The sequence below is a fragment of the Pantoea sp. T14 genome, assembly GCF_036663535.1.
GTDB lineage: Bacteria > Pseudomonadota > Gammaproteobacteria > Enterobacterales > Enterobacteriaceae > Pantoea > Pantoea phytostimulans.
On the sequence record NZ_JAWUEB010000013.1, the window covers coordinates 57,672 to 115,342 of the forward strand.

The 57,671-nt window shown below is 53.1% G+C and carries 52 protein-coding genes (2 of these 52 cut by a window edge); 36 read left to right on the forward strand and 16 right to left on the reverse strand.

Annotated elements, in window-relative coordinates; all coding sequences use genetic code 11:
* From sfsA to panD, 8 genes are all read left to right on the forward strand, one after another.
* Window positions 1-283: the 3' end of a DNA/RNA nuclease SfsA gene (sfsA, locus tag SC127_RS05115; protein ID WP_215847586.1), read on the forward strand. 422 nt of this gene lie to the left of the window's left edge; the window shows 283 of its 705 coding nt (coding positions 423-705); the start codon falls outside the window, past its left edge; it ends in the stop codon at window positions 281-283.
* Window positions 284-530: 247 nt separating this feature from the next.
* Window positions 531-986 carry an RNA polymerase-binding protein DksA gene (gene dksA / locus SC127_RS05120; RefSeq protein WP_008925615.1) on the forward strand — a complete coding sequence of 152 codons (456 nt, stop codon included), beginning with the start codon at window positions 531-533 and terminating at the stop codon, window positions 984-986.
* Window positions 987-1,059: 73 nt separating this feature from the next.
* On the forward strand, window positions 1,060-1,989 hold the full coding sequence (gene gluQRS / locus SC127_RS05125) for a tRNA glutamyl-Q(34) synthetase GluQRS (protein ID WP_215848334.1): 930 nt from the start codon (window positions 1,060-1,062) through the stop codon (window positions 1,987-1,989).
* Window positions 1,990-2,029: 40 nt separating this feature from the next.
* Complete coding sequence (gene pcnB / locus SC127_RS05130) at window positions 2,030-3,442, forward strand: polynucleotide adenylyltransferase PcnB (protein WP_215848335.1); 1,413 nt, start codon at window positions 2,030-2,032, stop codon at window positions 3,440-3,442.
* Window positions 3,439-3,924, forward strand: coding sequence for a 2-amino-4-hydroxy-6-hydroxymethyldihydropteridine diphosphokinase (gene folK / locus SC127_RS05135; RefSeq protein ID WP_243078563.1), 486 nt, complete (start codon window positions 3,439-3,441; stop codon window positions 3,922-3,924). Before pcnB ends, folK begins: the two co-directional genes overlap by 4 nt.
* A gap of 85 nt (window positions 3,925-4,009) precedes the next feature.
* Window positions 4,010-4,804 (forward strand): 3-methyl-2-oxobutanoate hydroxymethyltransferase, encoded by a 795-nt coding sequence (panB, locus tag SC127_RS05140; protein ID WP_215847587.1) that lies wholly within the window; start codon window positions 4,010-4,012, stop codon window positions 4,802-4,804.
* 15 nt (window positions 4,805-4,819) lie between these two features.
* Window positions 4,820-5,674, forward strand: coding sequence for a pantoate--beta-alanine ligase (gene panC / locus SC127_RS05145; protein WP_332625586.1), 855 nt, complete (start codon window positions 4,820-4,822; stop codon window positions 5,672-5,674).
* 50 nt (window positions 5,675-5,724) lie between these two features.
* Window positions 5,725-6,105, forward strand: coding sequence for an aspartate 1-decarboxylase (panD, locus tag SC127_RS05150; RefSeq protein ID WP_215847589.1), 381 nt, complete (start codon window positions 5,725-5,727; stop codon window positions 6,103-6,105).
* Window positions 6,106-6,175: 70 nt separating this feature from the next.
* Here panD and SC127_RS05155 read toward each other — a convergent pair whose 3' ends face one another.
* A complete protein-coding gene (locus SC127_RS05155) occupies window positions 6,176-6,946 on the reverse strand; it encodes an ABC transporter permease (protein WP_215847590.1) in 771 nt (256 codons plus the stop codon).
* Window positions 6,943-7,869 (reverse strand): ABC transporter ATP-binding protein, encoded by a 927-nt coding sequence (locus SC127_RS05160; protein ID WP_243078564.1) that lies wholly within the window; start codon window positions 7,867-7,869, stop codon window positions 6,943-6,945. The genes SC127_RS05155 and SC127_RS05160 overlap by 4 nt, the downstream gene beginning before the upstream one ends.
* Before the next feature lie 107 nt (window positions 7,870-7,976).
* Here SC127_RS05160 and can point away from each other — a divergent pair, with 107 nt between their 5' ends.
* The gene (can, locus tag SC127_RS05165) at window positions 7,977-8,639 is read left to right on the forward strand and encodes a carbonate dehydratase (protein WP_215847591.1); all 663 of its coding nucleotides are present in this window, start codon (window positions 7,977-7,979) and stop codon (window positions 8,637-8,639) included.
* A gap of 193 nt (window positions 8,640-8,832) precedes the next feature.
* Here can and hpt read toward each other — a convergent pair whose 3' ends face one another.
* Window positions 8,833-9,369, reverse strand: coding sequence for a hypoxanthine phosphoribosyltransferase (gene hpt / locus SC127_RS05170; RefSeq protein ID WP_215847592.1), 537 nt, complete (start codon window positions 9,367-9,369; stop codon window positions 8,833-8,835).
* 164 nt (window positions 9,370-9,533) lie between these two features.
* Between hpt and SC127_RS05175 the strand changes: the two genes are divergently transcribed.
* Complete coding sequence (locus tag SC127_RS05175; RefSeq protein WP_332625593.1) at window positions 9,534-10,817, forward strand: cystathionine gamma-synthase family protein; 1,284 nt, start codon at window positions 9,534-9,536, stop codon at window positions 10,815-10,817.
* 2 nt (window positions 10,818-10,819) lie between these two features.
* Here the strand turns inward: SC127_RS05175 and cueO are convergent, their stop codons facing one another.
* A complete protein-coding gene (gene cueO, locus SC127_RS05180) occupies window positions 10,820-12,409 on the reverse strand; it encodes a multicopper oxidase CueO (RefSeq protein WP_332625595.1) in 1,590 nt (529 codons plus the stop codon).
* A gap of 179 nt (window positions 12,410-12,588) precedes the next feature.
* Here cueO and SC127_RS05185 point away from each other — a divergent pair, with 179 nt between their 5' ends.
* The 3 genes from SC127_RS05185 (at window position 12,589) to speD (ending at window position 14,750) form a co-directional block, all read left to right on the forward strand.
* A complete protein-coding gene (locus tag SC127_RS05185) occupies window positions 12,589-12,936 on the forward strand; it encodes a YacC family pilotin-like protein (RefSeq protein WP_215847595.1) in 348 nt (115 codons plus the stop codon).
* 120 nt (window positions 12,937-13,056) lie between these two features.
* Window positions 13,057-13,926: a polyamine aminopropyltransferase gene (gene speE / locus SC127_RS05190; protein ID WP_215848336.1), complete on the forward strand. Its 870-nt coding sequence runs from the start codon at window positions 13,057-13,059 to the stop codon at window positions 13,924-13,926.
* Between the two features lie 8 nt (window positions 13,927-13,934).
* Window positions 13,935-14,750: an adenosylmethionine decarboxylase gene (gene speD, locus SC127_RS05195; RefSeq protein WP_215847596.1), complete on the forward strand. Its 816-nt coding sequence runs from the start codon at window positions 13,935-13,937 to the stop codon at window positions 14,748-14,750.
* A 120-nt stretch (window positions 14,751-14,870) separates the two neighbouring features.
* Here the strand turns inward: speD and SC127_RS05200 are convergent, their stop codons facing one another.
* Genes SC127_RS05200 through dtnK form a run of 3 tightly spaced genes read right to left on the reverse strand, consistent with a single transcriptional unit; the run spans window position 14,871 to window position 17,865 of the window.
* Entirely contained in the window at window positions 14,871-15,632 is a 762-nt protein-coding gene (locus SC127_RS05200; RefSeq protein WP_215847597.1) for a DeoR/GlpR family DNA-binding transcription regulator, read from the reverse strand.
* Window positions 15,633-15,638: 6 nt separating this feature from the next.
* A complete protein-coding gene (locus tag SC127_RS05205) occupies window positions 15,639-16,619 on the reverse strand; it encodes a D-threonate 4-phosphate dehydrogenase (RefSeq protein ID WP_243078568.1) in 981 nt (326 codons plus the stop codon).
* Window positions 16,612-17,865, reverse strand: a complete 1,254-nt coding sequence (dtnK, locus tag SC127_RS05210; RefSeq protein ID WP_332625599.1) for a D-threonate kinase — start codon at window positions 17,863-17,865, stop codon at window positions 16,612-16,614. The genes SC127_RS05205 and dtnK overlap by 8 nt, the downstream gene beginning before the upstream one ends.
* Window positions 17,866-18,054: 189 nt before the next feature.
* On the opposite strand from dtnK, the gene SC127_RS05215 reads away from it, so the two are divergent.
* The 7 genes from SC127_RS05215 (at window position 18,055) to SC127_RS05245 (ending at window position 26,351) form a co-directional block, all read left to right on the forward strand.
* A complete protein-coding gene (locus SC127_RS05215; protein WP_243078570.1) occupies window positions 18,055-19,203 on the forward strand; it encodes an iron-containing alcohol dehydrogenase in 1,149 nt (382 codons plus the stop codon).
* A gap of 11 nt (window positions 19,204-19,214) precedes the next feature.
* Window positions 19,215-20,099, forward strand: coding sequence for a dihydrodipicolinate synthase family protein (locus SC127_RS05220; RefSeq protein ID WP_332625602.1), 885 nt, complete (start codon window positions 19,215-19,217; stop codon window positions 20,097-20,099).
* A 56-nt stretch (window positions 20,100-20,155) separates the two neighbouring features.
* A complete protein-coding gene (locus SC127_RS05225) occupies window positions 20,156-21,109 on the forward strand; it encodes a phosphoglycerate dehydrogenase (protein WP_332625604.1) in 954 nt (317 codons plus the stop codon).
* Between the two features lie 42 nt (window positions 21,110-21,151).
* On the forward strand, window positions 21,152-22,462 hold the full coding sequence (locus SC127_RS05230; protein WP_332625605.1) for an MFS transporter: 1,311 nt from the start codon (window positions 21,152-21,154) through the stop codon (window positions 22,460-22,462).
* Window positions 22,463-22,545: 83 nt separating this feature from the next.
* Window positions 22,546-23,883: an MFS transporter gene (locus tag SC127_RS05235; RefSeq protein ID WP_215848337.1), complete on the forward strand. Its 1,338-nt coding sequence runs from the start codon at window positions 22,546-22,548 to the stop codon at window positions 23,881-23,883.
* Window positions 23,880-24,923 carry a cyclase family protein gene (locus tag SC127_RS05240; protein WP_332625610.1) on the forward strand — a complete coding sequence of 348 codons (1,044 nt, stop codon included), beginning with the start codon at window positions 23,880-23,882 and terminating at the stop codon, window positions 24,921-24,923. Before SC127_RS05235 ends, SC127_RS05240 begins: the two co-directional genes overlap by 4 nt.
* Window positions 24,924-25,004: 81 nt before the next feature.
* Complete coding sequence (locus tag SC127_RS05245; protein WP_215847604.1) at window positions 25,005-26,351, forward strand: Nramp family divalent metal transporter; 1,347 nt, start codon at window positions 25,005-25,007, stop codon at window positions 26,349-26,351.
* 31 nt (window positions 26,352-26,382) lie between these two features.
* Here SC127_RS05245 and yacL read toward each other — a convergent pair whose 3' ends face one another.
* Window positions 26,383-26,757, reverse strand: coding sequence for a protein YacL (gene yacL / locus SC127_RS05250; protein ID WP_215847605.1), 375 nt, complete (start codon window positions 26,755-26,757; stop codon window positions 26,383-26,385).
* Between the two features lie 217 nt (window positions 26,758-26,974).
* Here yacL and SC127_RS05255 point away from each other — a divergent pair, with 217 nt between their 5' ends.
* The 8 genes from SC127_RS05255 (at window position 26,975) to SC127_RS05290 (ending at window position 35,994) form a co-directional block, all read left to right on the forward strand.
* The gene (locus SC127_RS05255) at window positions 26,975-27,889 is read left to right on the forward strand and encodes a LysR family transcriptional regulator (RefSeq protein WP_243078576.1); all 915 of its coding nucleotides are present in this window, start codon (window positions 26,975-26,977) and stop codon (window positions 27,887-27,889) included.
* 134 nt (window positions 27,890-28,023) lie between these two features.
* Complete coding sequence (locus tag SC127_RS05260) at window positions 28,024-29,451, forward strand: M20 family metallopeptidase (RefSeq protein WP_332625614.1); 1,428 nt, start codon at window positions 28,024-28,026, stop codon at window positions 29,449-29,451.
* A gap of 16 nt (window positions 29,452-29,467) precedes the next feature.
* Window positions 29,468-31,060 carry an ABC transporter substrate-binding protein gene (locus SC127_RS05265; protein ID WP_332625616.1) on the forward strand — a complete coding sequence of 531 codons (1,593 nt, stop codon included), beginning with the start codon at window positions 29,468-29,470 and terminating at the stop codon, window positions 31,058-31,060.
* Between the two features lie 12 nt (window positions 31,061-31,072).
* Window positions 31,073-32,146 carry an ABC transporter permease gene (locus tag SC127_RS05270; protein ID WP_332625618.1) on the forward strand — a complete coding sequence of 358 codons (1,074 nt, stop codon included), beginning with the start codon at window positions 31,073-31,075 and terminating at the stop codon, window positions 32,144-32,146.
* Window positions 32,143-33,078: an ABC transporter permease gene (locus tag SC127_RS05275; protein WP_215847607.1), complete on the forward strand. Its 936-nt coding sequence runs from the start codon at window positions 32,143-32,145 to the stop codon at window positions 33,076-33,078. The genes SC127_RS05270 and SC127_RS05275 overlap by 4 nt, the downstream gene beginning before the upstream one ends.
* A complete protein-coding gene (locus tag SC127_RS05280) occupies window positions 33,071-33,937 on the forward strand; it encodes an ABC transporter ATP-binding protein (protein WP_215847608.1) in 867 nt (288 codons plus the stop codon). The genes SC127_RS05275 and SC127_RS05280 overlap by 8 nt, the downstream gene beginning before the upstream one ends.
* Window positions 33,934-34,695: an ABC transporter ATP-binding protein gene (locus tag SC127_RS05285; protein ID WP_332625622.1), complete on the forward strand. Its 762-nt coding sequence runs from the start codon at window positions 33,934-33,936 to the stop codon at window positions 34,693-34,695. The genes SC127_RS05280 and SC127_RS05285 overlap by 4 nt, the downstream gene beginning before the upstream one ends.
* A 3-nt stretch (window positions 34,696-34,698) precedes the next feature.
* A complete protein-coding gene (locus SC127_RS05290; RefSeq protein ID WP_332625624.1) occupies window positions 34,699-35,994 on the forward strand; it encodes an MmgE/PrpD family protein in 1,296 nt (431 codons plus the stop codon).
* 52 nt (window positions 35,995-36,046) lie between these two features.
* On the opposite strand, the gene acnB is transcribed toward SC127_RS05290, so the two are convergent.
* Both acnB and SC127_RS05300 read right to left on the reverse strand, forming a co-directional pair.
* Window positions 36,047-38,644, reverse strand: coding sequence for a bifunctional aconitate hydratase 2/2-methylisocitrate dehydratase (acnB, locus tag SC127_RS05295; protein WP_215847611.1), 2,598 nt, complete (start codon window positions 38,642-38,644; stop codon window positions 36,047-36,049).
* A gap of 239 nt (window positions 38,645-38,883) precedes the next feature.
* Window positions 38,884-39,879: an aldo/keto reductase gene (locus SC127_RS05300; protein ID WP_243078581.1), complete on the reverse strand. Its 996-nt coding sequence runs from the start codon at window positions 39,877-39,879 to the stop codon at window positions 38,884-38,886.
* A 98-nt stretch (window positions 39,880-39,977) separates the two neighbouring features.
* Here SC127_RS05300 and SC127_RS05305 point away from each other — a divergent pair, with 98 nt between their 5' ends.
* Complete coding sequence (locus tag SC127_RS05305; RefSeq protein WP_332625627.1) at window positions 39,978-40,877, forward strand: LysR family transcriptional regulator; 900 nt, start codon at window positions 39,978-39,980, stop codon at window positions 40,875-40,877.
* Window positions 40,878-41,599: 722 nt separating this feature from the next.
* Here SC127_RS05305 and lpdA read toward each other — a convergent pair.
* From lpdA to pdhR, 4 genes are all read right to left on the reverse strand, one after another.
* Window positions 41,600-43,024, reverse strand: coding sequence for a dihydrolipoyl dehydrogenase (lpdA, locus tag SC127_RS05310; RefSeq protein ID WP_332625749.1), 1,425 nt, complete (start codon window positions 43,022-43,024; stop codon window positions 41,600-41,602).
* Between the two features lie 159 nt (window positions 43,025-43,183).
* The gene (aceF, locus tag SC127_RS05315; protein ID WP_332625629.1) at window positions 43,184-45,082 is read right to left on the reverse strand and encodes a pyruvate dehydrogenase complex dihydrolipoyllysine-residue acetyltransferase; all 1,899 of its coding nucleotides are present in this window, start codon (window positions 45,080-45,082) and stop codon (window positions 43,184-43,186) included.
* A 14-nt stretch (window positions 45,083-45,096) separates the two neighbouring features.
* Window positions 45,097-47,763 (reverse strand): pyruvate dehydrogenase (acetyl-transferring), homodimeric type, encoded by a 2,667-nt coding sequence (gene aceE / locus SC127_RS05320; RefSeq protein ID WP_243078584.1) that lies wholly within the window; start codon window positions 47,761-47,763, stop codon window positions 45,097-45,099.
* 103 nt (window positions 47,764-47,866) lie between these two features.
* A complete protein-coding gene (gene pdhR / locus SC127_RS05325; protein ID WP_215847615.1) occupies window positions 47,867-48,631 on the reverse strand; it encodes a pyruvate dehydrogenase complex transcriptional repressor PdhR in 765 nt (254 codons plus the stop codon).
* Between the two features lie 516 nt (window positions 48,632-49,147).
* On the opposite strand from pdhR, the gene aroP reads away from it, so the two are divergent.
* The 3 genes from aroP to SC127_RS05340 all read left to right on the forward strand — a co-directional run bounded on the left by aroP (window position 49,148) and on the right by SC127_RS05340 (window position 53,047).
* Complete coding sequence (aroP, locus tag SC127_RS05330; RefSeq protein ID WP_243078585.1) at window positions 49,148-50,503, forward strand: aromatic amino acid transporter AroP; 1,356 nt, start codon at window positions 49,148-49,150, stop codon at window positions 50,501-50,503.
* 175 nt (window positions 50,504-50,678) lie between these two features.
* Window positions 50,679-52,091 (forward strand): MFS transporter, encoded by a 1,413-nt coding sequence (locus SC127_RS05335; protein WP_332625633.1) that lies wholly within the window; start codon window positions 50,679-50,681, stop codon window positions 52,089-52,091.
* Window positions 52,088-53,047: a glycoside hydrolase family 43 protein gene (locus SC127_RS05340; protein WP_332625635.1), complete on the forward strand. Its 960-nt coding sequence runs from the start codon at window positions 52,088-52,090 to the stop codon at window positions 53,045-53,047. The genes SC127_RS05335 and SC127_RS05340 overlap by 4 nt, the downstream gene beginning before the upstream one ends.
* On the opposite strand, the gene ampE is transcribed toward SC127_RS05340, so the two are convergent.
* Both ampE and ampD read right to left on the reverse strand, forming a co-directional pair.
* A complete protein-coding gene (gene ampE, locus SC127_RS05345) occupies window positions 53,029-53,883 on the reverse strand; it encodes a beta-lactamase regulator AmpE (protein ID WP_215847619.1) in 855 nt (284 codons plus the stop codon). The genes SC127_RS05340 and ampE overlap by 19 nt on opposite strands.
* A gap of 25 nt (window positions 53,884-53,908) precedes the next feature.
* Window positions 53,909-54,451, reverse strand: a complete 543-nt coding sequence (ampD, locus tag SC127_RS05350) for a 1,6-anhydro-N-acetylmuramyl-L-alanine amidase AmpD (protein WP_243078588.1) — start codon at window positions 54,449-54,451, stop codon at window positions 53,909-53,911.
* A 197-nt stretch (window positions 54,452-54,648) separates the two neighbouring features.
* On the opposite strand from ampD, the gene nadC reads away from it, so the two are divergent.
* The 4 genes from nadC to hofC all read left to right on the forward strand — a co-directional run.
* Window positions 54,649-55,545 (forward strand): carboxylating nicotinate-nucleotide diphosphorylase, encoded by an 897-nt coding sequence (gene nadC / locus SC127_RS05355; RefSeq protein WP_332625637.1) that lies wholly within the window; start codon window positions 54,649-54,651, stop codon window positions 55,543-55,545.
* 176 nt (window positions 55,546-55,721) lie between these two features.
* The gene (gene ppdD, locus SC127_RS05360) at window positions 55,722-56,177 is read left to right on the forward strand and encodes a prepilin peptidase-dependent pilin (protein WP_243078590.1); all 456 of its coding nucleotides are present in this window, start codon (window positions 55,722-55,724) and stop codon (window positions 56,175-56,177) included.
* Window positions 56,164-57,549: a type II secretion system protein GspE gene (gene gspE / locus SC127_RS05365; protein ID WP_243078591.1), complete on the forward strand. Its 1,386-nt coding sequence runs from the start codon at window positions 56,164-56,166 to the stop codon at window positions 57,547-57,549. Before ppdD ends, gspE begins: the two co-directional genes overlap by 14 nt.
* A protein-coding gene (gene hofC, locus SC127_RS05370; RefSeq protein ID WP_243078592.1) for a protein transport protein HofC crosses the window boundary here: on the forward strand, window positions 57,542-57,671 show its 5' end (the start). Its footprint extends 1,070 nt past the window's final position; only the first 130 of its 1,200 coding nucleotides appear in the window; its start codon is at window positions 57,542-57,544; the stop codon falls past the right edge of the window. Before gspE ends, hofC begins: the two co-directional genes overlap by 8 nt.

Sequence of the window (57,671 nt, forward strand, 5' to 3'; positions counted from 1 at the left end):
TTTACATCAAGGAAAAGGCTACTTCCCGGATGCGGTGACGACTCGAGGTCAAAAGCACCTGCGCGAGCTAAGCGCAGTTGCCGCTGAAGGTCATCGAGCTGTCTTGTTGTTCGCGGTTCTGCACTCGGGGATTGAGGACGTTTCCCCGGCCCGTCATATTGACGCGGCTTACGCAGAACAACTGGTCCAGGCGCAGAAGGATGGCGTTGAAGTTTTGGCGTATCAGGCAAACTTATCGGTGGCAGGTATGTTTCTTAAAAATCCTGTTGCAGTAAAGTTGTAATATCTTTAGCAATTATTTGTGCTAAGAATGTTCTGAGCATGACGCCAATTACGCTGCTCCTCACAGGCTTGTCAAGGTGCGTTCACGAATAATTGCTAACCTTGACTGCTTCTGTTATTTATAGCGGCCTGTTTTTTTCCCCGTTGGGGGATCGATGTACCCGAGAGATGTCAAGAAGCAGGCAGGCGGCAACGCACCTGTTGCAAGAAGTTGAAGGGTATAGTGCGTGTTATCCAGGAGAAACAACATGCAAGAAGGGCAAAACCGTAAAACATCGTCCCTGAGTATTCTCGCAATCGCTGGGGTTGAGCCTTATCAGGTAAAACCGGGCGAAGAGTATATGAATGATGCCCAGCTGACCCATTTTCGTAAGATTCTGGAAGCCTGGCGTAATCAACTGCGGGACGAAGTGGATCGCACCGTATCGCACATGCAGGATGAAGCTGCCAACTTCCCGGACCCGGTTGACCGTGCCGCGCAGGAAGAGGAATTCAGCCTGGAGCTGCGTAACCGCGATCGCGAACGTAAGCTGATTAAAAAGATCGAAAAAACGCTGAAGAAAGTTGAAGATGACGACTTTGGCTATTGCGATTCCTGTGGCGTAGAGATTGGCATTCGCCGTCTTGAAGCGCGTCCTACCGCCGATCTTTGCATCGACTGTAAGACATTAGCAGAAATCCGCGAGAAACAAATGGCTGGCTAATGCCGCAGCCACTTCGTTGCCGCGCATCAAGAGAACTGCAGGTTTTCTCGTTGCGCGGTAACCTCTAATGCACATGTCAATGTCATCTTGCACTGGGCGCTTCGCCCCATCCCCTTCCGGTGAACTTCACTTTGGCTCACTCATCGCTGCTTTAGGCAGTTACCTTAGCGCGCGCGCGCAAAATGGTCGCTGGCTGGTACGCATTGAGGATATTGATCCGCCGCGTGAAATCCCGGGCGCCGCCACGCATATTCTGCAGCAGCTTGAACAATACGGTTTGCATTGGGATGGTGAGGTGCTGTGGCAATCGCAACGGCATGAAGCTTATCGCGAAGCCCTCGACTGGCTACAACAGCATCGTCAAAGCTACTTTTGTACCTGCCCGCGCAGCCGAATTCAGCAGTTGGGCGGCTTTTATGATGGTCATTGCCGCGATTTACAGCGGGGATCGGAAAACGCCGCATTACGTTTGCGTCAGCATGCGCCGGTGAATGAATTTACCGATCGCCTACGCGGCACGTTGCAGGCCGATCCTCGTCTGGCGCAGGAAGACTTTATTATTCATCGTCGCGATGGGTTGTTCGCTTATAACCTGGCGGTGGTGGTTGACGATTATTTCCAGGGTGTGACCGAAATTGTTCGCGGTGCTGACTTGATTGAACCCACGGTAAGGCAGATCGCGCTTTATCAGCAATTTGGCTGGGCGGTGCCGCAATATCTGCATTTGCCGCTGGCGATCAATGCTGACGGCAATAAGCTTTCGAAGCAAAATCATGCGCCGCCGTTGCCTCAAGGTGATGCACGGCCGCTATTGGTTGAGGCGCTACGCTTTCTTGGTCAGCAGGTTGATGAGAACTGGCAGGACGAAACGCAGGAGAAACTGCTGTCTCGTGCGGTGTCACAGTGGAATATCGCTTTGATCCCTCAAGACAACGCTCTGAAACCGGATGCCAGGACAACAGCATTCTCAAACGGTTCTCAACAGGCTATGATTAGCCGCTGATTTTACCCACACCCTTTTTACGTCACTGTCGAGGTGTCCCATTTTTACCCGAGTAGCTAATTTTTGCAGAAAAGTCCTTAAGCGTGATGACGAGGAGGCACCAGTAGAGGTTGAACCCGAGCGTCTTATGACCATTATTCCTCGTGAAAGCCATATCATCTCACGCAAAGACATCAGCGAAAATGCCCTCAAAGTGCTGTATCGCCTGAATAAAGCCGGTTACGAAGCCTATCTGGTAGGCGGCGGCGTGCGCGATTTGCTGTTAGGGCAAAAGCCGAAGGACTTCGACGTGACCACCAATGCCACGCCAGAGCAGATGCGTAAGCTGTTCCGCAACTGTCGGCTGGTGGGTCGCCGTTTCCGTTTGGCCCATGTGATGTTTGGCCCGGAAGTGATTGAGGTCGCGACTTTCCGTGGTCATCATCAGGCTGAAGAGGAAGTGGACGATCGCAACACGTCGCAGCGCGCTCAAAGCGGCATGCTGTTGCGCGATAACATCTTTGGCAATATTGAAGATGATGCGCAGCGTCGCGATCTCACCATCAATAGCCTTTATTACAGCGTGGCTGATTTCAGCGTGCGCGATTACGTCGGCGGTCTGCACGATTTGCAGGAAGGCATTATTCGACTGATTGGCGATCCGGAAACCCGCTATCGCGAAGATCCGGTGCGGATGCTGCGCGTGGCGCGTTTCGCCGCTAAATTGAACATGCGCATTGCACCAGAGACCGCTGAGCCGATTCCTCGCCTGGCCACGCTATTACGTGACATTCCGCCAGCGCGCCTGTTTGAAGAGTCGCTTAAGCTGCTGCAAGCCGGTTACGGTTACAGTACCTATCTCAAGCTGTGCGAATACCAGTTATTCCAGCCGCTGTTCCCGACGCTGTCACGCAACTTCACCGAAAACGGTGATAGCTTCATGGAACGCATGCTGGCGCAGGTGCTGAAAAATACCGATAACCGCATCCACAACGATATGCGCGTAAACCCGGCATTTTTGTTTGCTGCCATGTTCTGGTATCCCCAGTTGGAAACTGCCGAGCGCATTGCGCAGGAAAGTGGCCTGACCTACTTCGAAGCCTTTGCCATGGCGATGAACGATACGCTGGATGAAGCCTGCAAAGCGCTGGCGATTCCTAAACGTATTACTTCGCTGATTCGCGATATTTGGCAACTCCAGCTGCGTATGTCTCGCCGTCACGGTAAACGAGCGTGGAAGCTGATGGAGCATCCAAAATTCCGTGCAGCCTACGATTTGCTGGCGCTGCGTGCTGAAGTTGAGAATAACCCAGAGCTGTTGCGCCTGAGCCAGTGGTGGGGTGAATTCCAGGTCGCTGCACCGCCGCATCAGAAAACCATGCTGAATACTCTGGGTGATGATCCTTCACCGCGCGGTAAAGCGCGTCGTCGTCGTCCTCGTTCGGCTGCGCCACGGAATCAAAGCGCGTCATGACCCGCGTTTACCTTGCGTTAGGCAGTAATCTCGCCGATCCGCTGCATCAGGTTGATGCAGCGTTGGCAGCGCTGGATGCGCTGCCCGAAACGCAACGTATCGCCACCTCCGCGTTTTATCGCACCCCGCCTTACGGTCCAGCGGATCAGCCAGATTATCTTAACGCTGCCGTCGCGCTGGAAACCCAGCTGTCGCCAGAAAGCCTGCTCGACCACACTCAACGCATCGAGCTTGAGCATGGTCGCGTACGCAAAGCTGAGCGTTGGGGGCCGCGTACGCTGGACATTGACGTCATGCTGTTTGGCGAAGCGGAGATCAATACTGAACGCCTTATCGTGCCGCATTACGACATGCTGAATCGCGCCTTTATGCTGCTGCCGCTGCTTGAGATTGCGCCCGATGCTGCCCTGCCCGATGGACGCGCACTCAAAACCTTTCTTCCTACACTGGATGCCAGCAATATTCGCCTCTGGCACGCCTGAACCGCACAATAGCACTTCTTTCATTCCGCTCCTTGACGCTATCCAGTAAACTTCGCCCATCAGAACTCCCTGAGTTGAGAAGGTTATGAAACCCACCACGATTTCCCATTTACGCCAGTGGAAAGCCAGCGGTAAAAAATTCGCAACGCTGACCGCTTACGATTTCAGTTTTGCTCGCCTGTTTGCTGATGAAGGTATTCAGGTGCTGCTGGTCGGTGATTCTCTTGGCATGACGGTTCAAGGTCACGACTCGACATTACCGGTTACGGTTAGCGATATTGCTTATCACACGGCGGCAGTACGTCGTGGTGCGCCGCAGTCGCTGCTGCTTTCTGACCTGCCCTTCATGAGTTACGCCACGCCTGAGCAAACCTTCGAGAATGCCGCGCAGCTGATGCGCGCCGGGGCCAACATGGTGAAAATTGAAGGTGGCGAGTGGCTGGCTGAGACCGTACGTATGCTCGCCGATCGTGCGGTGCCGGTATGTGGTCATCTCGGGTTAACGCCGCAGTCGGTGAATATTTTCGGTGGCTACAAAGTGCAAGGTCGTGATGAGGCAGGTGCTGAACGCGTGCTGGCTGATGCATTGGCACTGGAAGCAGCAGGTGCACAGTTACTGGTGCTTGAATGCGTGCCGGTCGCGCTGGCGAAGCGCATCACCGAAGCGTTGACCATTCCCGTGATTGGTATTGGTGCCGGTAACGCCACCGATGGTCAGATTTTAGTGATGCATGATGCCTTTGGCATTACCGGCGGGCACATTCCCAAATTTGCTAAAAATTTCCTGGCCGAGACCGGCGACATTCGCGCGGCGATTCGCCACTATATTGCCGAAGTGGAATCTGGGGCTTACCCCGCCGCTGAACACAGTTTCCAGTAATTCAGGAGAATTTCAGTGCTGATCATTGAAACGCTGCCGTTGCTGCGCCGTGAAGTGCGCCGCTGGCGTCAGGAAGGCAAACGCATCGCATTGGTGCCGACCATGGGTAATCTTCACGACGGACATTTAACGCTGGTCGATGAAGCGCGTAACCGCGGTGACATCGTCATCGTGTCGATTTTTGTTAACCCGATGCAATTTGATCGTGCCGACGATTTAGCGCGCTATCCACGCACCTTGCAGGAAGATTGCGAAAAGCTGAACCGTCGTGGTGTAGATGTGGTGTTTGCGCCCTCTCCGGCCGAAGTCTATCCGCACGGCACTAAAAACCAGACCTTCGTTGAAGTGCCGGTACTTTCTTCACTGCTGGAAGGCGCCAGCCGTCCTGGTCATTTCCGTGGCGTCGCCACCATCGTGAGCAAGTTATTTAATCTGGTTCAGCCCGATATCGCCTGCTTTGGTGAGAAAGATTTCCAGCAGCTGGCGATCATCCGCAAAATGGTGGCGGACATGGGCTTTGATATCGACATCGTTGGCGTGCCTACCGTGCGTGCCAAAGATGGTCTGGCGCTGAGCTCACGTAATGGCTATCTCAGCGATGACGAACGTAAGCTGGCACCGGCGTTAAGTCAGGTGATGAATGAGATCGCCACGCAGTTGGCCAATGGCGAACGGCACGTTGATGAGATGATTGAAGCCGCTAACCAATCATTGCTGGAAAAAGGCTTACGTCCAGATGGGCTGGCCATTTGTGATGCTGAGACGCTGCAACCCTTGACGGTCGACAGTCAGTGCGCGGTGGTATTAATGGCGGCGTGGCTCGGCAACGCGCGTTTAATCGATAACAAACAGGTCGATCTCACCCAGTAATTCGCTGTTGCTGGAGAGATTTTTTCCGCTGCATAAGAAAGGTTTTGGCTATGATTCGTACCGTTTTACAAGGTAAGTTACATCGAGTGAAAGTGACGCAAGCGGACCTGAATTATGAAGGTTCCTGCGCTATCGACCAGGATTTTCTTGATGCCTCAGGCATCCTGCAATACGAAGCGATTGATATCTACAACGTGACCAACGGTCAGCGCTTTTCAACCTATGCCATTGCGGCTGAACGCGGCTCAAAAATCATTTCCGTGAATGGTGCAGCGGCGCGTTGTGCCTGTGAAGGCGATATTCTGATTATCTGCTCGTATGTGCAGGTGGAAGAGGCTGAAGCGCGGACATGGCAGCCTAAAGTGGCCTATTTTGAAGGCGACAACCAGATGAAGCGCCTGGCGAAAGCGTTGCCCGTACAGGTAGCCTGACGCTTTGTGCTATTCGCGCCAATAAAATAACGCAGCCTGAGCTGCGTTATTTATATTGCTGATGCTGCGATTAGCTGCGTAAACCGCGGCCACGCTGAATCAGGCTATACACCAAGATATAAAACACCACAATAAAGCCGATCAGCACCGACAACGTGAAAATGATCGGCACATCGTTGATACCCAGAAAACCAAAGCGGAACCCGCTGATCATATAAACCACCGGGTTCAGTTTCGACACCATTTGCCAGAACGGTGGCAGCAGCGTCAGCGAATAGAACACGCCGCCAAGGTAGGTTAACGGTGTCAGCACAAAGGTTGGAATCAAGCTGATGTCATCAAAAGTACGCGCAAACACGGCATTCAGCAGGCCTGCCAGTGAGAACAAAATTGCTGTCAGTAACAAGGTTACTGCCACCATCGTCCATGAATGCACGTGGAACGGCACAAAAAACAGAGAGATTGCTGTAACCAAAATACCGACGCACACGCCGCGCGCGACACCACCACCAACATATCCAGCGATGATAATGTGTGTGGGAACGGGCGCGACTAACAGCTCTTCAATGTTACGCTGGAACTTCGCGCTGAAGAAGGATGACGCCACGTTAGCGTAAGCATTGGTGATCACCGACATCATGATTAAGCCCGGCACAATAAACTGCATGTAGCTAAAACCATGCATATCGCCAATGCGTGAACCGATCAGATTACCGAAGATAATGAAGTAGAGCGTCATGGTAATAACCGGCGGCACCAGCGTCTGAATCCAGATGCGGGCAAAGCGGTTAATTTCCTTGCTCCAGATGCTCTTTAACGCCACCCAGTACAAATGTGTCATGCTTTTGCTCCTGTTTTTCCCTGCACCAGGCCGACGAACAACTCTTCCAGTCGGTTGGCTTTGTTACGCATACTCAATACCTGAACGCCCTGCGCACTAAGCTGGCTGAATACGCTGTTTAATCCCTGTTCACGCATCACTTCCACTTCCAGCGTTGAGGTATCAACCAAGCGATACTGAAAACCTTCCAGTGCAGGCAGCGGGCTGCGCGGGGCTAAATCAAGAATGAAGGTTTCCGATTTCAGCTTGGAGAGCAAACCTTTCATGGAGGTGTTTTCCACCAGTTCACCGCTCTGGATAATGCCAATATTGCGGCACAGCATTTCGGCCTCTTCCAGATAGTGCGTGGTAAGGATAATGGTGGTGCCTTTCGCATTGAGATCTTTCAGAAACACCCACATTGAACGGCGCAGCTCAATGTCTACGCCGGCGGTGGGTTCATCAAGAATCAGCAGTTTGGGTTCATGCATTAAGGCGCGAGCAATCATCAGGCGACGCTTCATACCCCCGGAAAGCATACGCGCACGCTCGTTGCGTTTTTCCCACAGATCGAGCTGCTTCAGGTATTTTTCAGCGCGCGTATTGGCTTCTCGACGTTCAACGCCGTAATAACCCGCCTGATTCACGACAATCTGCATGACGGTTTCAAACGGGTTAAAGTTGAACTCCTGCGGCACCAATCCGAGCTGCCGTTTGGCATTTACCACATCTTTTTCCAGGTCGTAACCAAATACCCGCACGCTGCCTTCGGTCTTATTCACCAGCGAGCTAATAATACCGATAGTGGTGGATTTACCGGCGCCGTTTGGCCCCAGCAGCGCATAAAAGTCGCCCGCCTCAACGTTAAGATCGATCCCTTTCAGCGCCTGCATGCCGCCGGGATAGGTTTTAGTTAACCGGGAAAGTTCCAGTGCATAAGTCATTACGAATCCATACCCTGTTGTAGTGGCATTTTTATGCCGTTTGAAATTATTAAGCCTTCGCCTATAGTACGCCCACGCACAACGCGCAGTAACAGGTCGCTCACGCCATGACAGACATCGATACCCTGATCAGTAATAACCGCGAATGGTCCAAATTACTGGTCGAAGAAGATCCCGGCTTTTTTGAGCGGCTTGCCCAGGCACAAAAACCCCGCTTTTTGTGGATTGGCTGTTCAGACAGCCGCGTTCCCGCCGAGCGCCTCACCGGACTTGAACCGGGCGAACTTTTTGTTCATCGCAACGTGGCCAATCTGGTGGTTCACACCGATCTCAACTGCCTTTCCGTGGTGCAATACGCCATCGAAGTGCTGGAAGTTGAACACGTCATTGTTTGCGGCCATTATGGCTGCGGCGGTGTACAGGCGGCGATGGATAACCCGGAGCTGGGTTTGATCAACAACTGGCTGCTGCACATTCGCGATCTCTGGTACAAGCATAGCGTGTTGTTGGGGGAACTCCCGCCGGATAAGCGCCTCGATAAACTGTGCGAAATCAACGTGGTTGAGCAAGTTTATAACCTTGGACACTCTACCATCCTGCAATCCGCCTGGAAACGCGGGCAGAATGTTTCGCTGCACGGCTGGGTATACGGTATTCAGGACGGCTGCTTGCGTAACCTTGATGTCACCGCCAACAGCCGCGAAATCCTTGAGCAACGTTATCGCCACGGCATTGCCAATTTATTGGTCAATTCCGAAAGCCCGCAGTAATCCGTCTGGATATACCCTAAATCATTCTCGTTGCAGCCACACGGCAAGCGTATTTATCCCGATGAGCTGACTCAAGTCAGTGATTCGGATAAACACAGGTAGCCAGCGCATCTGCAGCGTGAAGAATGATGGGTATCGCGGCGACAAGCCTACACTAAGCAGGCTGTCGTAGCCTTGGAAGAATGTGCGGTGCTTATGCTTCGAGCGGAACGACTTTACCGATATAAGGCAGATTACGGTAGCGCTGCGCATAGTCGATACCGAAGCCCACCACGAATTCATCGGGAATAGTAAAGCCGACATATTCTACTTTTACTTCAACTTCACGACGTTCCGGTTTATCCAGCAGAGTACAAATTGCCAGTGATTTCGGTTGGCGCAATGCCAGAATTTCACGCACTTTGCTCAGTGTATTACCGGAGTCGATGATATCTTCCACGATCAGCACATCTTTACCACGAATATCTTCATCCAAATCTTTCAGGATCTTCACATCACGCGTGGTAGACATGCCGCTGCCGTAGCTTGATGCTGTCATAAAATCGACTTCATGCGAAACATCGATGGCACGGCACAGATCGGCCATAAACATAAAGGAGCCGCGTAGCAGCCCGACAAGTACCATGTCACTGCCGCTGTCGCGGTAATGCTCGGTAATCTCTTTGCCCAGTTCGGCGATGCGCTCGGCGATTGCCTGCTCAGGGATCATCACTTCAACAGTGTGTTTCATTGCGTTCAGCCCGGTTACGTCAGAAAGCCACGAAGTCTATCATAGTCGATACCGCCGCTGACGCCGTACGGCAAAGGCAAACGTTACCGTGGCGAAAAAGGATGCAGTAGCGTTAACTGTATGAATCGTACGCTGCTCGTTAACCCAGGTTAGCCGGAGATTTCATGACCTCTTCATCCAGTAAAAAGACCCACATAGGCGATCGTCCCCTTCATCCTGAAACGCAAATGCTGAATTACGGCTTTGATCCACGCCTCTCAGAAGGCGCGGTTAAACCGCCGGTTTTCCTCACCTCCACCTTTGTTTTTAACAGTGCTGAAGAAGGACGTGATTTCTTTGATTACGTCTCAGGGCGCAAAGAACCGCCAGAAGGGAAAACTGGCGGGTTAGTCTATTCGCGCTTCAACCATCCCAACAGCGAAATTGTTGAGGATCGGCTGGCGATTTATGAACGCGCTGAAAGCTGTGCACTGTTTGCATCGGGCATGGCGGCAATTTCAACCACGCTGCTGGCCTTCTCCCGTCCTGGCGAAGTCATTTTGCATTCGCAACCGCTCTATGGCGGCACCGAAACGCTGTTGAGCAAGACGCTGCATAATCTGGATATTCAGGCGGTGGGTTTCAGCGATGGCAATGATGAAAGCAAAGTGCGTGACGCTGCACAGCGCGCAATGGCGCAAGGTCGGGTGGCGATGATCCTGATTGAAACGCCCGCCAACCCGACCAACAGTTTGGTAAATATCGCCTTGATTGCGCGCATCGCCGACGAGATCGATCAGCAGCAAGGATCACGTCCGATCGTGGCTTGTGACAACACCCTGCTTGGCCCGCTGTTTCAGCAACCGCTGACGCTGGGCGCGGACGTGTCGCTCTATTCACTGACCAAATATGTGGGTGGGCATTCTGATTTAATTGCTGGCGCGGCGATGGGCAGTAAAGCGCTGATGACAAAAATCCGTGCCTTACGCAGCGCGATTGGTACGCAGCTCGATCCCCATTCCAGCTGGATGATTGGTCGCTCGCTGGAAACGCTGTCGCTGCGCATGGAAAAAGCCTGGCATAATGCCGAAGCGGTGGCTGCATTTTTACGCGACCATGCGAAGGTGGAAAAGCTGCATTGGCTTCCCTATCTGGATGCAGAGAGCGAAGAAGGAAAAACCTACCGTGAGCAATGTCACGGCGCCGGCTCAACCTTTTCATTTGATATCGTTGGCGGCCAGCCAGCTGCGTTTCGTTTTCTTAATGCGCTAGCGCTGTTCAAACAGGCCGTCAGCCTTGGCGGTACCGAATCGCTGGCCAGCCATCCTGGCAGCACCACCCATTCGGGCGTGCCGGAAGCGGTGCGTCAGCGGATTGGCATTACTGACGCGACCGTGCGTTTGTCGATTGGCATCGAGAATGCGGATGACCTGATAGAAGACATTAAGCTGGCGCTTGATATCGCCTGAATTTAGGTCACGGTGAACCCCAGCATCATGCCGGTATCTTCATGCTCCAGCAGATGACAGTGCGCCATATAAGCCTGTTCGGCGGCGGCAACATAGTTGAAGCGCACCAGCACTTCGCTGCGCCAGCCGTCAACATTCACGATATCTTTCCAGCCCTGACGATGCGGGGCTGGCGGTTTGCCATTCTCCGATAAAATGCGGAACTGCGTACCGTGAATATGGAAGGGATGCAGCATGCTGTCGCCTTCCCCGGAGATCGTCCACTTCTCTACCGCGCCCAGCTCGACATTGAACATCGGCTTAGCCATATTAAACGCCTGACCATTGATTTTATTGCCGTTGTGGAAGTCATAGGCCGCTGCGGTTTTTGGCTGGCTTGGTGCGCCGTGATCCATTGAATGTTCGCCGTGCGCCATGCTGCTATCACCGCCGCCCATTTTCATCTCATGGTGGCCCTTGCCCATCGCTTTCTCGCCATAGCGCTGCATTAATGCCTGCATACCTTGCTGGTCAAGCTGCGGATCCATCATCAGTTGCAGCCAGCGCGTATTGAGCCCTTCGGTTTTTGGTATAACAGGCAACGTGGCTAACGTGTCGGGTAACGTGGCGCTGGCCATCACGCGCAGCGGTAAAATCTGCACCAGCGGCAAAGGCTGGTCGAACGGTGCCAACGTCATACCCATTTGCTCAACAGGTAATGTCACGATGTCAAAGGCGTTGCCGTCAGAAGTGTCGATCATCACCTCAAAACGTTCACCCGGCAACAAAGGCAGCGACGCAATTTTGACAGGTTCAGCCAGCAAACCGCCGTCACTGCCGATCACATACAGTGGACGTTTATCGCTGGCAGCTATGTGCAGCGAACGGGCGTTACACCCGTTGAGCAGGCGCAAACGCAGCCAGCCACGTGGCACGGCATGTTGCGGATACTGCACGCCGTTGGTCAGCATCATGTCGCCAAACCAGCCCACCGCGGCACGCATGATATCCAGTTGATAATCGATACGATCGCCCTGCTTTGTGAGCAGTTTGTCCTGAAAAATCAGCGGCACATCATCTGCGCCCCACTGCGTGGGCAGACGTAATTTGCCGGATTCATTATCTTCTAACAGCACCAATCCAGCCAAACCCTGTGCCACTTGATGACCGGTTTTGCCATGTAAATGTGGATGATACCAACAGGTTGCCGCCGGTTGATCGGGCGTAAATGTCACTTGCCGCGTCGTGCCCGGCGCAATGCTGGCGTGCGGTCCGCCGTCAACCGCGCCGGGGATTTCCAAACCATGCCAGTGCAGCGTCGTCGCTTCGTTGAGCCGGTTGTGAATATTTACCGTGACTGCCTTGCCACTTTGTAACACCAACGCCGGCCCGAGCAGATTGCCATTATAACCCCAGGTTGGAACGTCTTTGCCCTTCCACTGCGTGCTGCCTTGCCTGGCGGTGAGGTTGTATTGGCCTCTGCTATCCGGTTCCAGTAAGGAAGGAATCGGCAGCAGCGGGCGTTCAGCCGCCATTAGCGAGCGGCTCCAGAGCGGCAGCGCACCCGCCGCGCTCAGTGCAGCGGTGAGTTTGAGGAAATGGCGACGTTGCATGGTAATCATCCTTGTGACAAGAGAGGGCATAGCCTAAACCCTGACCTAATGGGAAGGTCAAGCATTCCCACCAGAATCGCCCGAAAAAATGCGGTCCTCTGCGGTAGCGGGCAAATTAATCGAAAACCTGTTAACAACTGTGCTAACGTCAATAAGATTATCCCTTGAAGAGAATGACTATGAAGAAGAGCATCAAGATCCTGCTGTTGTCAGGACTCCTTGGCTTCTCCTCCACCAGCTTTGCCTTGAGCGAATCCGAAGCCGAAGATCTGGCCGATCTCACGGCGGTGTTCGTTTATTTGAAAAACGACTGCGGCTATCAAGATTTACCCGATGCGCAGATTCGTAAAGCATTGGTATTTTTTGCGCAACAAAATCGCTGGGATTTAAGCAATTACAGCAACTACAACATGAAGGCGCTTGGCGAAGATAGCTATCGTGATTTAAGCGGTATTGCGATCGCCAATGACAAAAAGTGTAAGTCCCTGGCGCGTGATTCTTTAAGCCTGCTTGCCTACGTTAAATAACCCGCAGAACCCGCTCTCCTGCTGAACATTTGACCGTGCAACCACGGTCAGAGTTAGCTATGATGTGCCGCCCATTTTCATGGCGATGTCATTAGAGGAGAGCCTACCATGCCCCAAAAAATGGCCCAAAAAGAAACGTGGTATGAAACGCTTCATGCTGGATTTGGACAGTATTTTACCGTCGATAAACAACTCTATCGGGAAAAGACAGCGCATCAGGATTTAATCATCTTCGAAAATGCGGAGATGGGCCGCGTGATGGCGTTGGATGGTGTGGTACAAACCACTGAACGTGATGAGTTTATTTATCATGAAATGATGACGCACGTGCCAATTCTGGCGCACGGTGCAGCCAAAAGCGTACTGATTATTGGCGGTGGCGATGGCGCGATGTTACGTGAAGTCTCACGCCATCCGCAGATTGAAAAAATCACCATGGTGGAAATTGATGCGGGCGTCGTCACTTTTTGCCGTCAATATTTGCCCAATCACAGCGCCGGTGCCTATGACGATCCGCGCTTCACGCTGGTGATTGATGATGGCGTCAACTTCGTTAATCAAACCCATGAAAAATTTGATGTCATTATCTCTGACTGTACCGATCCTATCGGCCCAGGCGAGAGTTTGTTCACCTCAGAATTCTATGCTGGCTGCAAGAATGCCCTTAATGAAAATGGCATCTTCGTGGCGCAAAATGGCGTGTGTTTCCTGCAACAGGACGAAGCCATCAACAGCCATCGCAAACTCAGCCACTACTTTGCCGATGTCAGTTTCTACCAAGCCGCGATTCCGACCTATTACGGCGGCATCATGACGTTTGCCTGGGCGAGCGACAATCCGGCGCTGCGCCAGCTCGACGCTGCAACTTTGCAGACGCGTTTCGAGACCGCTGGCCTGAACTGCCGTTACTACAACGCGGCAATCCATACCGGCAGCTTTGCCCTGCCGCAATATCTGTTGAATGCTTTGTCACAGACCGAGCATTTATAAGGGGGTGAATGAAATTGCAAAAGCTAAAACTACATGGCTTCAACAACCTGACTAAAAGCCTGAGTTTTTGTATTTACGATATTTGCTATGCAAATACGGAAGCTGAGCGCGATGGCTATATCGCCTACATTGACGAGCAATATAACGCGACCCGTTTGACTGAAATTTTGACGGAAACCTGTTCGATCATTGGTGCCAACGTGCTGAATATTGCACGCCAGGATTATGAGCCGCAGGGCGCGAGCGTGACCATTCTGGTGAGCGAAGAGCCGATCGATCCGAAAGATATCGATAACTCGGAGCATCCTGGCCCACTGCCGAATTCGGTGGTTGCTCACCTCGACAAGAGCCATATCTGCGTACACACCTATCCCGAAAGCCACCCCGAAGGCGGACTTTGTACCTTCCGTGCAGACATTGAAGTCTCCACCTGTGGCGTGATTTCACCGCTGAAAGCGCTGAATTATTTGATTCACCAGCTCGAATCGGACATCGTTACGGTTGATTATCGCGTGCGCGGATTCACCCGTGACGTGAATGGTTTGAAGCATTTCATCGATCACGAGATCAACTCGATTCAGAACTTCATGTCAGATGACATGAAGGCGATGTATGACATGGTGGACGTGAACGTCTATCAGGAAAACATCTTTCATACCAAGATGATGCTGAAAGATTTTGAACTGAAACATTACCTGTTTAATACCAAGCCGGAAGATCTCAGCCCACAAGAACACAAGCGCATTACTGATTTGCTGTGGAAAGAGATGCGTGAGATTTACTACGGCCGCAACATACCTTCAATGGGTTTGAAGACGCTGTAGTGGCTGCCTCTGCGGGCTAAGTTAGGTGGTCGCTGAAGCTGGAGCTGGTTCTCGCAGTCCCCCACCTCGCTTCTCCCCCATTCATGGGGGAAGGTTGGGAGGGGGACAAACGACCCCGATCTATTTCGTCAACTGTAAGCCAATGCCGCGTTCACGTAACTCCCGCCTCACGTCCTCTTCCAGCCGGTTGTCGGTCACCACATCGGTTAAATTTTCCAGCGGCGAAGCGCAAAACAGCGACCAGGAACCGTATTTACTGCTATCGGCCAGCAAGACACGTCGTGCGGCATTCGCTAACAGATCGTGCTTCAGTCCCGCTTTCTCTTCGGTCGGCGTGGTAATGCCGCGCTCCAGACTCCATGAGTTGCAGCTGACAAACGCGATATCGGGGTTAATGCTGCGCAACAGACGGCGTCCATGTTCACCAATACACGACTGGCTGGAATCATCAATGCGCCCACCAATAATGGTCACTTCGATCTGTTTGAATTCGGAAAGAAACAGCGCGATATGTAAATCTGCGGTGATGACGCGCAGCGGCAGGTGCGTGAGCTGCCTCGCCAGTTCCAGCATGGTAGTGCCGGCATCCAGCACCACTGCATCACCCGACCGCACAAAGCTGGCTGCTTGTTCAGCAATTGCCTGTTTTTCGGCTAAATTACGCTGCATTTTCTCCAGCGTGGTGGGCTGGCTGGGAATAAACCGGTTTAAGGTCACACCGCCGTGGCTACGGCTGATTACGCCCTCTTTATCCAGCTTGATCAAATCACGCCGAATGGTGGCCGGTGAGGCGGAAATCGCACTCACCAACTGCTCTACAGTCACCAGATTATGGCTTTTCAGATAATCCATAATCTGGTCAAGACGACTTTGTCCCTTCATATTTCCCTATGCAAGCTGCATCGCGAGTTTGATCGAGATCGCCATGCTCTCAGACTTCGCTTTACCTGTCCAGGCGATATCAAACGCGGTGCCGTGGTCTGCCGAAGTGCGGATAAAAGGCAGTCCTGCGGTAATGTTCACGCCATCATAAAAGCCCAGCAGCTTCAGCGGGATATGTCCCTGATCGTGGTACATCGCCACCACAATATCGTACTGCCCTTCCTGACATTGCAGGAACACCGTGTCTGGCGGACAAGGCCCATAAACGTCAATGCCCTGCGCTTTCATCGCCTTGATTGAGGGTGCAACCGTGGTGATCTCTTCATCGCCAAATAACCCATTTTCACCCGCGTGGGGATTAACACCCGCGACAGCAATACGCGGCTTCTCAAAACCGACGCGGCGCAAGAAGGTATCCGCCATGCCAATCACCGTTTCAATGCGCTCACGATTCAGCGTATCGAGGAACTTACGCAGCGCAATATGCGTGGTGACATGAATCACCTTCAGCTTATCGGTATACAGCACCATGGCGTAATTTTTAGTGTTGGTAAGGTGCGCCAGCAGTTCGGTATGTCCCGGATAGATATGGCCTGCCGAATGCAGCGCTTCCTTGTTCAGCGGCGCGGTGGCAATCGCCTGCACTTCTCCGGCCAGCGCCAGTTCCGTCGCGCGCTTTACGCAGCGCCAGGCGAGATCGCCCGCTTCTTTTTGTACCACGCCAGGTTTTAACGCTTCCGGGTTCGCCAACGGTTCATCAAGGATGTTGATGATGCCTGGCGCAAAATGCGCATCCTTTACGCTGTCGAGCACCCGCAATTCAGCTTGCGGGGTGATATTCATCGCCATGATGCGGCGCAGAGTACTGGCACAACCCACCACCACTGCTGGCGCGCCGTTCAGATCGCCTTCAGACAGCGCTTTAATGATAATTTCCGGGCTGATGCCCGCAGGATCGCCCATCGTCACCGCAATAATTTTATTCACTCGACTTCTCCTCAATAAAACGTATGGCTTCTACCAGGGTGTTTTCGTCGCCAAAGCCACCCGCTTTGGTCATCACCGGCAAGATAAATTCACTGTTAAGCAGAACCCCGTGCGGCACGCAGCCCGCCACCAGACCCTGAATTTGAAACCCGCTGGCACCCAGCGCCTGGGCAACGGCAATGGCCACGTCGCCGCCGGAAAGATAAAGCGCATTTGGCAATTGCTGACGGCACACGGTGCGCGTCATCTCGCCGAGAAACGCACAAATCGCCTCGCCCAGTTGTTGACGTGTCATGTTGTGTTGCTGGCAAAGTTGATCAATTTCTTGCCGCTGATTGGCTCGCTGGCAGGTTCGAATCACCGTGTGCTGACCTGCACGCAGCGTCGCCACGCTTTGCGTGATCCATTCCGACGCGGAAGGCCACGCCGGTTGCAAGAACAGCTCACTAATATTGATGTCGATCAGAGCAATGTTGCGCTGCCTCGCCAGCTTGCTGATTTGCTGCTGGGCGTTGGCGCTCATCGATCCCACCACCGCTAACACCGGCTTTGCTACACGGGTAGAAAGGTGCGCGCCCAGCGCATCGCTTAATCCCGCCGCGCCGACTAATAAAGGCGTTTCAGCTAAACGCGCCGCAGCGCGTACCAGACGGGCGATATCCGCGTCCTGTTCTGCATCCACCACCACCACACCGCGCAGGTTATTCAGTACGGTCTCCAGACGATCGCTTCGTAATGTGGCGAGATCGATCTGTGTGCCCGGCAACTGCAATTGTTGCAACACATTGGCACTTGAGATTGGCGTTTTAGGATCGCTGGCAAATTCGGTATCGGTGAGCAGCACATCATCTAAATAAACCGCGCCGTTTCGCGTGGTGCGTCCAAGACGCGGCACTGCCGGCACCACCAGCGCCAGCTGTTTGCCGCTGGCTTTGAGTGCGGCATTCACTTCTGCGCCGACATTGCCACGCAAGGTCGAGTCAATTTTTTTAACCAGCCAGCCGGCGTGTAGGGCGTGCTGCTTTACCACCTGCGTAATGCGCTCCGCCGCCAGCTCAGCGCTGATTGCCCGACTGTCAGTGCTGATCACCCAAACATCTACTGCCTCGCTGTTATGCGGCATCTCGCTGTTGAACAGCACATGTACACGCGCTCCCGCCTGGGCCAGCCCGCTGCCCGCATCGTTCGCGCCGGTAAAATCATCGGCGATCACCAATACCGGGGTTTTCCATGACGATTGGGTCATTGTTTCTCCTGTTTCGGCTGCTTGCCGCTGACGATGATTATATTCAATCATGATTGATTATATGTGAGCAAGATCAAATTAATCGAAATCAATATGTCCTATAAATTGAGGCACAGTAAGTGACGGAACTCGCACTGATATGAGCAAACACAATCATTCAGTTCAGATACACAGTGAAAAGGGTATGAAATGAATATCAACAGCACGGTTATCAGCGGCTATCAGGCGCTGAATGACATTCGCTATCTGCTTAACGGTAAGGCGAAAGCATTACTGGTTACCGACAAGAATATCGAAAGCATTCCTGCGGTTCAGGCGCTGATCGCACAACTGAAACAGCAGATTGCTCGCGTCAGCATCGTGAACAACGTACCGCCAGAGCCAAGTCAGCATGATGTCGCGGCTATCCTCAGCGCATTGCCCTCACGTGACGTTGATTTAGTGATTGGTGTCGGCGGTGGCAGCGTACTGGATGTCGCTAAGCTGCTTTCCGTGTTGTGCGTAGAGAATGCGCCGTCGCTGGAGGCGTTGTTAGCGGGCGAGAAACCGCAGCATCGCACCACGTCGCTGTTAATTCCTACCACCGCAGGAACCGGCTCTGAAGCCACACCCAACGCGATTTTAGCCATCCCAGAAAAAGAGACCAAAGTCGGCATTATTTCGCCGGTAATGCTGCCCGATTTCGTGGCGTTGGTGCCTGAACTCACCACCAGCATGCCTGCACATATCGCCTCTTCAACCGGCATTGATGCGCTGTGTCACCTGATCGAATGTTTCACTGCCACCGTGTCGAACCCGGTGAGTGATAACTATGCACTGATAGGCATGAAGAAGTTGTTCGCCAATCTTGAAACCACCATTAACCAGCCGGGCAATCTGCAGGCGCGACTGGAAATGTTGTGGGCTTCCTATTATGGCGGCGCCGCCATTGCCCACGCCGGTACGCATCTGGTGCACGCCATGTCCTATCCGCTGGGCGGCAAATATCACCTACCGCACGGCGTTGCCAATGCCATTTTACTGGCACCTTGCATGCGTTTCGTTCGTCCTGCCGCAGTGAGCAAATTTGCTCAGGCATACGATCTGCTGCCAGAAGCAGATAGCTCGCTGAGTGAAGAAGCCAAATCTCTGGCGTTGGTGGATTACTTCACTGCGCTGGTCAAGCGCCTGAAACTGCCAGCCAGTCTGGAAGAGCTGGGTATCAGCCCGGATCACCTGCCCTATTTAGTGGAAGCGGCATTAGATGTGCAACGTCTGATGAAAAACGTGCCAACGGCGGTCAGCGCCAACGATGTGCGTGACGTGTATTTGACGCTGTTTCCTTCACACCAGGCATAACGAGGATTCTCATGAGCCAGAAAATAGTCGGCGTATTAACCGCCATCATCACCGCCTTTGATCGTGATGGCGCTTTCAATCCCGCCACCCAGCGCGAGCAGGTAAAACGCCAACTCAATGCAGGTAACGGTATCTTCTGCGGCGGTACCAACGGTGAATTCTTCGTGCTGAACGAGCAGGAAAAAATAGCGGTTACCGAAACCTGCGTGGATGAAGTCAACGGCAGCGCGCCAGTGGTGGCGCACATCGGTGAAATATCGACCCGTGAAACCATTCGCCTTGGCAAGCAGATAGCCAAACTGGGCGTGGACGCCGTATCTGTGATCACGCCTTATTTCGTGCCGTTGAAGCAGGAAGAGTTGATTTATCACTACCAAACCGTGGCCGACGCGCTCGACGTCCCGCTATTCCTCTACAACATTCCGGCGCGTACCGGTAATACCTTGCAGCCCGAAACCGTGCGCAAGCTGGCCTCACATCCCAACATTATCGGTATCAAAGATTCTGCGGGCAGCTATGAGAGCCTGAGTGGTTTCCTGAAAGCCGCTGAAGGCATTGATAACTTCGACGTGCTGAACGGTCCAGATTCATTGATTCATCAAGGATTTGTCGATGGCTGCTCAGCCTGCATTTCTGGCCTCGCCAACGTCGCGCCGCAAGAGATCAACGCTATTTGGGCACACTTCAACGCTGGTGATGTCGCCGCCTCACGTCTGGCACAAGAGAATGTGACGGGCCTGCGTACGGATTTATACAGCGTCGGCTTCTCGCCAGCGGCGGTGAAAAAAGCCGTCACGCTGCTGGGCTATGACGTCGGTGAAAGCCGCTATGCCGTGCATTTCAGCGCCGAAGAAGAGCAGAAGATCCGTCAAATCGTGAATCAATATTTGCAGTAATGGCCGTCAGGGTGGCCTTTGCTGCCCTTGCCTGAAACCTGACACCGGGAAAAATTATGAAAGTGATTTGCACCTCGCCCTCCTTTGCTAAATATGATGCGGCGCCCATCGACACCCTGAAACAGCATGGCTTTGAGCTGATTACGCTGCCCGCCGATGCGCCATTGTCGACGCTGGAGCCGCATCTGGCTGAAACCGTCGCGATGATCGTGGCCTTTACTGACGTCAACGATGAGCTGCTGGCGAAAGCGCCCCAGTTAAAAGTGGTATGTAAACATGGCGTTGGCGTCGATAACATCGATCTGGATGCAACGCGCGCGCGCGGAATTTATGTCACCAATGTCCCTGACGCCAACAAGCACGCGGTGGCTGACTTCGCTTTCGCGCTGATGCTTAACAGTGCGCGTCAGATCACACAGGCCGCAGAGGAAACCCGCGCCGGCAACTGGCCACGCATTTTCGCCACCGACGTCTACGGTAAAACGTTGGGCATTATCGGGCTGGGCAATATTGGTAAGCAGGTCGCGCTGCGTGCCAAAGGCTTCAACATGCGCGTTATCGCGTTTGATTTTTATCCCGATGAGAAATTTGCCGCCGAGCACGGCATCGAGTTCGTCAGCATGGATCGTCTGACTGAAGAAGGCGATTTCATCACGCTGCATACGCCACTGACCGATGAAACCCGTAACCTGTTCAATGCCGCGCGTATCAAACGGATGAAGAAATCTGCCTTCCTGATCAACGTCTCACGCGGTGGCGTGATCAACGAAAACGATCTGTTCCAGGCGCTACAGGACAACGTGATTGCTGGCGCTGCCGCTGACGTATTCGACCACGAACCCTTAGCTGAACATCCGCTGTTTACGCTGCCGAATTTTATTCCTACCTCGCACATCGCCGGTTATACCGACGGCGCAATCAGCGCTATTGGCGAACGTTGCGTGCAGCAGATTATTCAGTGCCTTAAACAGGGCGAACGCCCAGTTAACGTGATGAACGGGTTGGCGTAAGACCGACCGCTTCTCTTACCGAACAGTTTGGTGATTATAACGATGAACAACACCTCGCGTATCCGTTGGTGGATCGCTGGCCTGATGTGGCTGGCGATCGCCATTAACTACATTGATCGAACTGTACTCTCTGCTGCTGCGCCGCACCTGATCACTGAGCTGGACATCAATCCAGAAATGATGGGTTTTATCATGGCCGCGTTCTTCTGGTCTTATGCGCTACTGCAAATTCCGGCAGGCTGGTTTGCTGACCGCTACGGCCAGAAAAAAGGGCTGGGCATTGCCGTGGCGTGGTGGTCAATCGCGACCATGGCGATGGGTTTAGCCACCGGTTTTAAATCATTGCTGGCCATGCGTCTGGCGCTGGGCATCGGTGAAGCGGCTGCTTATCCGAGCAATGCGGGTATTACCGCGCGCTGGTTCCCCGACCGCGAACGTGCCACCGTTTCTGGCCTGTTCGACAGTGCATCGAAATTTGGCGGCGCGGTGGCCATGCCATTGATCGTCTGGATGATCGCCATGGTTGACTGGCGTATCACCTTCCTGGTAATCGGCGCAATTGGCGTGTTTTGGGTCATCGCCTGGTACTTTATCTATGCAGAGAACCCGGAAGATCATAAGAAGATCAGCCAGAGCGAAATCAGTTTGATCCGCGATGGCCAGACACAAAAACATGGCGATAAAAGCGTTCGTCCCATGAAGTGGTACAAACTGCTGCGCTACCGCAACATCTGGGCAATGTGTATTGGCTTCTTCACTATTAACTATACCTCCTACTTCTTCATTACCTGGTTGCCGACTTATCTGGTGCAAGACAAGGGTATGGATTTCCTCAAAATGGGCATGGTGGCTGCGCTGCCGCTGATTTGCGGCATGGTGATTGAAGTGATTGCCGGTTGGATGTCAGATCGCATCGTCCACAAGAAAATCTTGTCGCTGACCGCCACGCGCAAACTGTTCCTCACCGTGGGTCTGTTGATGGCGCTGTGCATTGGTTTCGCGCCGTTCACCGATTCCGTCTTTATGACCGTGCTGCTGCTGTGTATCGCTAAATCGGGCACCACCGTGGCGGCTTCGCAGGTCTGGGCATTGCCTGGCGACGTTGCACCGCAGAACAGCGTGTCGATTGTCGCCGGTCTGCAAAATACGGTCTCCAATATGGGCGGCGCGGTGGGTCCGATCATTACCGGTGCGATTGTCGGCGCTACCGGCCACTTTACCTGGGCGCTGGTGTTCTCCGCCGTGCTGGTGGTGATTGGTATTCTTAACTACCTGTTCCTGCTGGGCAAAGTCGAGCCAATCGTTGACGAAGAACAGGTTCACGAACATCAGGCGGTGAGCCACAGTCTGTGATCACCTTCTGACATAACGCCGCATGCGTCCTGCATGCGGCATTCCCTCTCTGTAACCACAATAAAAAACAATTGGAGGCGATGATGTCGCTGAATTCCAATGGATCACCTGCAGTCGTTTCGGCAAGTAAAAGTAAAGGGAAGTTTCGTTACGTGATTCTGACGGTGCTGTCAGTGGGTATCGCCATTAACTACATCGATCGTGCGGCGATGAGTGTCGCCATGCCATTTATGAGCGAGGAGCTGCACATCTCGCCCACCGACAGTGGTTTGCTGCTGTCCGCCTTCTTCTGGAGCTATGTGCTGTTCCAGCTGCCCGGCGGTTGGCTGGTTGATCGGCTTGGCCCGCGCATCACCTTCGCGTTAAGTAGCCTCGGCTGGGGATTAGCCACCGCGGCCTGCGGCTTAGCCAGCAGCATAGCCGCGTTGGTTGGCTTTCGGTTTGTACTGGGCGCGGTAGAAGCACCGAGTTATCCCGCCAGTTCGTCAACGGTGACGCGCTGGTTCCCGCGTCAGGAACGCAGCTTTGCCGCCGCGACCTTTAATAACGGCAGCAAAATCGGCGGCACGCTGGCGATTCCAATTATCTCGCTGCTGATTGCATGGGTTGGCTGGCGCGCCACTTTTGTGATTTCTGGCGTGGTCGCGGTGGGTTGGGCACTGGGTTGGTATCTGTGGTATCGCGAACCGCGCGATCACCCTTCCGCCACCGCCGAAGAAGTGGCCTTCATTGAAGCGAATCAGGATGCAGAAACCGGCGCTCCGATGAGCATTCGCCAGCTACTGACCCAGCGCACGGTGCAGGCAATGATGGCGGGCTTCTTCTGCATCAACTTCGTCTCTTATTTCTTCTTCACCTGGTTCCCTACCTATCTGGTGGAAACCTTCCATCTTTCGTTGATGAAGTTCGGCTTGCTCGGCATGTTGCCCGGCGTGGCGGCGATTATCGGCGGCTGGTGCGGTGGCTTGCTTTCCGACAGCCTGGTGCGTCGCGGTTACTCACTGAGCGTCGCGCGAAAAATTCCGTTGGTGGGTGGCATGCTCGGCAGCGCGACCATTGGCTTAGCCGCCTTTTCGCCGACGGTGGGCCTGGCGCTGGCGGCATTGTGTTTTGCCAACTTCTCGGCAACCTTTGCTTCCGCCGCGCTGTGGGCGCTGCCGTCTGACGTTGCGCCAAACCGCGCCAACGTCGCCACCATCGGCGGTATCCAAAACATGGCTGCCAACCTGGCGGGCATCATCTCGCCGATCATGATTGGCGTGATTATGCAGTACACCCATTCATTCGTTATCCCATTAGAAATCGCAGGCGTGGTGGGCATTATTGGCGCGCTGATTTACGGTTTCTGGCTGCCGCGCGTAACGCCGATGACGCTGAACAACGCCCAGCCACTGGATGCATCCGCAAGGAGTGAAGTATGAATACCCGCTGGAAAAAACGGCCTGCGCTGTCAACCTGGGGCGATTTTGGTCCCGACGATCAGTTGGGTCGTCTGAATTTGCTGACCGCCGCCAAGGTACTTGAAGGGATTGCCGAAGTGCGTGAAGGCCAAACGTTTTGCCTGAGCCTGCCGCTGGATCTGCCTGGCGGCACGGCGATGAATCCACGTCGCCCACCGCCGCAGCTTAACGCCACGCGGCGTGGTGAAAACGCCAATATGACCTATCCACTGTCGCGGGATGATGCACGCCTGAGCGATGTCATCTGTGACGACAGCGTGACGCTGGCGCTGCAGTACTCAACGCAATGGGACAGTCTGGCGCACATGGGGCAATGGTTCGATGTGAACGATAACGGCGATGCCGAAATGGTGTTCTACAACGGCTATAAAGCGGGGGTGGATATTGTCGGAGAAACCGATTATCGCGGCGGCTGTGGTTGTGATAGCGGTACGCATCTCGGTGCAAAAGCATTGGGTATTGAGAATATGGCGCAGCACGGTATTCAGGGCCGTGCGGTGATGATCGATATCAAACGCCATTTCGGCATTAGGCGTTTCGCCTTTGGTTATCAGCATCTGATGCAGATCATCGAGGCCGATAATATCGACATTCGGCCCGGCGATCTTGTGTGCTTCCGTACCGGCATGGATGAAGCGATTATTGAAATGAACGGTGAACCTGATATGGCTTATCTCAATAGCCATTTTGCCGGGCTGGATGGTAGCGATCCGGAGCTGCGTCAATGGGTGCATGACAGCGGCGTGGTTGCGCTGCTGGCTGACAATCCTGCGGTGGAAATTCTGCCCGCTAAACCTCTTAACAATGATTTTTATCCGTCACATCCGCTGCACGATCTCTGCCTGTTTCGGCTTGGGGTTTATCTCGGTGAACTGTGGCTGATGAGTCCGCTGGCTGACTGGCTGGCCCTACAGCAACGAACCGCGTTTCTGCTCACTGCACCGCCGCTGCGCCTGCCTGGTGCGGTGGGTTCACCCGCCACGCCGGTGGCGACGGTGTAAATTTACTCCCCCTAAACCCTACGGTGACGCGCAAAAAGAGCAAAAATGCCATTGCAGTCACCCTCATTGTGAGGCTTCACCATGAGTACATCGCAACAAGAAATCAGCATCCCGGTCGCCGATCACCACTTGCCGACCACCTTTCGTGGGTATCTGCGCAGTTTTGGTCCTGGCTTAGTGCTGGCGATGACCTTTCTCGGCACCGGTGATCTGGTGGCTTCCACCGTCGCGGGCGCTAATTATGGTTATGACCTGCTCTGGACGCTGATCATTGCCCTGCTCGCGCGTGGTTTTATGATCTCCTACATCGCCAAATACACCTTGATGAACCGCTTTGGTGATAACGACATTATTCAAGGCTACAAACGCGTCTGGCGCGGCTTTCCGCTGTTTTTTGGCATCCTGATCGCCATTGTGGCGTTCGTGGTGCAGATGAGTTTTTTACGTGCCGGCGCGGTGGGTCTTTATCAGCTTTTTAATCATTTCGGCGGCGAAACCTGGGGCGTGTTTCTCTGGAGCGTGGTGATTGTGAGCATGACGCTGCTGATGATGCTGACACGCAATCAATATCGTCACCTCGAAACGCTGGCGCGAATTGCGTCAGTGATTATGATTGGCTCGTTTTTGTATGCGATGATCAAGGTCGGTCATTTTGATGTTAGCGGCTTTCTGCGCGGCCTGACTTTCGGCCTGCCGGAAAACGCCGGGCCTTTTTTTGCCGTGTTCATTGCTGTCTCGACCATTGGCGCTATTGGCGGCTCCACCAGCAACCTGCTCTATCCCGGTTTCATGCGTGACAAAGGTTGGGTTGGGCCGAAATACCGCAAGCTACAACAGCTTGACTTGCTGTTTGGCATGTTACCGATGCTGGTGATTAACGTGCTGTTCTGGAGTGTGGCCGCCGAAGTGGTGCACGGTTCGGGCAGCACCATCGCCGATGAAAATGATCTTTCTGCTATGATGTCCAGCGTCGTCGGCCCAGCCGGGCCTTACTTGCTGTGGACCTGTATTTTTCTCGCCAGCTTTACCAGTTTTCCTTCGCAGTCTCGCGGCTTCTGTTCATTGATTTTCAGCTGTGTGCATCACACGGGAAACCTGAATCAACGTTACGCAACACCAGATGATAATCCGTGGTTTAAGCGGGTGCAGATTGCGGTCTATATCATTCTGCCGATTCTTGTCACCTTTCCCGGTGCGCCAGATTTAGTGATGCTGAATATCCTCGGCACCAGCGTCGCGACCTCTTTGGTCTTGCCGCCGCTGCTGGTTGGGCTGTTTATCATGACCAGCCGCAAGCGTTTCATGATGGAAGGTCAGGCAAATCGCCTGTGGGAACAGGCGTTGTTGGGGGTGATTTCACTGATTGGAATCTGGTCGACGTTTGAAATTGTACGCAATTTCTTTCGTCAAATAACGCATATTCTTTAAGCCGGAACGCAGGTTGAGCGGCGAATGCGGCTCAACCTTTATGGCCATATTGCTGAAGGAATTGGCGATAAGCGGCGATCACCAACAAAAAATCCTCTACACCACAGAATGACAGGCTCTCTTCATCGTAATAGTTCATGCCTTCTTCCATACCGTCATCTTCCAGTGCCAGCAGATTAGCGCGGATCATCACCTCTTCTTCATCCAGCAAAATGGTGTATTCGCTGCCGACGCGCTGCCATTGTCGCACGCTGCCTTTTACCTCTTCGATGGCCGCTTCCACTTCATCCAGCAATCCGAGATCATTTTTCACTTCTTCATTAAACCAATGGCCAACTGCTTCATGATCCATCGACATGCGCACTTTAATCTGGCCCGTCACATCACGTAAAAACTCATATTCCATTGCGTTATCCTCTTGCTCTCGCGGCTCACCTTGCACTCCCTGAGTGCATTTTGTGCGCAGCCTGCCCTCTACATTGTGACAGATGGCGCATTATTGCAGGCCACAGCGCCCTTTGCAGCGTTTTTCCCTTGATGAAAGTCTGGCGCGTTTCTTGCGTGTAACAAAGTGTGTAATCCCGCAGACGTTGCTTTCCCATTCATCCAAAGAGGTCCCTGCTATGGAATTGAAATGGTTTGAAGATTTTCTCAGCGTTGCCCGCAGTAACAGTTTTACCCGCGCTGCCGATGAGCGTCACATTACTCAATCCGCCCTGAGTCGTCGGATACGGCAATTAGAAGAGTGGCTTGGCGTGCCGCTGTTTAATCGCAAAACCTATCCGGTGACCTTAACCCCAGAGGGGCAAATCTTTCTTGCCACCGCCAGGGAAACGGTATTCTCCATGACGCATCTGCGTAACGATTTACATCAACGCTTTCGTTCACGTACTGCGGTGCTGCGTTTTGCCATGCTGAATACCCTTTCGCTGACCTTTTTTCCTGACTGGATTCAGCGGCTCAATTTGAAACAACAGCTGGGCTACATTCGTATGTGCAATTCGAAACCGAGTTTTATTGAGCATATCGCCACGCTTCACAGCGGTGAAACCGATTTTCTCCTGACTTATGCCCATGATGCCGTGTCGCTGATCCATCAGCTCGCGCCTTATCCGATGGTGCAACTGGGACGTGAGCGCGCCATTGCTGTTTGTCGTCCCGACAGCAGCGGCAAGCCGCTCTATCCGGTTGATCCGCATGGCGGACCGATTCCGTGGATCAGCTACGGACAACACTCCTTTTTTGCCCATGCGCTGGCACAAATGCTGAGTGAACGTCCTTTGCCATTGGAAGCGGTATACGAAAACGGTATGTCGGTGAATTTGAAAGCGATGGTGCTGGCAGGTGGCGGTGTCGCCTGGCTGCCGCTCAGCCTGATTCATCAGGAACTGGCCAGCGGCATGCTGGTACGCGCAGACGACAGCCGCTGGGATATGTCGCTGGCGATCCGCCTCTATCGACAACCGGTGTTACAGAACCCGCAGGCGGAATTGCTGTGGGATCGGGTACAGCAACTTCAACCCGCTACTGCGGCGTGAATGAAAACTATGCAATTTTGGAATGGGTTGTGTGAATTGCTCATTGGCCTTTTGCCAACCTGTTCGCCCATGCTGACGACACAGAGACGTGAAAGCGTCTGCCGCTGTGCGGGTCAACCAATCTGGGGATTGCAATGGAAAACAAAGCGTTAGTCTGGAAGTGGGTTGAAGAACACCAAGCAACTTTTTGTGCACTCAGCGATCGGGTCTGGGGTATGCCAGAGATTTGTTATACCGAATACCGCTCGGTCGCTGAGCATACCGCGATGCTAAAACAGCAAGGATTCCGTGTGACCGAAAACGTTGCGGATATTCCCACTGCCGTGATGGGTGAAGCGGGCGATGGCGGGCCGATCATCGCTTTCTTGGGTGAATATGATGCGTTGCCCGGATTGAGTCAGGCGGCAGGCGTAGCGTCCTATTCACCCTTGCCAGGCAACGGCAACGGCCATGGCTGCGGTCACAACTTATTGGGTTCAGCCGCCATGCTGGCCGCCACTGCGATGAAAGCCTGGTTGGAAGAAACCGGCCTCCCTGGCCGCGTACGCTACTACGGATGTCCCGCGGAAGAAGGCGGTGCAGCTAAATCCTTTATGGCGCGCGCTGGCGCATTTGACGGCGTTGATGTAGCGATTACCTGGCACCCTAGCGCTCATCATGAAGTGGCAAAACCGCTGTCACTGGCGAATACCCGCATGGACTTTTTCTTCACTGGCCGTTCTTCTCACGCCGCCGCCTCGCCGCATTTGGGCCGCAGCGCGTTAGATGGTGTCGAACTGATGAACGTTGGCGTGCAGTATCTGCGTGAACACGTGCCACAGGATTCGCGTATTCACTACGCCATGCTCGATTCTGGTGGTATCGCACCCAACGTGGTGCAGGCGAAAGCTGCGGTGCGCTATGCCATTCGCTCACGCGATGTTCACGCCATGTTTGATCTTAACGAACGCGTCAAACGCGTGGCGCAAGGTGCGGCGATGATGACTGACACTAAAGTGGAGATCAGCATCATGAGCGCGGTGTCCAACCTGTTGGGCAATCGTCCATTGGAAGAAGCGATGCAGCGCAACCTTGAGGTACTTGGGCCGGTGGCTTTCGACCAAGCCGACCTCGCTTTCGCGGCTGACATTCAAGCGACCTTGTCGCCCGAAGAGATCGACAGCTGCTACCGCAAAACCGGCGTGAAACCGGCTAATCCTAAGCCGCTCAGCGATTACATCATTCCTCTCGATACACAGGGTGAAGTGATGATTGGCTCGACCGACGTTGGTGACGTCAGTTGGGTGATTCCGACCGTGCAGGCGCATGTGCCGACCATGGCCATTGGCACGCCGGGCCATTCATGGCAACTGACTGCGCAAGGCAAAATGCCCGCCGCACACAAAGGCCTGACGCATGTAGCCAAAGTCATGGCGGCGACTGCAGTTGATGTGCTGACAGACAAAGTGCTGTTGGCTCAGGTGAAAAAAGTGCATTTCGAACAGATCAGTGAAAAGCCTTATCACTGCCCGATTCCACCCGACGTTAAGCCACCGATTCAGCCACGCCCGGATAACCTGTAATCCTCTGGAGAGAATAATGAAAGCAACACAGATTACCGCCGCGTTAGCGTTGGCTGGTGCCTGCTGCGCGCCGCTTCAGGCTGCTACCCCGCCCGATTCACTGGTGATGGCGTGGAACATTGACGCCATTAGCACCTGGGATCCGGCCCAAATTGGCGAAGTAGTGACCAGTGAAATCTACGCGAATACCTGCGATACGTTAGTGGATTTTAAGCTGAGCGATGAGAAAGAGCTGGTGCCAAACCTGGCGAAAACCTGGGATGTTTCAGCCGATCGCAAAACGATCACCTTTCACTTGCAGGACAATCTGAAATTCGCCGATGGATCGTCCGCCACCGCAGGCGATCTGGCCTGGTCAATGCAGCGCGTGGTGAAACTCGGATATGGCAACGCCGCAGCGATTAAAGAGTACGGTTTCACCAAAGAAAACGTTGATAGCCTGATTACCGCGCCTGACGACAACACGCTGGTGATGGCCTTCGATAAAGCCTATCCCACCAATCTTCTCCTTCAGGCGATTGCCGCCAACAACGTCTCTTCGCTGCTCAATCGCAAATGGGTCGAACAGCAAGCGGTGGACGGCGATCTCGGGCATAAATATCTCTCTACGCATACCGCCTGTGTTGGGCCGTATCAGATGATGCGCTGGAATGCGGGCGAAGGCGTGGTGCTTCAGGCTTCACCCCATTATTGGGGCAAAGCGCCGGCACTAAAACGCGTGTTGATTCGTCACGTTGCAGAAACCGGCACGCAGCGGCTGTTATTAACCAAAGGCGATGTGGATATTGCTCGCGATCTCTCCGCTGACGATCTTAAAACGCTGGATGAAGGCGGTCAGGTCAAAGTGGAAAAAGCCCTTAAACCGCAGCTTTTTTTCTGGACCTTCAACAATGAAGATCCCATTTTCAAGAATGAAAAAGTGCGTCTGGCGATGCGTTATCTGATCGATTACGACGGCCTGGCGAAAAGCGTCATGCCCTACCTTGGCGTCCCGCACGCCAGCTTCGTGCAGCTTGGCGCCTTTGGTGCGCTGGATGAACAGGCGGGCCAACCGTTTAAACTCGATCTCGACAAAGCCAAACAACTGCTAACCGAAGCTGGTTATCCCAATGGTTTCAGCGCGTCGGTGATCTTCGGCACTCTGCCGCACTCCGCGCCAATTGCGCAAAGTGTGCAGCAGAATGCCGCGAGGATCGGCGTCAAGTTAACCCTTGAACGCATGGCGAACGCCCAACTGTTTAGCCGGGCGCGGGGCCGCGAATTCCAGAGCGCGATGATGGCATGGCAAACGTCGGTGCCCGATGCCTACGGCAACGCCTCGCGATTAGTGTTCAATCCTGACAACCGCAAGGAAGCCCGCGCGACGCAATATCCTAGCTGGCGTGCTGCCTACTACGACCCGGCGATGAACCAAAAGGTCAATGCCGCCTTGCTGGAACCGGATGACATCAAACGCAGCGCGATGTATGCCGATCTGCAACGTGAGCAGATGGAGAAAGGCCCGATGGCGATCATGTTCCAGATGTACAACAGCGCCGGGATCAGTCCGGTGGTGAAGAACTGGACCTGGAACGGTTTCCGCGTCTGGTACGGTGACGCAAGCAAGTAACGGAGGTAACAGATGTCTCAGGTGATCACACCCACATCGATCAATACCTCGCCCTCTCCCTTATGGCGCCTTTGCAGGCGCCTGTTTCGGGGGCTAATTTCAATCGCTTTTACCCTGCTGGGACTGGCCGCATTAACCTTTTTTATTGGCCGACTGCTGCCGATCGATCCGGTCGTCGCAGTGATTGGTGATAATGCCAGTCAGGAAGCCTACGACAAGATGTTTCATCAGTTGGGGCTGGATCAACCGCTGTGGCAGCAATTTATCGATTACGTCTGGCAGCTGCTGCATTTCAACTTTGGTACCGCGTTGACCACCAGCCATCCCGTGGCTGAAGACATTGCCCGCGTGTTTCCGGCCACGTTGGAGCTGGCCACCGTGGCGGCGATCCTGGGTGTTGGACTCGGCATTCCGGCGGGGGTTTATGCCGCAATGTACCGTAATTCGTGGTTCGATCATCTCATCCGTTTCGTTGGCTTATTAAGCTATTCCACACCTCATTTCTGGCTCGGTTTAATGGGATTACTGCTGTTTTATGCCACTTTGGGCTGGATCGGCGGGCCCGGACGCATCGATTTTCTCTATGAGTTTGACCTGCAACCGGTGACCGGATTCTGGCTGATCGACAGCGCATTAAGCGGCAACTGGGCGGTATTCAAAAATGTGTTCGGCCACATCATTTTGCCCGCCTCGATTCTTGGCCTGAGCGCGCTGGCCTACATCAGCCGTATGACGCGCAGCTTTATGATTGAGCAGCTGTCGCAGGAGTACATCATCACCGCACGCGTCAAGGGGTTGTCGTGGTCGCGCTGTGTCTGGATCCACGCCTTCCGCAATATCGCCGTGCCGACGCTCACTGTGGTGGCGCTATCCTGGGCCTGGCTGCTGGAGGGCGCAGTACTGACCGAAACGGTGTTTGCCTGGCCCGGTTTTGGCCGCTACCTGACGAATGCACTGCTGGCGGGAGACATGAACGCGGTGGTCGGCTGCACGCTGCTGATTGGTGCGATCTTTGTTGGCCTGAATATTCTCTGCGATCTGCTGTATCGCATCTTCGATCCGCGAACCCGTCAGGAGGATCAATGACCGATTCTGCCCATAAAACCCTGCGAGTCCGTCCTCAGAGCGGCCTGCGTGCCTGGCTGAGCGATCCGGCTCCACACTCTCCGTTGCAGGCGCAGGTTCAGCTCGGCTGGATCCAGTGGCGCCGTTTTTGCGCCAATCACTCCGCGCTGTTTGGTTTGCTGGTATTGCTGGTGATTATCGCGGCAGCGCTGTTTGCGCCGTGGCTGGCCACGCAGGATATCTTCGCGCAGAACCTGGCGTTTCGCCTGCAAGCGCCCAATGCCCAGCACTGGTTGGGCACCGATGAGCTGGGACGCGATATCTTTAGCCGCCTGCTCTACGGTGCACGCATTACCTTGTATATCGCTGCACTCACCGCTCTGATCATCACGCCGCTCGGTCTGCTGATTGGCACCGCCGCAGGTTATCTGGGCGGGTGGGTCGATACGGTGTTGATGCGATTAGTTGATATCTTTCTCGCCTTTCCCAGCCTGATTCTGGCGCTGGCGTTTGTCGCTGCACTCGGCCCCGGCATCGAAAACGCCATCATCGCCATTTCTCTCTCCGCGTGGCCGCCGATTGCTCGCCTGGCGCGCGCCGAGACGCTGGCAATCCGCAAGATGGATTACATTGCGGCGGTGCGGCTACAAGGTGCGTCTTCGTGGCACATCATCGTACGTCACATCATTCCAATGTGCCTGCCTTCGGTGGTGGTGCGCGTCACGCTCAATATGGCGGCGATCATTCTCACTGCCGCCGGGCTGGGCTTTCTCGGTTTGGGCGCACAAGCCCCCAGCCCGGAATGGGGCGCGATGCTGGCTTCAGGTCGTGAGTTCATGCTGAACAACGGTTGGATCGCCGCCATTCCCGGTTTAGCCATCCTTTTCACCAGTCTGGCTTTCAATTTGTTGGGTGATGGCCTGCGCGACGTAATGGATATTCGCCATGAGTAATCAACTGCTGAAGGTAGAGAATCTCAATATCGTTTTCAAAGGCGCGCATGAAGATCATCACGCGGTACGCGACGTCAGTTTTCAAGTCGGGCGTGAAAAAGTCGCGATCGTCGGTGAATCCGGTTCCGGCAAATCACAAACCTGCCGCGCACTGCTAAAACTCACCCCGAAAATCGCTCAGGTAAGCGCGACGAAAATGCAGTTTGGTGACATTGATTTGCTCAACAGCAGCGAGCGAAAAATGCGCACGGTTCGTGGCAATCGCATTTCGATGATTTTGCAGGATCCGCGTTTTTCTCTGAATCCGCTGATGCGCATTGGCGATCAGGTGGCGGAAGCCTGGCGCATTCACAGCCGCGTGAGCCGAAAGGAAGCGCAGACACGGGCGCGTGAAATGCTGGCTTCAGTGCATATCCGTGAAGTGGAGAAAGTCGCACAGCTTTACCCGCATGAAATTTCGGGCGGCATGGGACAGCGCGTGATGATTGCCATGATGCTGATCCCCGAACCCGATTTGATTATTGCCGATGAACCGACCTCGGCGCTGGACGTTACCGTGCGTCAGCAGGTGTTGCATATTTTGGATGAGCAGCTGTCACGACGTCAGACCGGTTTGTTGTTCATTACCCACGATCTCAATCTGGTTTCACGTTTCTGCGATCGCGTGCTGGTGATGTACGCCGGACGCATTGTTGAAGAAATTCGCGCTGATCGGCTGGAACACGCCCAGCATCCTTACACGCAGGCATTGCTGGCCAGCCAGCCGCGACTGCATCATCCCGTTGAATTGCTTCGCGTGCCCAGGCGTGATCCTGCCTGGTTACATGGCCCCCGTTTCCGTGATGGAGTTGCCCTATGACCCCGATTCCAGGCACTGAACGCAGTATCGAAACGGTTAATCTCAGCATCGCATTCGGTAAAGGTGCGCAATATCGTCAGGTAGTCGATGACGTCAGCATCACGCTGGCGCATGGCGATTGTTATGGTTTGATCGGCGAATCGGGTTGTGGGAAATCCACCATTTTGCGTGCCCTCGCCGGCCTTAATCACGATTACCAAGGTCATATCCTGTTCAATAACCGTGAGCAGCAGCCGCTGCGCGATAAAGCATTTTATCGTCAGGTTCAGATGGTATTTCAGGATCCTTATGCCTCGCTGCATCCGCGCAAAATGGTGTGGAACAGCCTGCGAGAACCCTTGAAGCTGCATCGGATGGATCGTCATGAAGCCCGCATCAGCGATGTGTTGAATGCAGTGGGCCTGTCAGATGCGTTTCGTTATCGCTATCCCCATCAGCTTTCGGGTGGGCAACGCCAGCGCGTGGCGATTCGTGCGCTGATTCTTGAGCCTTCGGTGTTATTGCTGGATGAGCCGACCTCGGCGCTGGATGTCTCGGTGCAGGCTGAAATTTTGAACCTGCTCAGCGTGATGCGAAAACAGCGGCAATTAACCTATCTGATGGTGACGCACGATTTGGCGGTAGTGACGCATTTGTGTCAACGCGTCGGCATTATGCATCACGGCAAGCTGCTGGAAGAGTTGAGCGCCGATACGTTACGGCGCGGTGCCGCTAATGAACCTTACACGCGCCAGTTTCTGGCTGCCAGCGAGGCATAACTGATGACGTTGATCGAAACTTTAGCGCGCTGGTGTGCCGAGCCGCCCGCCTTCTCGCCTCACGCACAGCAGCTGGCGCGTGAGGCTATTACCGACACGCTGGCCTGCCTGGTTGCCGGGCGCGACGATTTTTCTACCCGCGCCGTAGCACAAGCCTGGTCTGCCGATGCCCGCAGCGTGGCGGTCGATGCACTGATTAACGCGACCGCAGCGCATGCAATCGACTTTGACGACAACTTCGCGCCGGGGATGAGCCACGCTTCTGCCGTTTTAGTGCCGGCGCTGCTCGCGGTGGCACTGGCTAAAAATTACAGCGGATCGGCGCTGATCAAAGCCTATTTAATTGGCTTGCAGGCGCAGGCATTTATCGGCGATGCGGTGGGTTATGGTCATTACACCGCAGGCTGGCACGGCACCTCAACCGTTGGTTGCATTGGCAGCGCGGCGGGCGTGGCGGCGTTGATGGGTCACGATGCGGCGGCGATTGCGCGTTCGCTGAGCATTGCCGTTAGCCTTGCTAGCGGTGTAAAAGGCCAGTTCGGTACGCCATTAAAACCCTTCCATGCCGGGATGGCGGCACGTAACGCCGTTGACGCCGCAACGCTGGCAAGCACCGGTATCAGCGGTCGTCTGGACATCATTGAATGCCCAATGGGGTTTGCTGAACTCTACAATGGGATGCTGCAGGTGCCAACGCTGCCGGAAAACAGCGATCCGCATGTGATTGAAAGCATCGGCGTAATGCCAAAGAAACATCCCTGCTGCGGTTCTACTCATCGCATTCTCGACGCCATTGCCGACCTGCAACAGCAGCAGCAGTTTCAGTTGGATGATATTGAACAGATACATTGTCAGGTGGGCATTGCGAACTGGCGTAACCTCGCCTATCCACAGCCAGAAGATGAGATGCAGGCACGCTTTTCCATGCCCTATTGCGTGGCGGTGATGTTGCAGCAAGGCGCATTAAGCGTGGCCGATTTTACTGCCGAGGCGGTAAAGCATCAGGCAAAAAATCCCTTGTTATTGCGGGTAAAAATGGACGCCTGGACGCCAGAGCAGGAAGCAGAACAGCGCGATTTACCGCATATACTGACGCTGACGCTAAAAGAAGGTCGGGAAATCATCCATTCACGTTATCAGGCCAAAGGAACGCAAGCTGAACCTTTTAGTGAGGCGGAGCGGCGATCAAAATTTTTGGATTGCTGTGACGAACTCACCGATCGGGAGCGGCTTTTTTCTCGCTTGTCTGCGCTGGAACAGGAAACTACGCTGCATTTTTTACGGGAAATGATGGCGTAAACAGAAAAGAAAAAGGGGCGAATCATCGCCCCTTGTTGCTATCGCTTGACGATTAAACCGCGGTCTGGAAAATCACGCCGTCGGCTTTCTCAGTGTACTGATCCAGCTTATCGAAGTTCAGGTAGCGGTAAGTATCGGTGGCAGTCTTATCCACCTGCGCCATGAACTGCTGATACTCTTCTGGCGTAGGCAGCTTGCCTAACAGAGAAGAGACCGCAGCCAGTTCCGCTGACGCCAGGAAGACATTCGCGCCGGTTCCCAAACGGTTCGGGAAGTTACGGGTTGAAGTCGATACCACGGTTGCGCCGTCTGCTACACGTGCCTGGTTACCCATACACAGTGAACAGCCTGGAATCTCGATACGTGCACCGCTCTTACCGAAGACGCTGTAATAGCCCTCTTCTGTCAGCTGCGCGGCATCCATTTTGGTTGGCGGAGCCACCCAAAGACGCGTTGGCAACTGACCTTTGTGACTGTCGAGCAGTTTACCGGCAGCGCGGAAGTGACCGATGTTGGTCATGCATGAACCGATGAAGACTTCATCGATCTTCTCGCCCTGTACGTCAGACAACCAGCGAGCATCGTCTGGATCGTTCGGTGCACACAGGATCGGCTCTTTGATCTCAGCCAGATCGATATCGATAACGGCGGCATATTCTGCATCCGCATCGGCTTCAAGCAGCTGAGGATCGTCCAACCATTTCTGCATGCCTTCAACACGGCGCTCAAGCGTACGACGATCGCCATAACCTTCAGCAATCATCCACTTCAGCAGCACGATATTGGAGCTGAGGTACTCTTTGATCGGAGCCTGATCCAGCTTGATGGTACAGCCTGCGGCAGAACGTTCTGCTGACGCATCGGTCAGTTCGAATGCCTGCTCAACTTTCAGATCTGGCAAGCCTTCAATTTCCAGGATGCGGCCAGAGAAGATGTTTTTCTTCCCTTTCTTCTCAACGGTCAGCAAACCTTGCTTGATGGCGTAAAGCGGAATCGCATGCACCAGATCGCGCAACGTGATGCCCGGCTCCATCTTACCTTTGAAGCGCACCAGCACCGATTCCGGCATGTCGAGCGGCATCACGCCCGTTGCAGCAGCAAACGCCACCAGACCAGAACCCGCCGGGAAAGAGATACCGATTGGGAAACGGGTGTGAGAATCACCGCCGGTGCCGACCGTATCTGGCAGCAGCATGCGGTTCAGCCATGAGTGAATCACGCCGTCGCCTGGACGCAGTGACACACCGCCACGGTTCATGATGAAGTCTGGCAGCGTATGGTGCGTGTTCACGTCAACCGGCTTTGGATATGCCGCAGTGTGACAGAACGACTGCATCACCAGATCGGTGGAGAAGCCAAGACACGCCAAATCTTTCAGTTCATCACGGGTCATTGGACCGGTAGTGTCCTGAGAACCGACGGAAGTCATTTTTGGTTCGCAATAGGCGCCTGGGCGAATGCCGACGGTGCCGCATGCACGACCCACCATCTTCTGTGCCAGCGAGTAACCGCGGCTGCTTTCTGCCACATCTTTCGCCTGGCGGAAGACATTGCTGATCGGCAAGCCCAGTGACTCACGCGCTTTGCTGGTCAAGCCGCGACCGATGATCAGCGGAATACGGCCACCGGCGCGGACTTCGTCAATCAGAACTTCGGTTTTCAGCTCAAAGTTAGCGAGCAGATCGCCGGTTTCATGGTTGCGGACTTCGCCTTTGAACGGATAGATGTCAATAACATCACCCATGTTCAGGTCGCTAACGTCGACTTCGATTGGCAGTGCACCGGCATCTTCCATAGTGTTAAAGAAGATTGGCGCAATTTTGCTGCCCAATACCACGCCGCCGCCTTTCTTGTTTGGCACGTTCGGGATGTCGTCACCCATAAACCACAGCACCGAGTTGGTGGCAGATTTACGTGATGAACCGGTACCGACAACATCACCGACGTACGCCAGCGGGAAGCCTTTGGCTTGCAGCGCTTCGATCTGTTTGATCGGGCCGACACTGCCTGCTTCATCTGGCTCAATGCCTTCACGGGCATTTTTCAGCATCGCTAAAGCATGCAATGGGATGTCTGGACGTGACCACGCATCCGGCGCTGGAGAGAGGTCATCCGTGTTGGTTTCACCGGTTACTTTGAAAACTGTAACAGTGATTTTTTCTGCTAACTCTGGACGAGACAGATACCACTCGGCGTCTGCCCAGGATTGCATCACCTGTTTGGCATATTCATTGCCCGCTTTGGCTTTCTCTTCTACATCGTAGAAGCTGTCAAACATCAGCAGCGTGCGAGAAAGCGCCTTCGCAGAGATAGGTGCCAGTTTGGCATCATCAAGAGCTTCAATCAGCGGATGAATGTTGTAACCGCCTTGCATGGTGCCGAGCAGTTCAACCGCTTTTTCAGGGGATACCAGAGGAGAGGTTGCTTCGCCCTTGGCGATGGCCGCCAGGAATCCCGCTTTTACATACGCCGCTTCATCGACGCCGGGTGGAACACGGTTGACCAAAAGATCGATCAAAAATTCATCTTCACCCGCAGGCGGGCTTTTCAGCAGTTCAACCAGCGCGGCCATCTGGGAAGCATCTAAAGGCTTAGCTACGATTCCCTGGGCTGCACGCTCGGCAACGTGCTTACGGTATTCTTCTAGCACGACTTTCTCCTCGCTCTCATTGTATGGGTTTCCGGTGCACCCCGATGACAAAGCATTCCGTGAGTAGGGTAAGGTGCCCGGTTCCGCGTGGGGCAGCATAGCAGGATTTCGCCTGATTGTTAATCTGTTTACAAAAAAGCAACATTGTTAACTTCTGTAGCAGATTTAGCTAGAAAACGCCGTTGAGACGAAAAAAAGCAGGGCATTACGCACCTGCTTTTTAACTAATGAGGAGCAGATTATGGGTTATCAACCAGGCCCATTTCTGCGCGGGAATAGCGTTCACCCTGAACGTTCTGCGCGGCAAAGAGCGCATCGAGTTGAGCTACATCTGCCGCCTGTAGCCTGACATTGACTGCCGCACAGTTATCTTCCAGATGATGAATTTTACTGGCGCCCGGAATCGGTACAATATCTTCACCTTTTGCTAATACCCACGCCAATGCCATTTGTGCCGCAGTAATATCATAACCTTGTGCCATTTTAGTGAGTTGATTAACTAACTTTTGGTTATGCTCCTGCGCCTGTTGCTGAAAACGCGGTAAACCGCGACGGAAATCATCTTCCGCGAATGTGTGACTTAGCTTGCCCGTCAGGAAACCGCGTCCGAGTGGGCTGTAAGGCACGAATCCGATGTTTAACTGACGACAGGCCGCTAAAATTCCCTGCTCCGGGTCGCGCGTCCATAACGAATATTCACTTTGTACCGCTGAGATGGGATGTACCGCATGCGCACGATGCAAGGTCGCTGCAGAGATTTCTGACAGCCCGAGATAGCGAACTTTGCCCTCCTTCACTAACGCCGCCATCACACCTACCACCTCTTCAATCGGCACGTTGGGATCGAGGCGATGCTGATAAAGAAGCTCAATGGTTTCCACCCCTAAACGCTGTAACGATCCTTCTACTGCGCGGCGGATATGTGCCGGATCGCTGTTTACGCCCGTGACGCGCTGCCAACCCTCGCCCTCTTCATTAATGCGGAAACCAAACTTCGTGGCGATTTTTACCTGACCATGCCGACCTTTAATCGCTTTCGCGATCAGTTCCTCATTGGTAAAAGGCCCGTACACTTCAGCGGTATCGAGAAAATCCACGCCCAGATCGAATGCACGATTAAGCGTGTTTAGTGCCTGCTGCGCATCATTTTGGCCATAAGCGAACGTCATCCCCATGCAGCCTAAACCCAATGCTGATACGCGTAATCCCTGATTGCCCAATTGACGTTGTTGCATGGTTCTCTCCTCGTTGTGTTCAGTGTTAATGTTATAACCCTCAACAATCACGGCAACAATTGTGCTTATCTTGCCGATTTAGTGAGTAAAACTCAGCAATGACCCATCATCGCGCCACGCTTCAGGAACTTGAAATGTTCGCTGCTATCGCTCAGCACCGCAGCTTTCGTAAGGCTGCAGAGGAGCGAAATGTCACGCCTTCTGCACTCAGTCACGCCATGCGCAATTTTGAGCAGCGCCTGGACGTGCGGCTGTTAAATCGCACTACACGTAATGTGGCGCTGACCGAAGCGGGCGAACGTTTTCTCCAGCGCATTCAACCCGCTTTACTCGACTTGTCCCAGGCGGTGGATGAACTCAATGACTGGCGCAGCGATCCGCGTGGAACCCTAAAGCTCAATATGCCGCGCTCGGCAGAAGCCTTGTTCTTCGACTCGCTGATTTTGCCGTTTGTGCAGCGCTATCCTGAGATTACGCTTGAGATCGACAGCAACGATGCGCTGGTAGATATCATTGATGCTGGATATGACGCGGGTATTCGCTACGGCGATGTACTGGCGCAGGACATGATTGCCCTGCCTTTCGGCCCGCCAATGCGCGCGCTGGCGGTGGCAAGCCCTGCTTATATTGCGCGCTACGGCGCACCGCAAACGCCAGATGCCCTACTGAAATTTCCCTGTATTGAGCGCCGCTTTCCCAGCGGCCGTCGTTATCGTTGGGAGTTTTGGACGGAGGGACGGAAACAGGAAGTCTCTGTCAGCGGCACGCTGGTCCTGGATAATAACGAACGTATTTTGCAGGCGGCGCTGGCAGGTGCAGGGATCGCCTTTTTGCACCAGGCTACCGTGGAACAAAGCCTGGCTGAAGGGACGTTAGTGGAGGTACTCGCGGAATATACTGGCTATGCAGAAGGGTTCTGGCTCTATTATCCCAGCCGTCGTTATTTATCGACGCCGCTAAGACATTTCATTAACTGGTTGCGAGAGAATAAGGATTGAGCCAATCAATAATTTCATTTAAATAAATCATTAAAAATAAGAAATTGAGCGATAAAAAAGCGAGCCATATTGAACACGGCTTGCTTTGATGACATTAAAAGAAAAATCAATACACCCTTCATTACGCAAAGCCAAACGACACTCGCTTCATTAAAAAAATCAAGCCAGATAAAAACCCACCTTTAACTTTTTAATTTTATGAATCGCATTACAATCTCACTCATTAACTTACTTAAATTCAATAAGAAAACACACGTAAGGGAATAAAAAAGAGAAATTAAATAAGACGTGAGTCGAGAGCCGGTGGGCGCTTGAGGCTTCCTACCTCAGTTATCAACCTTAGGGAGAAGGAGAAATCCCCACTGATAATATCGCTTGCATACAAAAAGAGACGTTATTATGAAGTCGCAATAGGGGTTACTCATTATTTATGGCTAATACTTTTAGGGTTAACGCTAGCGCGTTGCTACGCCTTATGTGAGGTACGGTTAAACGTAATGATCATCAAAGTTTCGGCTGTGCTTAATGAAGAAAAAAAGCAGTAAGCACTTTGTTAAGTGCAGAGTTCACGCTGCCATTTCTGATAATGTAAATATTAGCTTTAGCGACCTTTATCCGTTATAAATATTCCATTTTTCTTATTTTTTTAATTTAATACTTTTAAAGGTATGCATAATAAAAAACGGCTCCTTTCGGAGCCGCTTAATTAATTACGCAGGCGCTTATTTCTTTTTCGCTTTCGCGTTTGGCAGATCGGTGATGCTGCCTTCAAAGATTTCTGCCGCCAGACCAACGGATTCATGCAGCGTTGGGTGAGCATGGATAGTCAATGCGATATCTTCCGCATCGCAGCCCATCTCAATCGCCAGGCCGATTTCGCCCAGCAGCTCGCCGCCGTTAGTCCCGACAACGGCGCCACCAATCACACGGTGCGTTTCTTTGTCGAAAATCAGCTTGGTCATGCCGTCTGCACAGTCAGAAGCGATAGCACGACCTGAAGCAGCCCACGGGAAAGTGGACGTTTCATAGCTAATGCCTTTCTCTTTCGCTTCTTTCTCGGTCAGACCCACCCAGGCAACTTCTGGCTCGGTGTAAGCAATTGATGGAATCACTTTTGGATCAAAGTAGTGCTTCAGACCAGAAATCACTTCAGCGGCAACGTGACCTTCGTGCACACCTTTGTGCGCCAGCATTGGCTGACCGACGATATCGCCGATAGCGTAGATGTGCGGCACATTGGTACGCATTTGCTTGTCAACGCGGATGAAGCCACGATCGTCCACTTCCACGCCCGCTTTACCCGCATCAAGACCTTTACCGTTTGGCACACGACCAATCGCAACCAGCACCGCATCATAACGCTGCGCTTCGCCCGGGGCTTTTTTGCCTTCCATAGAAACGTAGATGCCGTCATCTTTCGCTTCAACAGCGGTGACTTTCGTTTCCAGCATCAGGTTGAATTTCTTGCTGATGCGTTTGGTAAAGACTTTCACTACGTCTTTATCGGCAGCCGGGATCACCTGGTCGAACATTTCAACCACATCGATCTCTGAACCCAGCGCTTTATAAACGGTCGCCATTTCCAGACCGATAATACCGCCGCCCATAACCAGCAGACGTTTCGGCACTTCTTTCAGCTCCAGCGCGTCTGTGGAATCCCATACGCGGGGATCTTCATGAGGAATAAATGGCAGTTCAATTGGACGTGAACCCGCAGCGATAATGGCGTTGTCGAAGTTAATGGTGGTTGATCCACCTTCGCCTTCAACCACCAGCGTGTTGGCACCCGTGAATTTGCCGAGGCCAGTAACCACTTTCACTTTACGGCCTTTCGCCATACCCGCGAGGCCACCAGTCAACTGGTTGATAACCTTCTCTTTCCAGGAACGAATTTTGTTGATGTCAGTTTGCGGCTGGCCAAACACGATACCGTGCTCTTCCAGAGCTTTGGCTTCGTCGATCACTTTGGCGACGTGCAGCAGCGCTTTTGACGGGATACAGCCTACGTTCAGACAAACACCACCGAGGGTGCTGTAACGCTCAACGATTACGGTTTCCAGACCTAAATCAGCGCAACGGAAGGCTGCAGAGTAACCTGCAGGACCTGCCCCAAGTACCACGACTTGAGTTTTAATCTCTGTACTCATCATGACCTCTTATTTGATATCCGGCGGGTCAGACGTTCTTATGATGCCCTTGTTCCACCGGGACTTTCACCGCAAGAGTTTACAGAATTGTTAACAAACTGCCAACCGCGGTGCTACGAATGTTACAAGAAGGCCGGCATCTGCCGGCCTTGTTTGTACTTACATCACCAGACGACGAATATCTGCTAACAGGTTGCCAACGATGGTAATGAAACGTGCACCATCAGCACCGTCAATGACACGGTGATCGAAGGAAAGAGAGATTGGCATCATCAGACGCGGCGCAAACTCTTTACCGTTCCATACCGGCTCCATGGCAGACTTGGAGACACCAAGGATAGCCACTTCTGGCGCGTTAACGATCGGCGCGAAGTGAGTTGTACCCAAACCGCCAAGGCTGGAGATCGTAAAGCATCCGCCCTGCATGTCGCCCGCAGTCAGCTTGCCATCGCGCGCTTTCTTCGAGATCGCCATCAACTCACGAGACAGCTCGGTGATACCTTTCTTGTTCACGTCTTTAAATACCGGAACAACCAGGCCATTTGGTGTATCCACTGCCACACCGATGTTGATGTATTTCTTCAACGTCAGCTTCTGCGCATCTTCGGACAGCGAGCTGTTGAAGCGTGGCATCTGCTCAAGAGCAGCGGCAACCGCTTTCATGATGAACACTACTGGCGTGAATTTCACATCCAGTTTACGTTTCTCAGCTTCAGCGTTCTGCTGCTTACGGAAGGCTTCCAGCTCGGTGATATCTGTTTTATCGAAATGCGTAACGTGAGGGATCATCACCCAGTTACGGCTCAGGTTCGCACCAGAAATTTTCTGAATACGACCCAGTTCGACTTCTTCGATTTCGCCAAACTTGCTGAAGTCGACTTTCGGCCATGGCAACATGCCCGGCAAACCGCCACCGCTGGCTGCAGTCGGTGCTGCTTCCGCACGTTTAACCGCATCTTTCACGTAAGACTGTACGTCTTCTTTCAGGATGCGACCTTTACGGCCGGTGCCTTTCACTTTCGCCAGGTTAACACCGAACTCACGGGCCAGACGACGGATAACCGGCGTGGCATGTACGTAAGCATCATTCTCTGCAAACTCGCCTTTGGCTTCGGCTTTCGCCGGTGCCGCAGCGGGTTTAGCGTCAGTTTTGGCAGGTGCCGCAGTCTCTTGCTTCGCTGCTGGAGCTGGAGCCGCAGCCGGTGCTGCACCTTCAACTTCGAACTCCATGATCAGTGAACCGGTGCTGACTTTATCGCCCGTCGACACTTTCAGCGCTTTCACGGTGCCGGCGAACGGTGCAGGCACTTCCATCGAAGCCTTATCGCCTTCAACCACAATCAGTGATTGCTCAGCTTCGACTTTGTCGCCGACTTTCACCAGAACTTCGGTCACTTCGACTTCATCGCCGCCGATATCCGGCACGTTGACGTCTTTGGCGCCCGCAGCGGCGGCAGGAGCCGTTGCTGCTGCTTCTTTCACTTCTGGCTTCGCTTCGGCCGCAGGTGCTGCGCCTTCTGCTTCAAACACCATAATGTGAGAACCGGTATTCACTTTGTCACCGGTAGAGATTTTGATCTCTTTCACGGTGCCAGCGAACGGAGCCGGCACTTCCATCGAGGCTTTGTCGCCTTCAACCACAATCAGTGATTGTTCAGCTTCCACTTTGTCACCGACTTTCACCAAAATCTCTGTGACTTCGACTTCATCGCCGCCGATATCCGGGACGTTGACGTCTTTGCTCGCGGCAGCAGTAGCAGCGGCTGGCGCTGGCGCCGCCTCTGATTTTTTCTCTTCCGCTGGCGCTGGCGCAGCTTCTGCTGCACCTTCTGCGTCAAACATCATGATCAAAGAGCCCGTTTCGACTTTATCGCCGGTAGAAATTTTAATCTCTTTAACCACGCCGGCCTGCGGTGAAGGCACTTCCATCGAAGCTTTGTCGCCTTCCACGGTGATCAGCGACTGCTCGGCTTCCACCTTGTCGCCAACTTTGACCAGAATTTCGGTGACTTCAACTTCATCAGACCCGATGTCCGGTACCTTAATTTCGATAGCCATTACTCTTTTACCTCTTAAGCCAGACGCGGGTTAACTTTATCGGCATCGATATTGAACTTGGTAATCGCTTCCGCTACCACTTTCTTATCGATTTCGCCACGTTTAGCCAGCTCGCCCAGTGCCGCAACCACCACATAAGAAGCATCAACTTCGAAGTGATGACGCAGATTTTCACGGCTATCCGAACGACCAAAGCCGTCGGTACCCAACACGCGATAATCGCTAGCAGGGACATAGCTGCGAACCTGCTCGGCAAACAGTTTCATGTAGTCGGTTGACGCCACCGCTGGCGCATCACTCATTACCTGAGCGATGTAAGGAACGCGTGCTTCTTCGGTCGGATGCAGCATGTTCCAGCGCTCACAATCCTGGCCATCACGCGCCAGTTCGGTGAACGAGGTGACGCTGAATACGTCAGAACCGATGCCGTAATCTTTCGCCAGGATCTGCGCAGCTTCACGCACATGACGCAGGATTGAACCTGAACCCAACAGCTGGACTTTACCTTTGCTGCCTTCCACGGTTTCCAGCTTGTAGATACCTTTACGGATACCTTCTTCAACGCCTTGCGGCATCGCTGGCATGCGGTAGTTTTCGTTCAGCGTGGTGATGTAGTAATAAATATTTTCCTGCGCTTCGCCATACATACGTTTCAGGCCATCTTGCATGATGACAGCCACTTCGTAGGCATAAGACGGATCGTAAGAAATACAGTTCGGGATAGTCAGCGACTGAATATGGCTGTGACCATCTTCATGCTGCAGACCTTCGCCGTTCAGCGTGGTACGACCGGAGGTACCGCCGACCAGGAAGCCGCGCGCCTGTTGGTCGCCCGCCAGCCACATCAAATCACCAATACGTTGGAAACCGAACATCGAGTAATAGATGTAGAACGGAATCATTGGCAAGTTGTTGGTGCTGTAAGAGGTCGCCGCCGCCAGCCAGGATGAACCTGCACCCAGCTCGTTGATCCCTTCCTGCAGAATTTGACCTTTCTCGTCTTCTTTATAGTAAGCAACCTGCTCACGGTCCTGCGGGGTATATTGCTGACCGTTCGGGCTGTAAATACCAATCTGACGGAACAGACCTTCCATACCAAAGGTACGCGCTTCGTCAGCAAGAATAGGAACCAGACGATCTTTGATCGACTTGTTCTTCAGCATCACGTTCAGGGCACGCACGAAGGCGATGGTGGTAGAGATCTCTTTGTTCTGCTCTTCCAGCAGCGCACCGAACTCTTCCAACGCAGGCATTTCCAGTTTTTCAGTAAACTGTGGCTGACGTGAAGGCAGATAACCGCCTAACTTCTCGCGCTGAGCGTGCAGATAGGTGTGCTCTTCAGAACCTTCTTCGAAGGTGACGTAAGGCAGCTCTTCAATTTTTTCATCGGCAACAGGCACGTTGAAGCGATCGCGGATATAGCGAACGCCGTCCATGTTCATTTTCTTCACCTGGTGAGCAATGTTCTTGCCTTCCGCGGTGTCGCCCATACCATAACCTTTGATGGTGTGCGCCAGAATCAGAACCGGTTTGCCTTTGGTGTCTTGCGCTTTTTTCAGTGCTGCATAGACTTTCTTCGGATCGTGGCCGCCACGGTTCAATGCCCAGATTTCATCATCGGACAGATCTTTAACCAGCTCAGCTGTTTCCGGATATTTACCAAAGAAATGCTCACGCACGTAAGCGCCGTCACGTGATTTGAAGGTCTGATAATCGCCATCAACGGTTTCGTTCATCAGTTGGATCAGTTTGCCGCTGGTATCTTTACGCAGCAACTCATCCCAACGACCGCCCCAGATCACTTTGATCACTTCCCAGCCTGCGCCAGCGAAGATGCCTTCCAGCTCATTGATGATCTTGCCGTTACCAGTGACCGGACCATCCAGACGCTGCAGGTTACAGTTGATGATGAAGACCAGGTTATCCAGTTTTTCACGGGTGGCGATAGTGATCGCACCTTTGGATTCTGGCTCATCCATCTCACCATCACCCAGGAAGGCGTAAACGGTTTGTGCTGAGGTATCTTTCAGGCCGCGGTGTTCCAGATATTTCAGGAATTTAGCCTGATAAATTGCCGTTAATGGACCAAGGCCCATGGAAACGGTCGGGAACTGCCAGAATTCTGGCATCAGTTTCGGGTGCGGATATGATGACAAACCTTTGCCATCCACTTCCTGACGGAAGTTATTCATTTGCTCTTCGGTCAGACGACCTTCGAGGAACGCACGCGCATAGATGCCTGGAGAAATGTGACCCTGGAAATAAACCAGATCGCCGCCATCTTTGTCACTGCGCGCGCGGAAGAAGTGGTTAAAGCACACTTCATAAATGGTTGCAGAAGACTGGAAGGAAGAGAGGTGGCCGCCCAGCTCCAGATCTTTCTTCGATGCACGCAGCACCGACATGACAGCGTTCCAGCGGATTGCGGAACGGATACGACGTTCAAGAGAGGTATTCCCCGGATAATCCGGTTCATCTTCAACGGCAATAGAGTTGATGTAGTTGCTGATTGCAGAGGAACCTGCAGCAACTTTCACGCCGCCTTTGCGGGCTGCACCCAGTACCTGATCAATCAGATACTGCGCACGTTCTACACCTTCTTCACGGATGACCGATTCGATCGCCTGTAGCCAGTCACGAGTTTCGATCGGATCCACGTCATTGTGTAAACGTTCTGACATGGGTGTGTTCCTTATCTGTGTCTAATACGTTGAATAATCGGGAGCCTGTAAAGCTTAAGGGAGACAGGCTCGTCGCACATGTCCGCACGATCTGTGTCGCACGTTATTCCTTACGTTGCTGTAAACGACGTAGGGAGCGTTCTCGACGGCTCTGCTCCCGACTTCTGTCCAGCAAGATTTCCTCTATGAACGCCAGGTGACGATGTGAAGCTTCGCGTGCTTGTTCTGGCTCACGAGCCACAATCGCCTCAAATATACTGGCGCGGTGACCACTCACTTTCGCCAGCATTTCTCGGCGCGAGTAGAGTAATTCGAAATTCTGGCGGACGTTTTTCTCCAGCATCGGCCCCATCGAGCGTAGCAAATGCAATAGCACAACGTTATGGGCCGCTTCTGTGACAGCAATTTGATACTGCATTACTGCGTCCGCTTCGGCGTCTAAATCGCCGCTATCTTGCGCCTGCTGAATCTGAACATGGCAGTCACGAATACGCTGCACATCATCTTCTGTACCACGCAATGCCGCGTAATAGGCGGCGATACCTTCAAGCGCGTGACGCGTTTCCAGCAGGTCAAACTGTGATTCCGGATGGTCGGCGAGAAGCTCAACGAGCGGATCGCTCATGCTTTGCCAGAGATGTTCTTGTACGAACGTTCCGCCGCCTTGACGGCGTAGCAACAATCCTTTGGCTTCTAAGCGCTGGATTGCCTCGCGGAGTGACGGACGTGAGACATCGAATTGTTTGGCGAGTTCGCGCTCTGGGAGCAGCTTCTCTCCCGGACGAAGCGTCCCTTCCATAATCAACGATTCGAGCTGTTGCTCGATTGCGTCGGAGAGCTTGGGTTGGCGAATCTTACTGTAAGCCATCTTCCCTTCTTATTATGCCAATCGTCCGGAGTAAATTGGTAATACCAATTGCAAAATGGTGGCCGTAAAGTAACAAAGTATTCACCTTGTGTCTATATGGCTTCCGTCACATATCAATCCAGTGCTGCCATGGCCTGACGCTAAGTTACCGTTAAAAAAATGAAAAATTAGTGTCACGCCAAATGTTAAATATTTTCACTTTTACCAAACCTTACACGCGGTTAGTGAATTAAGACACGACTTACCATAAGGCAAACTTATTCGTGTTTAGTGTTATTTCGTGGCAGAAATTCTGCTGCATTTTTTATGCAAGAAACGGCGGATTTTAGGCCAACTCCCCGCACGAAAAGCGAAAGCAGGTGCAAAGCGATGCGCTTATCACTATTCTTGTCGCCATGGTAGCAGTGAGCAGCATATCCCGCGCCTGATACCGTAAAAAAATCAATACGTTAATGTAACCACTTCATTACAGCGAACTTGCGCTGCGAGCGAAGAATTCAACATCACGAGGTTTGTATGGAACAACAGCACGGCGAAGCGCTGCAGCGCGGTCTTAAGAACCGCCATATTCAGCTGATCGCGCTGGGTGGTGCGGTGGGGACCGGTCTATTTCTGGGCAGTGCATCGGTCATAAAATCTGCCGGACCGGCCGTTATTCTGGGTTATGCCATCGCTGGCTTTATCGCTTTTCTCATCATGCGTCAGTTGGGCGAAATGGTGGTTGAAGAGCCGGTTGCAGGTAGCTTTAGCCACTTTGCCTATAAATACTGGGGCAACTTTGCAGGTTTCGCTTCGGGCTGGAACTATTGGGTTCTGTATGTCTTAGTGGCAATGGCGGAACTCACTGCGGTAGGCAAATACATTCAGTTCTGGTGGCCAGACTTCCCCACCTGGGCTTCGGCAGCCATCTTCTTCGTGATGATCAACGCCATCAACCTGACCAATGTAAAAGTGTTTGGTGAGATGGAATTCTGGTTCGCCATTATTAAAGTGGTTGCCGTTATTGGTATGATCCTGTTTGGCGGCTGGCTGCTGTTCAGCGGTCACGGCGGCCCGCAAGCCACGGTAAGAAACCTGTGGGAACAAGGCGGATTCTTCCCGAACGGTTTTGGCGGCTTGGTGATGGTGATGGCCATTATCATGTTCTCGTTTGGTGGCCTGGAACTGGTTGGGATCACGGCGGCAGAAGCTGACAATCCAGAAACCAGTATTCCGAAAGCGACTAACCAAGTGCTGTGGCGCATCCTGATCTTCTATATCGGTTCTCTGACCGTATTGCTGTCACTGATGCCGTGGACACGCGTCACCGCTGAAACCAGTCCGTTCGTCTTTATCTTCCACGAATTAGGTGATGCCATGGTGGCTAACGCCCTAAACGTGGTGATCCTGACAGCGGCGTTATCGGTTTATAACAGCTGTGTTTACTGCAACAGCCGTATGCTGTTTGGTCTGGCGCAACAAGGCAATGCGCCAAAAGCACTGCTTAAAGTTGATCGCCGCGGCGTGCCGGTTATGACAATTCTGGTTTCAGCCGTTGCTACCGCGCTGTGTGTGTTGATCAACTACCTGATGCCAGGCGAAGCGTTCGGTCTGCTGATGTCGCTGGTGGTTTCCGCGCTGGTGATCAACTGGGCGATGATCAGCCTTGCTCACCTGAAATTCCGCAGGAAGAAAGATCAGCAAGGCGTGACAACGCGCTTCAAAGCGCTGTTCTACCCAATCGGTAACTGGATTTGCCTGGTGTTTCTGGCCGGTATTTTGGTGCTCATGGCTATCACGCCGGGCATGGCCATTTCTGTCTGGCTGATCCCCGTCTGGTTGGTGATTTTGGGCATTGGTTACATGATTAAAAAGCACACGCAGAAAGCTTAATCTGCTGCCCGCCGACGTTTGTTAAACCTCGGCGGGTTTTCTTTCAAACTTCTGATCTCAGTCACACTTCTCCCTCCACACCTATTTTGTCCATCTTAGTGACGAATTGTTGCCAGCCATGATATTGATTTAACGATGATAATTCCTGCTCACACCGGATGCGCAGGAGAAGACCATGAAAGGTGCAGCCCTCTCATTTCGAGAAAAGCTTGGATACGGCATGGGCGATGCCGGATGTAACATGATTGGCGGTGCCATCATGCTATTCCTCAACTATTTCTATACCGATGTTTTTGGCCTGGCCCCCGCGCTGGTGGGCACGTTATTGCTTTCAGTTCGCGTACTGGATGCGGTGACCGATCCGATTATGGGTGCCATTGCTGACCGCACTCAAAGCCGTTGGGGACGTTTCCGTCCATGGCTACTCTGGATTTCCGTACCTTATGTGTTGTTCAGCGTCATGATGTTTACTACGCCGGACTGGCGCTACGAATACAAGGTGATCTGGGCTTTCGTCACCTACTTCCTGATGTCGCTAACCTACACCGCGATAAATATCCCTTACTGCTCACTGGGTGGCGTCATTACTAACGATCCCAGCGAACGCGTTTCCTGTCAGTCTTACCGCTTCGTGATGGTGGGAATTGCGACACTGATTTTGTCGCTCTCTTTGCTCCCTATGGCGGAATGGTTTGGTGGAGAGGACAAAGCGCGCGGTTATCAAATGGCGATGGGCGTACTCGCTCTGATTGGGCTGGGTATGTTTCTGTTCTGTTTTGCGAACGTGCGTGAACGCATCCACCCCGCCGTTCCGAGCCATGACGATTTGAAAAAGGATATGCGCGACGTCTGGAAAAACGATCAGTGGGTGCGCATTTTGCTGCTCACGTTCTGCAATGTTTGCCCTGGCTTCATTCGCATGGCGGCAACCATGTATTACGTGACGTGGGTAATGGGACAAAGCACGCACTTCGCCACGATTTTCATCAGTCTGGGCGTAATTGGCATGATGTTGGGCAGCACGCTGGCAAAAGTACTGACCGATCGCTGGTGCAAACTCAAAGTCTTTTTCTGGACCAATATCGCGCTGGCACTGTTTTCCTGCGGCTTTTATTGGATCGATCCGCACGCCACTGTCATGGTGGTGATCGCCTACTTCCTGCTGAATATCCTGCATCAGATTCCTTCGCCGTTGCACTGGTCATTAATGGCTGACGTTGATGATTACGGTGAATGGAAAACCGGCAAGCGTATTACCGGGATGAGTTTTTCCGGCAATCTGTTCTTTTTGAAAGTAGGCCTGGCGGTCGCAGGCGCGATGGTGGGTTTTCTGTTGTCATTTTATGGCTACGATGCCGGCGCTAAACAGCAATCTCCGCAAGCCGTCAACGGCATCATATTGCTGTTCACTGTGATTCCCGGCGTAGGCTACTTGATTACTGCTGGTGTGGTTCGCCTGATGAAGGTAGACCGCAAAATGATGCAAACCATTCAGGCCGATCTGGCTCTGCGTCGAGAAAACTTCCGTGATTTACAACCGCTTCATCGACGCGACGGCGTCGCCACTCAAACTGGAGAAGTAAAATGAGCTCTATCTTGCCGAATCCTTTTATCGAGCAGCGCGCTGATCCTTTTATTTTGCTTCATCAGCAGCACTATTATTTCATCGCGTCGGTGCCGGAATATGATCGTTTAGAGATTCGACGGGCCTCGTCACTGCAAGGACTACGCGATGCTGAAGCTGTTGTGGTGTGGCGCAAACCGGAAAGCGGCCCATGCAGCGAACTGATCTGGGCACCTGAACTGCATAATATTAATGGACAATGGGTAATCTATTTCGCCGCAGCCCCAACGCGTGACATCAAAGATGGGCTGTTTCAGCATCGTATGTATGCGCTGGTCTGCGACGACGCCGATCCTCTCAGCGGTCAATGGCAACCGTGCCGTCGCGTTTTCACCCACATTGACAGCTTTTCATTAGATGCCACGCACTTCGTTCATCAGGGAAAAAACTGGTATCTCTGGGCACAAAAAGATCCGACGATTCCCGGTAACTCCAACCTCTATCTCGCTGAATTACTCAATCCCTGGACGCTGAAAGGCACGCCAGTGATGCTAAGCCGCCCTGAATATGAGTGGGAATGTGCCGGGTTTAGCGTAAACGAAGGACCTGCGGTGATTACCCATGGCCAGCGACTTTTTGTCAGTTATTCTGCTAGCGCAACGGACGAAAATTACTGTATGGGTCTGTTATCGATAGCGTTAGATGCACCGCTGTTACAGCCTGAAGCGTGGCACAAATCTGCACGTCCAGTATTTGGTTCAAGCTGGGATAACCATCAATATGGTCCGGGGCATAACTGCTTCACGCAAGATGAGGAAGGCCGGGATGTGCTGGTGTATCACGCACGTAACTACACCGAAATTGAGGGCGACCCGCTGTGGGACCCAAACCGCCACACGCGGCTGAAATACATTGAGTGGCGAGAAGACGGCACACCAGACTTTGGTGTACCGCCTGCCGATTACACTAACGTGCCGTAAATTGTTAGCAACGCCACAACGACAACTAACACCAGCGAAATACGCTTGGCTAACGCCACCGCAACACGTGGCGTTTCAACTTTATCCGTATGCGGATCACGCTCCAGCGAGAACTGCGCCAGGCTGGTTAATACCTGATATTGCGAACGGTGACGATCGGTCAGCGAAGCAAACCAGGCCGGCAAGGCTTTTTCGCCGTGTCCTAGCAGGGCATAAGCGACACCCGCCAGTCGGACCGGGATCCAGTCCACAAGATGCAAAATGCCATCAACACCTGATTGCGCTCGCGCCATCGGTGTTTGATGTTTTGCCAACCAACTTTGCCAGGCACGTAAAAAAGCGTATCCCACCAGCAAAACCGGCCCCCACGCGCCACCTGCCACAAACCAGAACAGCGGAGCGAGGTAGAAACGGAAGTTAATCCAGATCAGTGCATTTTGCAGTTCCCGCAGAAACTCGCGCTCGCTGCATTCAACCGGCACCCCGTGAATAAGTGTTAATTCTGCAGCCATTGCCTGATGCGCAGCGGCATCGTCGTGGCTAGCCGCTTTTAAATAGTTGTGATAATGCAATCGCACCGAGCCTGCGCCAATACACAACAAACCGATCATAATCCAGAACAGCAGCTGCGCCACGCCAAACAGTAGCCCTTTTAGGCTCCACACCACCAGTGCTGTTATCGCCATCGCTAAAACCATCATGAGCAGCGTACGCATCATTGAAAAGTGCTGCCGACGACGAAACAGAGGCTCAAGCCGATGATCGAACTGCCAATGCTCGCCCAGTTTGAACAGGCGCTCCCAGCCTAAAACTAATAACAAGGTAAACAACGTCATACAGACTCCAGGAAAGTCAGAATTTTTATTGCGTTAACAGCTGCTTATAGTATTCCCAGTCAAAAGCAGGACCGGGATCAGTTTTACGTTCTGGCGCGATATCACTGTGCCCGGTAATCCGCGATGGCGTCAGCGGATACGTTTGCATCAGCAACTGCGTTACCTGCTGTAATGATTGATATTGTGCTTCGGTATAAGGCTCAACATCGGTGCCTTCAAGCTCAATACCGATCGAATAATCATTGCAGTTATCGCGCCCTCTAAACTGCGAAACGCCTGCATGCCAGGCGCGCTTATCAAAAGAGACATATTGAACAATTTCACCATCGCGGCGAATCAAGCAATGTGCCGCAACGCGGAGGTGCGCAATATCGGCAAAATAAGGATGTGCATCCGCAGGCAAGGTGCCGGTAAACAGGCGATCAATCCACGGACCGCCAAATTCGCCCGGCGGTAAGCTGATGTTATGAATCACCAACAATGAAGGCGCTTCCTCTGCAGGACGATCGTTGCAGTGTGGCGAGGGCACCCGACGCGCATGGCTCAGCCAACCTTGTTCAATTTTCATGCCGATTTCCTTATACAAACCTGGCTGAGAATAACATGTATTTTAAGGGTTTCTTGCGTCTTAATGCGTCGATTCTGAGGCCAGGACAATATGCAAGTTAAGGATACTAAACAAAACCCTTCTCCTTGCTGGCATGAATATGCCTTTCAGGCTATTGTGAACGCCACATTCATTGACCCTTTTGGAGCAAAACGCTTATGTCTACGCGTCGTTATGATCCAGACAGCCGCCGTCAGGCGCTGATTGAGCGCATCGAAAATGATATCCCCGAAGCCGTTGCACGTGCTTTGCAGGAAGATCTTGGCGGCGATATCGATAGCGAGCGTGATATTACTGCTCAGCTTTTGCCAGCAGATACTCAAGCCCATGCACAAGTAATCACTCGGGAAGCCGGTGTTTTCTGTGGTAAACGCTGGGTGGAAGAGGTGTTTAACCAGCTGGGTTCACACGTCTCCCTGACCTGGCATATAGAAGATGGCCAGGCGGTGGTGCCTGATCAGCTGCTGTTCGAAATTGAAGGTTCTGCTCGCTTGTTACTGACTGCTGAGCGTACCGCGCTGAATTTCGTCCAAACGCTTTCAGGCGTGGCGAGTGAAGTCAGCCGTTACGTGAAGTTGCTGGAAGGCAGCCAAACACAACTGCTGGATACACGAAAAACGTTGCCCGGCCTGCGTACTGCGCTGAAATATGCGGTACTTTGCGGCGGCGGTAATAATCATCGATTGGGTCTGTCAGATGCCTTTTTAATCAAAGAAAATCATATTATTGCCAGTGGCTCGATTCGTCAGGCGGTAGAGAAAGCCTTCTGGCTGCACCCTGATGTGCCGGTAGAAGTCGAAGTTGAATCTATAGACGAACTGAACCAGGCGCTGGACGCCGCAGCCGATATCATCATGCTGGATAATTTCAGCCTTGATGAAATGCGTGAAGCCGTCAAAATTACGCATGGCCGTTCGCTGCTTGAGGTATCGGGTAACGTTACCGAAACCACGCTGCCACAAATCGCCCAAACCGGCGTGGATTATGTTTCTGTCGGCGCATTGACTAAACACGTGCGTGCACTCGACCTCTCTATGCGTTTTCAACAAAAATAGACCGCGAAGCCGGACGCCTGTTCCGGCTCATTTTGCGGGCTCGCTTCCACCGCTCTGCTCTTTTACCTGCAACATCACTGATTGCCTGCGTAATAACATCCATCCGCTAAAGACACCGCTGTCGCTGACCCTGCGATATTTTTTAGGCTGTCTCCTTCTTATTCAGGAGACATGCAATGAATGCTCAACGTGGTTTTACCTTGGTCGAATTGATGATTGTGGTGGGCATTGTTGCCATCCTCAGCGCCATCGGCCTCCCCGCTTATCAAAACTATCTGCAACGTGCAGCGCTTACCGACATGTTGCAAACCATGGTGCCCTATAAAACGGCGGTAGAACTTTGTGCCATCGAACGTGGAGGGCCAACGCAATGCCAGGCAGGGCAGCGCGGCATTCCTGCTGCCAAAGGCTCGCGCTATGTCTCTTCTTTGAGCGTAACCAATGGCGTCATTACGCTGTCAGGCCAGGAAAGCCTGAACGGCTTGAGCGTAGAGATGCTACCGATTTGGGACAGCAATGAAGGAGGCCTTAACTGGCAGCGTAGCTGTACCAGCAGTAATACCAGCCTGCGTGACAATTGCCTGGCGCAATTCCGCTTCGCGGATAAAGGAGCTGGCGATGAAAAAGTCTAAGAATGCAATCACTTCTCTGTGCCAGCGCCACCAGGCGATTGTGTTACACCACGATGCGACACAGCTACGCGTAGCGGTTACCGAATCGGTTCCTTCAGGCTTGGCTGAAGCACTGCATTTTGCCAGCCAGTGTCAGATTGAGATTGAGTGCTGGCCGCAGGCGCGGATGGATCAGTTTCAGCATGCCGAGCAGCCGCTAGTTGCCCGTGAAGCTACGCCAACCGAATCAGCCATTGAAGCCACGCAGCAGATTTTGCGTCAGGCGCTGCAGCGACGCGCTTCAGATATTCATATTGAACCTTTGCAGCATGGTTTAAGGATCAGGTTACGCATTGATGGCGTCCTTCATCCGCTCTCCTCATTGCCAGATACTCAACCTGCAGCGCTGTTAGCGAGGTTGAAAATTTTGGGTGGATTAGATATCGCTGAGCGTCGCTTACCGCAAGATGGGCAATTCAGCATGGAGATCGAAGGCAAACCGGCTTCTTTTCGCTTGTCCACGTTACCCATCAACCGTGGCGAAAAAGCGGTCGTGCGCCTGCTTCAAAGTGAAAATGCCGCTTTGTCGCTGGATAAACTGGGCTTGCCAGCCGCCCAGTTACGCCTTATCACGAGCGCATTAGCACAGCCACAAGGTTTGATTTTGGTTACTGGCCCCACCGGCAGCGGTAAAACTTTTACGCTGTATAGCGGGCTGAGCGCCCTCAATAAGCCAGAGAAAAATGTGTGCAGCGTTGAAGATCCCATTGAGATCCCGCTGCCTGGGATTAATCAGACGCAGATTAATCCCAAGTGTGGCCTTGATTTTAACCGCGTGTTGCGTGCCCTGCTGCGTCAGGATCCCGATGTCATTATGGTGGGTGAAATACGTGATGCAGAAACGGCAGAAATCGCCGTTAAGGCGGCACAAACCGGACATTTGGTGTTATCGACGCTTCACACTAATTCCACCGCAGAAACATTGACGCGATTGCGCCAAATGGGGATTCCTGGCTACCTGCTGGGCTCTGCGCTGCGCCTGATTGTTGCGCAGCGCTTAGTCAGGCGCTTATGTCCACACTGCCGCCAGCCTGCGCAGGCAGTCGCGCATTATCCCTCGGAACTTTGGCCTGGCACGCTACAAACCTGGCGAGCACCCGGCTGCGATCACTGTTTTTCCGGTTATTTTGGTCGACTGGCGCTGTTTGAACTGCTGCCTGTTACGGCCAAGCTTCAGAACGCTATTGCCGCTGAAATGCCGCTTGATAGCCTGCTGGCATTGGCAAAACAGCAAGGAATGCGATCGCTGCTGGCGGCAGGACTCGAAGCCGTTAGCCGGGGCGATACCTCGTTAGAGGAAATGCAACGCGTGATAGGACTCGACGATGGCTAATCTGTGTCTGTACAGTTGGCAAGCCGTCGACAGTAAAGGCGAACTGCAAAGTGGCAAAAGCCTGGCGCTTAATAGTGATCGACTGCTTGTGGATCTGACTGAAAACGATCTGCTGCCAATCA

Coding starts and splice junctions, on each gene's coding strand:
- folK (WP_243078563.1), top strand. CDS start 3,439: ATGACCCGCGTTTACCTTGCGTTAGGCAGTAATCTCGCCGATCCGCTG.
- dtnK (WP_332625599.1), bottom strand. CDS start 17,865: ATGACCCAATCGTCATGGAAAACCCCGGTATTGGTGATCGCCGATGAT.
- aceE (WP_243078584.1), bottom strand. CDS start 47,763: ATGTCAGAACGTTTACACAATGACGTGGATCCGATCGAAACTCGTGAC.
- aroP (WP_243078585.1), top strand. CDS start 49,148: ATGGAACAACAGCACGGCGAAGCGCTGCAGCGCGGTCTTAAGAACCGC.
- panB (WP_215847587.1), top strand. CDS start 4,010: ATGAAACCCACCACGATTTCCCATTTACGCCAGTGGAAAGCCAGCGGT.
- SC127_RS05185 (WP_215847595.1), top strand. CDS start 12,589: ATGAAGAAGAGCATCAAGATCCTGCTGTTGTCAGGACTCCTTGGCTTC.
- gspE (WP_243078591.1), top strand. CDS start 56,164: ATGAAAAAGTCTAAGAATGCAATCACTTCTCTGTGCCAGCGCCACCAG.
- speD (WP_215847596.1), top strand. CDS start 13,935: ATGAAATTGCAAAAGCTAAAACTACATGGCTTCAACAACCTGACTAAA.
- speE (WP_215848336.1), top strand. CDS start 13,057: ATGGCCCAAAAAGAAACGTGGTATGAAACGCTTCATGCTGGATTTGGA.
- SC127_RS05235 (WP_215848337.1), top strand. CDS start 22,546: ATGTCGCTGAATTCCAATGGATCACCTGCAGTCGTTTCGGCAAGTAAA.
- SC127_RS05215 (WP_243078570.1), top strand. CDS start 18,055: ATGAATATCAACAGCACGGTTATCAGCGGCTATCAGGCGCTGAATGAC.
- SC127_RS05300 (WP_243078581.1), bottom strand. CDS start 39,879: ATGCAACAACGTCAATTGGGCAATCAGGGATTACGCGTATCAGCATTG.
- SC127_RS05280 (WP_215847608.1), top strand. CDS start 33,071: ATGAGTAATCAACTGCTGAAGGTAGAGAATCTCAATATCGTTTTCAAA.
- SC127_RS05220 (WP_332625602.1), top strand. CDS start 19,215: ATGAGCCAGAAAATAGTCGGCGTATTAACCGCCATCATCACCGCCTTT.
- yacL (WP_215847605.1), bottom strand. CDS start 26,757: ATGGAATATGAGTTTTTACGTGATGTGACGGGCCAGATTAAAGTGCGC.
- SC127_RS05200 (WP_215847597.1), bottom strand. CDS start 15,632: ATGAAGGGACAAAGTCGTCTTGACCAGATTATGGATTATCTGAAAAGC.
- nadC (WP_332625637.1), top strand. CDS start 54,649: ATGTCTACGCGTCGTTATGATCCAGACAGCCGCCGTCAGGCGCTGATT.
- SC127_RS05240 (WP_332625610.1), top strand. CDS start 23,880: ATGAATACCCGCTGGAAAAAACGGCCTGCGCTGTCAACCTGGGGCGAT.
- aceF (WP_332625629.1), bottom strand. CDS start 45,082: ATGGCTATCGAAATTAAGGTACCGGACATCGGGTCTGATGAAGTTGAA.
- ampE (WP_215847619.1), bottom strand. CDS start 53,883: ATGACGTTGTTTACCTTGTTATTAGTTTTAGGCTGGGAGCGCCTGTTC.
- SC127_RS05230 (WP_332625605.1), top strand. CDS start 21,152: ATGAACAACACCTCGCGTATCCGTTGGTGGATCGCTGGCCTGATGTGG.
- SC127_RS05160 (WP_243078564.1), bottom strand. CDS start 7,869: ATGACTTATGCACTGGAACTTTCCCGGTTAACTAAAACCTATCCCGGC.
- SC127_RS05275 (WP_215847607.1), top strand. CDS start 32,143: ATGACCGATTCTGCCCATAAAACCCTGCGAGTCCGTCCTCAGAGCGGC.
- SC127_RS05265 (WP_332625616.1), top strand. CDS start 29,468: ATGAAAGCAACACAGATTACCGCCGCGTTAGCGTTGGCTGGTGCCTGC.
- SC127_RS05285 (WP_332625622.1), top strand. CDS start 33,934: ATGACCCCGATTCCAGGCACTGAACGCAGTATCGAAACGGTTAATCTC.
- SC127_RS05260 (WP_332625614.1), top strand. CDS start 28,024: ATGGAAAACAAAGCGTTAGTCTGGAAGTGGGTTGAAGAACACCAAGCA.
- hpt (WP_215847592.1), bottom strand. CDS start 9,369: ATGAAACACACTGTTGAAGTGATGATCCCTGAGCAGGCAATCGCCGAG.
- SC127_RS05225 (WP_332625604.1), top strand. CDS start 20,156: ATGAAAGTGATTTGCACCTCGCCCTCCTTTGCTAAATATGATGCGGCG.
- SC127_RS05290 (WP_332625624.1), top strand. CDS start 34,699: ATGACGTTGATCGAAACTTTAGCGCGCTGGTGTGCCGAGCCGCCCGCC.
- lpdA (WP_332625749.1), bottom strand. CDS start 43,024: ATGAGTACAGAGATTAAAACTCAAGTCGTGGTACTTGGGGCAGGTCCT.
- SC127_RS05175 (WP_332625593.1), top strand. CDS start 9,534: ATGACCTCTTCATCCAGTAAAAAGACCCACATAGGCGATCGTCCCCTT.
- SC127_RS05270 (WP_332625618.1), top strand. CDS start 31,073: ATGTCTCAGGTGATCACACCCACATCGATCAATACCTCGCCCTCTCCC.
- SC127_RS05155 (WP_215847590.1), bottom strand. CDS start 6,946: ATGACACATTTGTACTGGGTGGCGTTAAAGAGCATCTGGAGCAAGGAA.
- SC127_RS05255 (WP_243078576.1), top strand. CDS start 26,975: ATGGAATTGAAATGGTTTGAAGATTTTCTCAGCGTTGCCCGCAGTAAC.
- SC127_RS05340 (WP_332625635.1), top strand. CDS start 52,088: ATGAGCTCTATCTTGCCGAATCCTTTTATCGAGCAGCGCGCTGATCCT.
- cueO (WP_332625595.1), bottom strand. CDS start 12,409: ATGCAACGTCGCCATTTCCTCAAACTCACCGCTGCACTGAGCGCGGCG.
- dksA (WP_008925615.1), top strand. CDS start 531: ATGCAAGAAGGGCAAAACCGTAAAACATCGTCCCTGAGTATTCTCGCA.
- SC127_RS05305 (WP_332625627.1), top strand. CDS start 39,978: ATGACCCATCATCGCGCCACGCTTCAGGAACTTGAAATGTTCGCTGCT.
- can (WP_215847591.1), top strand. CDS start 7,977: ATGACAGACATCGATACCCTGATCAGTAATAACCGCGAATGGTCCAAA.
- SC127_RS05245 (WP_215847604.1), top strand. CDS start 25,005: ATGAGTACATCGCAACAAGAAATCAGCATCCCGGTCGCCGATCACCAC.
- ppdD (WP_243078590.1), top strand. CDS start 55,722: ATGAATGCTCAACGTGGTTTTACCTTGGTCGAATTGATGATTGTGGTG.
- pdhR (WP_215847615.1), bottom strand. CDS start 48,631: ATGGCTTACAGTAAGATTCGCCAACCCAAGCTCTCCGACGCAATCGAG.
- ampD (WP_243078588.1), bottom strand. CDS start 54,451: ATGAAAATTGAACAAGGTTGGCTGAGCCATGCGCGTCGGGTGCCCTCG.
- panD (WP_215847589.1), top strand. CDS start 5,725: ATGATTCGTACCGTTTTACAAGGTAAGTTACATCGAGTGAAAGTGACG.
- SC127_RS05335 (WP_332625633.1), top strand. CDS start 50,679: ATGAAAGGTGCAGCCCTCTCATTTCGAGAAAAGCTTGGATACGGCATG.
- gluQRS (WP_215848334.1), top strand. CDS start 1,060: ATGTCAATGTCATCTTGCACTGGGCGCTTCGCCCCATCCCCTTCCGGT.